The organism is Pseudanabaena sp. FACHB-1998, assembly GCF_014696355.1.
GTDB lineage: Bacteria > Cyanobacteriota > Cyanobacteriia > Pseudanabaenales > Pseudanabaenaceae > Pseudanabaena.
Genome location: NZ_JACJQA010000027.1, coordinates 173,015 through 230,685, shown reverse-complemented (window position 1 = coordinate 230,685; position 57,671 = coordinate 173,015). Strand labels below are relative to the sequence as shown.

Genomic DNA, 57,671 nt, shown 5'->3' with positions numbered 1-57,671 from the left:
CTCGGAGATGTGACTAGCAAAATGTTCATAAATCCCTTCAGCGTAGACTATCCACATTTTTTGCTGCATTGCTAAACCTGCCTCGGTTAATACGGCATAGGTTCCGCGCCGATCATTTGGGCAAGATTTTCGATAGAGCAAGTCGGCTTTTTCGAGGCGATCAACTAATCGCGTTAGATTGCTGCGGGTTAATAGTACTTTTTCGGCTAGTTCGCTCAGACGCAAACTCTGATCGGGAGATTCTTTGAGCGCGAGTAGTACGTCATACCACTCCAAAGGTGGCAGTTCGGCTCGGTCAAGTTTTTGGGCAATGCGATCTAGCAGCTTGGTATGAACGGTCAAAAGCGATCGCCAAACGGAACTTCGCAAAGGATCTAGGGCGGGATTGGTTGACATAGCTACCAGTATGCGAAAAATTGGTTGCAATTGCAATTATAAAAATAGACTTAGTAGAGGCGGTGCGAGGTATTGCCTATATTTTGGGAATTTAGTTGCAATTACAATTATTTATGCTAAGGTTATTTTAGTTGCAATTGCAATTAGTGTAAATGCAACTATATCAGAATAACTCTTGCAAAATCCTTAGAGGTTGCCATGTTGCCTAAGCTCAAGTTGATCAGCCACCATCTTTGTCCCTACGTACAGCGATCGCTGATCGCAGTCCTTGAAAAGCAAATACCCTGCGATCGCGAATATATCGACCTTGCCAACAAACCCGACTGGTTTCTTAAAATTTCGCCCTTGGGGAGAGTGCCATTACTGCTGGTTGATGATGATGTCTTGTTTGAATCAGCCGTAATTTGTGAATATCTTGATGAAATTACGCCTGATTCGCTGCATCCTGAAGATGCCTTGACCAAAGCAAAACATCGCTCTTGGATCGAATTTGGTTCAAACCTACTTACAAAAATTGCGGGTTTCTACGCAGCTAAGGATGAAGAGACTTTTGAAGCAAAACGGTTAGACTTGATTGCAAATTTAGACCTACTAGAAGCCCAACTCATTGCAGCACCCTATTTTGGAGGCGAAAAATTTTCTCTGATTGATGCGGTCTATGCACCCATATTCCGTTATTTTGTTGCCTTTGATCGCTATCAAAACTTTGGTTTTAGCGACCTTACTCCGAAAGTGAATGCTTGGCGTGAAGCTTTACTTCAAAGACCTTCAGTTCAGCAAGCTGTTTCTGAAAATTACTACGAATTATTAGATGAATTTCTTAAAAAGAGAAATAGCTATTTAGCAGAATTGATTAAGTAGTTATTTGGCGCGTTGCTCCCCATAACTACTCAATCAAAGTTTTAAAGCCTTAAGGCTTTTTCAATTGAAAAGGACTATATTTGCCTCCTAAGCCTTCCACAATTGTGCGAGTATTCGCGATTAACATTCCCGCATAAGTCTCAGCCTCACTACCCTTTGCTCCTAATCCATCGGCATAAAGCTGGCGATCGCTAACTTTGACATTTGCTTCTTTTGCCACGGTGTTAATCAATTTAGGATTGATGGATACCTCTGCAAAAATAGTGGGAACTTTGCTGGATTGGATAATAGCTACGATTTCCTTGACTCGTGCGGGAGTAGGCTGTTCATCGGTACTAATTCCATTTAAAGCTCCTTCTACAGGAATACCATAGGCTTGAGCATAATAGCCTAGAGCATCATGGGTAGTTACGAGCTTACGTGAGGTTTCGGGAATTGTGGCTATTTGTTCCATGATCCAAGTGTCGAGTTGTTCTAATTCATTCACTAAATTGGTAGTATTTTGGACATAAATTTTGGCTTGATCAGGGCGGAGATTGCTTAGACTTTGGCTAATAGCTTGAGCGATTTTGATCCCATTTTTGGCATTGTTCCAAACATGGGGATCGGCTTCTTTGGGAGCTTTGTTATCTTTGGCTTCCTTTTTACCTTCCCCCTGATTGTGACTATGTCCTTCTTCAAATATTAGAGGACTTGGCACTGCGACTTCACTCACGGCTAATTTTGGTGCAGGATTAGAACTGGACTGAATGAGTTTGATTAAGTTTGGCTCAAAGGCATAACCACCATAGAGAATTAGTTTTGCTGAGTCGATCGCTTTGCGGTCATCGGGTTTAGGTTGATAAACGTGAGGATCTGTACCCGCCTCAATCAAACATTGCAAATTGATTGTGTCCCCTGCGATCTGTTGTGCTAAGCCGCAAGAAACGGAGTTAGTGGCGACCACAAGGGGCAAATTTTCGGCTTTGTTGGTAGTTACGATGGATCGATTGGGTGGTTGTTGTGGAGTATTAATTGGGGTGTTCGTAAGGCTACAAGCGTTGATGGTAGTAGCGATCGCCATGAATACAGGGGCGATCGCTGTAATCTTCAATTTTTTGTTTGTGTGTAACCTTACCGCGATGGGTGGAGATGACTGAGATAACATGGTCGTGCTATAAAAATGATAATCATTATCATACAGCTTTTTATCCAAATCTTACAGCGCTTCGCCCTCAAACCCAAACAAGAGATTTTTTAAGAGTATTGCCTTGCAATACTCTTAAAAAATCTCTTGTTTGGGCTCTCTCTCTTTAAGGCTTACAGCCGATCTCTATCTCTTTAGTTCTGGGATAGTCACTTAATAATTTTTGAAAGAGATTGTAATTAAAACTGCGAGGATCGATTCTTGAGCCAGAGCGATCGACGATTTGATGGGTAGTAATACGCGCTAGGGGAACATCAGTCTTGGCAACTAACCAAGCTAGGGATTGATATTGTGCGTCCGTATAACCGCTATGGGTGTAATCATTATGCATTCCATCTTCAGGAGTTTCTAAGGAAATGTGATAGGCAAAATTATTTACAGAACTAGGATATCTAGGATTAGTCTGAATAGCTTCCTGCCCTGAAGAACTAATGAAGATAGAGTTTCCTGCTCCAAAAGCTCGTTTGTCAGGGGGAACGAAGTAAACAATGCTGCCATCAAGGGCAATTAGCGTATGATAACTTGCCTGATTATCTTCATTCTCTTGAAAAGATTGGAAGTAATTAATTACACTAGTGCTAGGCGCAACTGTTTCATGGAGAACAATGATCGGAGCGTTATTAACGGGTTTGCCCGATAGATCTTTAAAATAGCGCTCTCCATAATTGGATGCGGCAGCTAAGGCGATGATTTCCTTGGGCGTATAGTCTAGTTTTTTGGTTGTAGAGGTGGCGTTATTGATAGAAGAATTAGTTGGATTCCGAAAGCGATCTAGGGTGATGGGTTGAGAGGTAAGAGCCGCAGGTAAGGAGGGATCGGGAGGACTGGCTGGTGGTTGAACTTCACATCCTTGGACAGGAGCAAATTGGTTAATCTGTTGATTGACCTGTGCTATTAGAGACAAATCCTGTGTATTTTTGAGGCGAGTCTGCATGTATTTAACATCAGCTTTAACATCAGCGATCGCCTTAGTTTTGGCTGGCTCAGCAAACATGAGCAAACCCGCTAAGGTGACTAAAAAGAGCGCGATCGCGACTAGGCGTTTGATATGCATACAGACTTCGTATTTTGGTAAAAGTACATAAGGCGCAAAGCAATCCCTATACTTTTATGTTCTAACTAAAGTAGCGACAGCTATAGTATTAGAAATAACAGATCCACCTAGGCGATCGCTAACTTTTTAACTAAATAATTAAATTTTATGGAAACATCGACAATCCCCACGGAGGTTTGTACCCTTTACCCTGAGACGACGGTAGGCAAAATATATCTAGATTGGATGCCTCAACCAGGTAATTATATTGATGTGGATGGAAAGACTTATACGATTTTAGAACGTCGCCATCGCTATCAATTTCGAGGTGGGAAATATAATCTATTTAGAATTTTAGTGTATGTGCAGCCTGCGCCCGAAAACTTGGAGAGAAGTTTGGTGAGTGGACGTTGGGTGATTGGCGATGCGAAATGTCGATATAATGCGGCTTCGGAGATAATTCGCTGTGCAGTTAATCCCCACGGTCCTTGCCAAGGATGTCACTTTTGGGAAGAATAAAAAGGAGTGCCAAGGCACTCCTTTCTGTTCCTATTTAGAGGCTGTATTTAAAACTGAACACCAACACCAGCTTGGAGAGAAGCGCCTGCGGAGCCATTACTTTGTCCATTAAAAGGAATTACTGCATTGCTGTACAGCAAAACCCGCTTGTTGAGACTAACTTCTACTCCAGGTTGCAAAGCGAAGGCAGTCTGATCGCCTGTTAAGGTATCATTACCGCCGACTTTGAAGGATGCACCAGCACCGAGATAGAGATTGGTGCGATCGCCTACTGGCAAGTCATAGGAAATTGTAGGCACAATGGAAGTACCGCCATTACCAAATAAAACAGAACTTCTCACGGAAAGAGGTACGTCATCAAATTTGTAGCGACCTGCTAAGTTTGCACCAATTACAGAAGGGTTAGTCGCTAGGGTCTGAGCTGAGATACCTGCACCAATATAGCTTCCAGGTTGTCTGACTTCTTCGGCGGAGGCGATCGCACTAAAGGAAGTCATAACGGAAGTAGCGATCGCCAAACCTAGAGAAATTTGTGTGAGGGATTTCATGGATTCTTTTCCTTTATTTAATTGCTTTGAATTTCTGTGTGAGATGACTCCTTTGACTGGAGAGAATGAGCATTGTTCCCTTTGTTCCTAATGAAATAAAAAGAGCTAGAACTCAATTTCAGACTGAGTTCTAGCTCTTTTTAAACTTTTCTATCTCTAGAGAATCATGCTAACGGGTGAGCATCACACCCAAACAAAAAGAAAAGGAGGCGCTTCGCGCCTCCTTTTCTTTTTGTTTGGAATTACTAAAAACTGCCTACAGTCGCAACTTCGCGAAGTTGTAAATCGCAGCTCCGCCATACTTGACCATCGAGTGCAGTTTGTTCGATTAGACTTGCCAAACGTAAAGTTTTTAAAGCTTGCGCTCCGCCGACCGAGGGTTGTCCTTGATCGCGAACACAAGCTACAAAATGCTCAAGTTCCGCATGGAGTGGCTCAATATTGCTGGTGTGGACTTTTTCGATAAAGCCATCTTGACGATAAAGCACTTGACCATAATCGGTTGTCCAGTTGGCTGTAGTTTGGCGATGGATTAAAATTTCGTTATTAAGGAAATCGGATTCGGTCAGGGAATTTTTGCAATGGGCGGTAATTTTGCGGGTCTTGCGATGGGTGACCTTGCTTGCGGTGAGGGTGGCGATCACTCCATTTTCAAAACCGATAGTGGCGGTTACATAGTCAAGATAGCTAGATTCGGGTGAGACGCGATTGCCATGAGCCGAAACTCGCACGATCGCCGCAGGTACTAACTCTAAAATCAGATCGATATCGTGGATCATCAAGTCAAATACTACCGAGACATCATTTGCCCTTTGAGAATAGGGACTCATGCGATCGGCTTCGAGCGCCAAAATTGTCTCATGCTTTAGAACTTTGCTCAGTTCTTGGAAGGCGGGATTAAAACGCTCAATATGCCCCACTTGCAGAATTCGATTTTGCTCAGTCGCAGTTTTAACTAGTGATTCGGCTTCCTCAATGGTGGCAGCGATCGGCTTTTCGATGAGGACATGGACACCCGATTTGAGGCAAGTTGTGCCTACGTCATAGTGCAGACGAGTTGGTACAGCAATACATACTGCATCAACGAGGGGCAACATTTCCCGATAATCTTCAAAATAGAGAACTCGGTGCTTGCTAGCGGTGTCGCGCCCGCGCTCTACATTTACGTCAGAGACTCCCACTAGCTCTGCATCCTTGAGCAAGCTGAGAACCCTTGCGTGATGCTGCCCCATGTTACCGATACCAATGACACCAACCCGAATGGGGTCGTGGAAATTACGATTGGGGCTCATACTCCTCACACATGCTCAGTAAATACGCTCAATTTGTCCAAAATCCTAACATGGATACAGAGCGCTTTGCGCTCTAGTAGCTACTAAAAAGCACTCGTAGGGTGCTTTTTAGTAGGACAAGATCAACCTGTATTTCTCATGCCTGCCGCAATTCCGTTAATTGTCAGCAACGCCCCACGCAAAAGTTCATTTTTGGAATAGCGCGATCGCAGATCGACGGTATCAGGTCGGTGTTGACGTAGACGCTTGAGCAAAGAGGCTTGGATAAATCCAAGTGGTACGATCGAGCCGTTGCGTAACTGCACCGATCGCTGTAAATCGCGATCGCTATCGAGGATTTGCTTTTGTCCTGTAATTGACTGGATGACGTGGCGAGTACGCTGAAACTCTTGGAGAATTTCCGCAAATATTTCCACAAAAGCCTCTTCATAACCTTCTTTGGTTAACTCGCGCATATAGTGATGAGCAATTTGCAAATCCGCTTTGGCGATCGTCATCTCTACGCGGGAGATGGCAGTTTTAAAGAAGGGCCATTTGCTATAAAAATACTGCAACAGGGATAGATGCCCCTCTGGATTTTGTTGGAGAAATTCCTCGAGAGCTGCGCCAATGCCATACCAAGAGGGTAATAAAAAGCGACTCTGAGTCCAACTAAAGACCCAAGGAATAGCCCTTAAGCTGCCCAAATCGCGTTTACCTGCGCGACGGGCGGGACGGGAGCTAATTTGTAACTGGCTAATTTCTTCGATGGGGGTAACTTGGTGGAAAAATTCCACGAGATCGGGTTGCTCGTAGATTAAATGGCGATAAACTTGGCGCGATCGCACCGAAATTTCTTCCATCGTGTCCAGCCAGCAATCCAAGGTATCGGTACTGCTAGGCAGTAGCGCCGCCTGAATTACGGCTGTGGCGATCGTTTCGAGGTTATAGAGAGCAATTTCGGGAAGAGAGTACTTAGAAGCGAGGACTTCCCCCTGCTCCGTAATTTTGATTCTGCCCTCAATGCTGCGTCCCGGTTGAGCCAAGATTGCCTCATAGGTTGGACCACCACCACGACCAACGGAGCCGCCGCGTCCGTGGAACATCCGCAGATCGACTTGATATTTTTGGCAGACATCTTGCAAAGCTCGCTGCGCTTTGTAAATTTCCCAATTGCTGCTTAGAAAGCCTGAATCCTTATTACTATCGGAATAACCTAGCATCACCTCTTGAAGGTGGCTATGACTTTCGAGGTAATTTCGATAGAGAGGTAGCTCAAACAAATGCGTCATGATCGGTGGCGCACTCTGCAAGTCTTCCACAGTTTCAAAGAGCGGTGCGACGCTGAGAGAGCCTTTACCTGTTGCAGGATCATACAGCCCTGCTTCCTTAGCCAATAGCAGCACTTCGAGAATATCGCTCACACTACGGTTCATACTGATCACGTAGTTGTTGCAAATTTCCACCGAAAATTCCTGTTGAACCTTTGCCACCATCCGAAAAGTTTCGATGATTTCGTTAGTTTTGGCGCTAAAGTTCAGTTTTGCGGGGATCATGGGGCGGCGAGTCTTTAACTCCTGCGTTAACCACTCCACCTTTTCCGATTCGGTGAGTTCATCGTAGGGTTTGGACAGAAGCTGCATTTCTTCTGCAATTTCGGTGATGGTGTTGCTGTGCTGGGTGCTTTCTTGCCGAATATCCAAATGAGCAAGATGGAACCCATAAACCTCTACTTGGCGGATCAAGTTTTCTAGGGGTTTAGGATTGAGTTTCGTCTCCAGTAAGCTGGATTGAATCAACTTTAATTCGGCTAGAAATTCGCTAATATTCGTATATAGCTGGTTTTCTTGTCCCTTAGTGGATAGCTCCATCTCGGAGGCTTGCCAGCCGCTATGCCGCAATTTTTGGTTGCGATCGCGAGTACGTTCGAGCCGCTTTTTGACATAGGCTAATTTCAAGCGATAAGGTTCTTGTCGGAACTTGATCGAATACTTCTCGTAAACTTCAGGCAAATGGATTTGATCATCGCCAAGGGAGTCGAGCAAAGCTTGGGATACATCGCTTAAGCTTTGGGAAAGCGATAATAGGCGACTCAGACGCTCCACCGACTTGATGTATTTATTCAGAACGAGATTACGCTGATAGCAAGCTGTTTGCCAAGTGACTTCTGGCGTGACATAGGGGTTGCCATCGCGATCGCTACCTACCCATGACCCAAACTTGCAAAAGTCATATCTTGGGAGTTTCATTTTGGGAAAACTGCCCGAAATTGCCGAACCAATGCGATCGTACAGGATGGGGATCGCATCAAATAAAACCTCTTCAAAATAGTGAAGCGTATAGTCAGCTTCGTCTAAAACTGTGGGCTTAATTTGATTGAGTTCATCAGTGCGCCACCAGAGACGTATTTCTTCAGCGATTTGATCCTGTAGAGAGGCGGCTTCCCAGTTTAGGGCTAGAGCCTGTGGGGCAATTTCATCACCACGAAAGCCAATGATCCGATCCAATTCCTTAAGCATCTTGGCGATCGTGCGTTGTTTTTCGCGGATGGTATGCCGCACAATTTCGGTAGGGTGAGCGGTGAATACGAGGCGAATATCTAAATTGTCTAAAATCTTTTGAATCTGGCGGGGCGGCACATTTAATTTCTTCAGTTCGGGGAAGAGCCAGCGAAATGTCCCCACAGGATATTCGGCTTCACTATTAATGGGGCTGATCCGATGAATGCTGGTTTGTTCTTGCTCGTGATCTTGCTCAACAATATTAATCAATTGAAAAAATAAAGCAAAGGCACGCGCAGCCGTAGTTGCTTGATGTAAATCGAGACTTTCAACTACTTTTAAAACCTCTTCGGCAGGATATTCGGGCGCTTGACCTTCGGGTGAACACATCGCCCGCAATTGTCTGAGTAAATCAACTAATTCTTGTCCGCTTTCTCTCAATAGGACTGATTCCCACAGATCCTCAACAAGCCTGAGACGGTATCGCAGGCGAGAATTGGCGGCACGCAGATCGCTCTCTAAATTGACTATCTGTACTAATGATGCTGACAGTGCTGCTGGGGAACTCATCCAACTTTCTCCAAATTTTTCTTTTTAGTCTAATTTCCCTACGTTGAGATGCCCTCTTCTGTTTCTCAAATAGCAGTTAACAATTGTTGTTGCTACAGAGTCAAAAATCTCGATAAAACGTAGTCACATAATCTCTACTGTTTTCTATACCATACCAGCCTACATCTTTGTTAACGTCAGTTTTACCAAAGCGCAAAATGGTAAAAATTCCTTTGTGATTTTTACCATTTTGCGCCCTGCTTCTCTGAAGAAATTTTAAAAGTGGGGCTTTGCCCCACTTTTAAAATTTCTTGCTCGTAGATCGGAGGATGCGTTGCCAGTCGATTAGTTAAAAATATCCGTACTTCTGCAATATTTCTTTACAAAATGCTAATAATAGGAACGGGTATGTTCCAAGATAATTTATCTAGTCGTTTAAACAATGTTTGATGTGCTAATTGTCGGTGCGGGTATGGTGGGCGCGAGTTTAGCCTGTGCGCTAGGCGATAAAAACTGTGCGACAAACCGTAATCTCAAAGTGGGGATCATTGAGGCTAATGGTAATTTCTTGCGCGGAGAATTTACTGCTGATGGTCGTGCTAGTGCGATCGCCTATGGATCAAGTCAGATTTGGCAAAATATCGGCGTGTGGGGCGGAATGCAGCGCCGAGGAGTTACGCCGATGCATAGAATCCAAGTCTCAGAAGGTGATTTGCCCTATCAGGTGCAACTGCGGTGTGAAGATATGGGACAAGAAGCTTTGGGTTATATAGTCGAGAATTCAGTAACTTTAGCTTCGCTCTGGGATTTTGCGCGGGAATGTCAAAATTTAGAATTAATTTGTCCTGCCAAAATTTTAGATATTGAGTATGCAAAAGATCGCGATGTGATGCGCATCAAAATAAGCTCAGATATTGGTGAGCAATATCTCGAAACCAAATTATTAGTGGGTGCTGATGGCGGGCGATCGCTAGTGCGGCAATTAGCCAATATTGCGGTCAATCAACGCCTATACGCGCAAACCTGCATCGTCACCACGATTCAATCAGAACAGCCCCATCACAATTTTGCCCATGAAAGATTTCAACCCAGTGGTCCCTTCGCAATTTTGCCACTAGGCAGCGATCGCTCCTGCATCGTTTGGACTGCCACTGCTGAAGAAACGCCCCATTTGCTAGCTCTGGATGACTCGACCTTCCTCCAAGAGTTAACCAACCGCTTTGGTCATCCCCTCATGGAAAAGCTCGGCAAGATTAAAGTTATTTCCCGTGAACGCGCCAATTATGTTCCCCGATGGATGCATAGTCAGACCTATATTCAACCCCGTTTAGCTTTAATTGGTGATGCGGCGCATACCACACACCCGATCGCCGGTCAGGGCATGAATCTCGGTATTCGGGATGTCAATGCTTTAGCTAAAGTGTTGAAAGCAGCTCATCAAAACAAGGAAGATCTGGGGGCGATCGCCGTTTTAAAGCGTTATGAGTCCAAACGTAAATGGGATAACTTAGGCGTAATTTGGCTTACTGATATTTCTAATCGCTTATTTTCTAACCATAATTGGTTCTTCAAAGTCTTACGACGCTTTGGTTTGCTGCTTTTGCAAATCTCGCCACTCAAGCGCATTTTGATGTACTTTATGATGGGTTTACATCAGGTTTGAGAATATGGCGATCGCACCTTTACTCACTCAGTTAACTCCGCAATTAATTACGCCTGAAAATTTTCAACCCTATGGGCAAGTAATTTTCCCGACTAATGACGGTAAGCAATTTGATGTGAATGATGCTCAGCTAGTCTTGTCAGGGATTCCGCGTTTTTACATCATGCACCTCCGTAAAGTTGGGCTTAAATTTCACAGCTTGGCGCGGCATCAACAATGCACCCAATGTCTTGGCTCTCTTAATGGCAAAGAATGGTTTATGGCTGTGGCTCCAGTCTCAGAACCAGCGCAAATTGATTTAACGCAAATTGCTGCATTTCGGATTACAGGCCATTGTTTCATCAAACTAAATGCTGGCACTTGGCACGCGGGACCCCTATTTGAAGATGAATTTATAGATTTTTATAATCTGGAATTGCATGACACGAATATCAATGATTATGAAGTTTGCAATTTACGACAGATTTATAACTTGAATCTCAGTAAAGACTTTGGCTTGCTCTAGGACTAGTAACAATTCACAAAAATGTGACAACACTTTTGTGAATTATAGCTATTGCCATTCTTGTTACTCCCTTCCCAGCCAAGAATTAGCTATGCGGCGCGAAGCGCCGCATAGCTAATTCTTGGCTGGGAAGGGAGTAGGACACAAAACAAAAAGCGAGTTGCGGCGCGAAGCGCCGCAACTCGCTTTTTGGGATTACTTAAAGACAAAGTTAGCAGATGTCAAACTAGTAACATCCACATTCGTAAATGTGGCGATCGCCTTACCAGCGATCGCAAGGCTATTACCAGAAAGAGTCAAATTCCCAAAGCTTAGTAGTCCTCCGCTATTAATACCGATGACATCTGTTCCTGCTTGGAAATCCACAATTGTATTTGCTGCTAAGGGAGCAGAAATATTGAAAATCCAGAACTGATCAGCGCCAGCACCACCTGATAACAAGTTATTACCACCAGAGCTAACGAAGAATTTGTCGTTACCGTCACCGCCAAGAGCGCGATCGCCAAATCCTAAGAAGAAAGTGTCATCGCCAGCACCGCCAGACATACGGTTGTCGCCTTTGCTTTCAGATGCTTCAAAGATGTCATTCCCTTCACTGCCAAATAGGCGATCGCCTTTGTTGACAAAAATCGTATCGCTCCCAATACCTAGATCGATGCGATTATCACCTGCATTGCTAAAACCAGCAACGAATCCAAGATTAACTTTGTCATTACCTGAGCCTGTAAACAGGATGTCTTTGAAACCATCAAAGGATTGATTAGGAAGTGCATCTAGGACATCATCACCTGTTGTTCCTAGAGAAGACAATGTGGGCGATGCAGGTGCAAGTTTGATCGTTGCGACAATCGGATCGTGGTCACTGGCGCGTTGGGCGTTATCCACAAACTCAGTATTGATATTAACGATATCCACTTTTGCCGAGCCACTTAGGTTATTGCTAACCAAAATGTGATCGAGCGATTGCGAATTTCCATCAAAGTTGAAGGTGTAGCGATCGTTCTCTGGAAGAGAATTGGTGAGATTGGTCAGCACTGGATTAGCACCACCCGCGAGGATATTAAGTGGCGAAATGAATTCAAATTCATTGAAGTCTCCCACAACAACGACCTTGGCATCTAGCTTGGTAGCCAAGACGCTATCAAAATAATCGTTTACGGCTTGAGCTTGAGCGCGACGCTGATCGAGAGAACCATTGATTGCAACGTTTTCTTGTCCATTGCCATTGGCTTCATCACCGACGGAAGGTTGAGTAGTTCCAAATAGAGGTCGGCTACCACCTTTAGATGAGAAGTGATTGGTGATTACGGTGACGGTTTCGCCATTGAAAGCGAAGTCGGCAATCAATGGTAAACGGCTATCCGCAAAAGCGGCAAAAGAGGAGCTAGGAACAGTTTTGACAGAACCATCAACTAAATCAACACGATCGTCATTGTATAAGAAGGCAGTCCGAATGTTTGCTCCCGGTTGACCGCCACTAGCGTTATTAGTGATGAAGGTGTTGTCGATGAATTTATAGGTGGGTCCACCTGCGGCGGCGATCGCATTAACTAAAGTTTGTAGAGTCAAGCTCGCTGAGGTTACGCCATCATTTTGAGCGCCACTGTTGTCTTGAATTTCTTGCAGTCCAATGATGTCGGGTGTTCCCAAATTGTTGACGATCTGCTGGGCGATCGTGGCAAATCTTCCGTTAGCGATATCATTATCGATATCGCCAGCCGCAACACCTGTTTCCAATTGAGGATCAAGATTGAGAACATTATAAGTTGCAACCTTGAGGGTATCACTGCTCTTGGTGAGGGTGGTTACTTCAGGCTGAAGTGTAGAAGCAACGATGTTGCTGCCAAATGCTTCTGTGGGGATGATTTCAAAGTTGCCGAAGTTGTACCCAACTACACCCGTAACATCGCCAATCTTCGCACCGACATTGACATTAGGAAGAGCAAAGTCAAAGACACCATTGTCAATGTCAATTTGAATGCGCTCTGGATTAAAGTCAGTGGGTGATATATTGATCGTACCGCGACTGCTCAAGCCCGTTGCACCTGAACCATTATCGACAACGGCATAGATTTCGCCAAAGCTATTAGTAGCGCTGACAGCTTGCAAGTTTTTCGCATTGACGCGCATTCCTTCGAGGGATTCAAAGAAGTCAATGCCATCGGTGATTGCATCGAAGGAGGTAAGTCCGTCGTTGTCGATGATTTGATTAGGAGGTACGCGACCACCAGCACCGATAATTGTCGCCGCAGGTAAAGCATTGCCGCTAGAAAGAACTGCGATCGTGAGAGTACCGCCGATCTGAGTAGTGGAAAGGTTGCCCGTGCTAGCTCCACCAGGGATGAATTCGCTTACCCTGCCTGTAACGGTAATGGAGTCACCAACTTTAACGGTTGGAGCGCTACCAGTGAAGACGAGGATACCTTCAGAGGTAGCGATATTAGCGTCTGGATTAGGATCTTGGAGATAGAATCCATTGGAATCAACGGCAGTAACGATACCGGGGACAGCCAAAACAACTTGACCGACAAGAGGCGATGTTTGACTTGCGCCTTGGATAGTACTGATTTTAGAGGGGAAATCGTTATCAGCAATAGTTACGGTTGCAGTCGCTGTTGCGCCCAAATCGTAGTTAGCGGTGTCCGTCAGATTGATGGTAACGGTTTCGCTTCCTTCGATTAGTAAATCATTTACTGGAGTAATAACGATGTCTGCGAAAGCCTGACCAGCCGCGATCGCTACTGAGCCTGTCAATGTGGGGGTGTAATCAGCGCCGATCGCTTGACCAGTGCCAGTTGCCACTGTGTAATTTACGGTCAATGCATTAGCGGTAGCGCCTGTGCGGGTAATGCGGAATGTGCCAGTGTCAGTGCCAGCTTCGGCGGCATTAGCATCGGTTGCAGCGATAGTCACTGTTGGGGATACCACGACTGAGGCAGCGATCGCTCCAGGAGAACCAATCTCGGTTATAGACTGACTATTGACGACTGAGAAAGCACCATTTACACCAACAGCACTTTGAGTTGTAATTGCTGCATTTTGCAACAATGCCGAATTATCAAAGGTGGTGAATGGCGAGGCGGCAGGTGAAGCGCCGAAAGTGACACCTGCTTGCTTAACCCCAGCAGCATTAAAGATATTGACAGCATCGCCACCAGTACCCAAGCCAGGACCACTGTAGTTACCAATCTTTAAGTTGGCTGGTGGATTCGCGCCAAACCAGTTGGTTAGGAATATGGGATTGGTGAGATTGGGGTTGGTTGAGTCAATAAAGATTACCGATTCGCCAGCAGCGATCGTTGTGATACCGCTCAAGGTAGTTCCTAAGACGAAGGAATTTGAGTCATCGTCAACTTTCCATCCAGCGATATTTACAGAGGTCGTACCCTTGTTTGTAAGTTCAAACCAATCTGCTGCTACTAGCGAGTTACCACTGCTCCAAGGTGCAACTTCAGTAACGAAGATGCTGGTGCTGGTGACTGGAAGTGGAGTCTCATCAACTACATCAGTAATGTTTAAGGTAAAGGCGGTCGTCGCATCTGGGTTATTGCCAAGGGTTGCATCGTCTACATTGACGCTGACGCTAAAGCTAGGCTTGGTTTCAAAATCTAACACAGTGCCAGCCTTGAGGAACAAGCTGCTGCCCGTAATCTCAAAGGAATTAGCGTCTGTTCCAGTCAAGCTGAGTGTATTTACACCCAACTGATCGTCGGTAATGGCGATGTTGGCGATTCTTGTCGGGGCAAGGGTGCTTTCAATTTCTGAGAGAGCGTTGACTCTATTGTTCAGGACTACTGCGGTGGGCGCTTGGTTGGGAACTGTTGAAGGTGCATAGACCGAAAGTTGAGGAGCAGTGCCACCATTTTCACTGGTAAGGTAAAGAATTCCATTTTTGTCAACCGTGAGTCCTTCAAAACCCTGATCGATAACCGTCAATCCATTACCAGGTGCGGACACGATTGTTAAAGAGCTAGAGATATTTCCAGCGCGATCAACGTTAACGACTTTGCCTGAAGCTTGACTCAAGATTAGCAAGCGATCGCTTGTGGGCGATAGGTTCGAGAAGGCAAAAACATCGGCAAAGTCTGAAAGCCCTGTCAAAGACGGGTTGAAGAGGTCGGTCGAATTAACAGTGGTGGGTGAACCATTGCTTGCTGTTAACGCCGTAAAGTCAATCGTAGTTTGAAAAACTCCTAAGGGGTTCTCTTCTTTAACCGCGATGAATCCGTTTGTTAAAGGGTCAAAAGTAATACCTTCAAGACCAATATTTCCCACGGTCGTACCCAGCTTTACTGACTGGACGTTGCTCGCAGTAAGAGTCGTTCCTGCTGCATAGGTAAACAAGTTAGCTGTGCGAACTCGTTCGTCGGCGATCACAAACTGACCATTGCCAACATAGGTAAGCCCTTCTGTATCGGCAAATAATCCAGTATTTAAAGTCATCGAGTCGATCAATTGTCCAGTCTTTGATACCTGCACGATTGACTTAGCCTCATCGCCTACAACAAAAAGCGTATCGGTATCTTTGTTATAGGTTACTGCCGAGACTTCTTCAGCCAGAGCGCCCGCACCGACTGGCAGGTTGAAAAGTCCAACGCGGATATAGTTAGAAAGATCGATGGAGCTGATAGCAGGGGGAGTCGCAGTAAAAGCGGTCGAACTGAAAGGAACATCTGGAGCAGTAGTATCGATGCTCTGATCTCCTGTACCATCTTGAGCAATCCAATTTGTAGGATTGTTGATAATTGGCAGATAAGCCGCAAAATTGGCTTGTCCGCTACGTGCAGCATTAAAGACAGCAATATCGGCATCATCATCTAGTGTCGATAGATTGATCGCATTTACTCCAGCCGTTAAACCCGTATTAGTAAGTAATCCGTTTGTTCCATTAAATCCACCATTAGCGATCGCGGTAATAAATGTTGGAGCAGCCGCAGTTCCTTGATAGGCATAAATAATCTCATCACCTGCACCAAGTCCGCGATTTGTACCCCGCGATGGTGCTAGAACCGATGCATCAACCACCGTTCCCGTAGTAGCAGCGATCGTTCCTGACCCAATGTTATCAATCCGAACTATTGTTCCCGCAGATACCGTAGAAGAAGCCGTCCAGCTAAAAGCTCCTTCATTTGTATCAACCCAACCAGTACCGTTCCATTCGTTATCTTCAAAAATAATTGTTTCGCCAGCGCTGATATCTACTAAAGCGACAAAGGCGATATTGTCGTTACCATCAGCATTAAATCCAACAAATGCAATGTTTCCTGCCGTCAATGCCATGATTTAAATCTTTCCAAGTTTTAAATGAATAGTTAGTATCCTATCCGTCAGATACACAGCAACGGGTTAAGAGAACGATAAGCGTACATTATCAAAATATTATTTATTTCCTAAAAAGAGTAGGAAGCGCAAAAGCGCTTCCTACTCTTTTTAGGAAATAAAATGAATAATAAGTTGGCTCCTCTTTGACTATGAATAATTCCTGCTCGTCTTAGCATTCCCATGACTTGATCGAGGTAGCGAACAGGAATGTTTTGACTATGGGCAATTTCGCTAACAGAAATTGGTTGTCCTTGTCCCTGTCGTATCGCTAATTGCATCAAAGCAATACAGGCGTAATCTACCTTGCAAGATAGTTCCATTAGTTTTCTGAACTAGGTTTATAGATATCTCTAGGTCAATTAATGCTGTGCTACGCACAGCATTAATTGACCTAGAGATGAATGCTTTTATCTTGTAGAAGTGGAAGACGCAAATTCAGGCTCTTGGAATAGAGGGGTACTGAGATAGCGCTCTCCGAAACTTGGTTGAATCACCACAATCAGGCGATCGCGATTTTCTTCACGCTTACTCACAGCGATCGCTGCTGCTAAAGCCGCCCCTGACGAAATCCCTGACAGTAAACCTTCCTCACGTGCCAAGCGCCGACCGTAAGCGATCGCCTGATCATCAGAAACACCAATAATTTCATCAATCAAATCCGTGCGTAAAACTTGAGGGATAAATCCTGCTCCAATACCCTGAATGCGATGCGCCCCCGAAGTACCACCCGCCAAAACTGAGCTGTTGAGAGGTTCTACAGCGATCGCTTGAAAACTCGGCTTACGTTGCTTAATTACCTCTGCAACTCCCGTAATCGTGCCGCCAGTTCCCACACCCGCAATCACAATATCCACTTCTCCATCCGTATCATTCCAAATTTCTTCGGCAGTAGTACGCCGATGCACAGCAGGATTGGCTGGATTATTAAACTGTTGCAGCATATAAGCATTAGGCGTAGAGTCAGCGATTTCTCCAGCCCGCCGAATCGCGCCCCGCATCCCCTCACTAGCATTAGTCAACTCTAGCTCTGCTCCATAAGCTCTAAGCATGGCACGACGTTCTAAGCTCATCGTTTCAGGCATTGTCAAAATCAAGCGATAGCCCTTAGCCGCCGCTACCATTGCCAAGGCAATCCCTGTATTACCCGAAGTTGGCTCCACTAATATAGTTTTAGCAGGGCTAATCAAGCCTTGAGCTTCCGCATCCTCAATCATCGCTAAACCGATCCGATCCTTAACTGAAGAAGAAGGATTAATGCTCTCTAATTTCAAGACAATTCTAGCAAGGGAGCCATCTTTTTTAGGGATGTTATTCAGAGCAACGAGGGGCGTACCACCGATTAGTTGCGTAATATTTTGAGCAATTTTCATAGCTGTTCAGTTGGGGTGAGGAAAGCCAAAAGTAAAGACTAGTAAAGTACGGTAACATCGCGGTAATACCGTACTTAGTAAGATACAATACTTTTCAACGTAATACAAATAAAATCTACTGTTTATCGATAGGGTATCTGATGATTTATCTTGAAAAGACCACTGGGCTTACCTATAAGCGCCGTGAAATGCTGCCTCGCCGAACTAACTATCTCTGGAAAATTGAGTCGGGTGTGGTGCGATCGCTCACATGGAACGAGGATGGTCAAGTAATTTGCTCAGGATTATGGACTGAGGGTGATCTCATTGGCAGTGAGTTGTCACAATTATTTCCCTACGAAATGGAATGCTTAACTGATGTGCAGCTAACCGAAATCCCGCGATCGCAGTGGGGAGATCATGTTGAGTCAATTATTCGCCGCAATCAAACTAGTGAGTTTTTGCTTAAGATTGCCCATAGTCGAGCGAAGGATGAGGCTTTAAGGTTGCTATTAGCTTGGTTAACAGAACGTTTTGGGGAAGAGGATCATCGCCATGGCAGACTGATCAGTCTACAATTAACCCATCAAGAACTCGCGGAATTAATCGGTTCTACTCGCGTTACGGTCACACGCATTATCAATGATCTTGAGAAGATTGGTTTCTTATCTCGTAAAGGACGTAAGCTTAGGTTTTTAGCGGAATCTACTGAACAATGGCACTATGAGATTTAATAAAAGCCTCTATAGTTTCAGAAAGGTCGAACATCATAGCCAACTCAACATTTTTAATCCCAAGTATTCACACGCTTTAGACCTCCGAGGCTGAAATTCTTGATAGTCAGGCATTTTAAGCATTGCAGCCAGAATACCTCCCCGAAACACCTATTGAGTCAAAAAATTAATTCACTACATTTTTTATGTCTAAGTACTTACCACAATCTATATCTGAGTTAAAAGAAGCAACCTTAAAAAAAATTTTGGTGATTCTCTTTCTGCTTACTACTTTTGGGCTATTAGCGATCGCTGTGACCACCTTGCCATTAACCACTTATTGGGACAGCATAATTCTCAAAAAAGTCCATAATTTGCAAAGCCTAGAACTAGATCAAATTGCGATCGCCTTGACCCAAACCGCTGGAGCTGTAGCCATTCTCGCCATTACTTCCTTACTGAGTATTGGTTTAGTCTGGTGGAAGCAATGGCGATCGCTAGGCTATATCTGGCTAGTGATCATTGGCGGTGGCTTGATTACCTTTCTTGCAAAACTTCTCTTTCATCGCGCTCGTCCTGATGTGTGGGTTTCCCCTTTGCCACAGCCAGACTTCTCTTTTCCTAGTGGTCACTCAATGCTGAGTATGAGTCTAGTGATGGCGATCGCGATGCTGATTCCTCACAAACATTGGCGATTAATTTGGTTATTTACAGGTGGTTTTTGGTTTATGGCGATCGCTTGGACAAGACTATATTTGGGTGTGCATTATCCCAGTGATATTCTGGGTGGCTGGTTATTAGCAATCTTTTGGGCGATCGCTGGTAGTTACTTAACTAAAGTGAATGCTAAGCTATAGCTAACTCATCACGTTTGCTCCCCTAAGTCTCAATCCTATGTTTACCGAAGTTCAAATCGAGAACTATAAGTCTATCCAAAGTCTCAAGATAAATTTGGGTCGGGTTAATGTATTCATTGGTGAGAATGGTTGTGGTAAGAGCAATATTTTAGAAGCGATCGCTTTGGCTGGTGCAGCAGCAGGTAACAAGTTAGATAATGAGTTTTTAGCTCCTAGAGGAATCAGAGTTACTGAACCAGAATTTATGCGATCGGCTTTTAAGAAAGAAAAAATTACAAACACGATAAAGATAAATATTAAAAGAGATGATGAGATCCCATTTACTAATGATAATGACGAAGTAATTTTGAATTTTGAACTACAGAATGATAACAAGCCTTATTCAGCTTGGTCAAACATTAGTATGAATAGTCTTTTTAAGGCATTAGAAGATAACGAAACAAAGAGAGTAAATGCTCTCGCACAGCAAGCAAAGATTTTTTTTCAGGAACAAATCAATCAGGGAAATTTAAAGCATCTTAAAAACGATCTAGATCCTAAATCAATTGAAGAAACTTCTTTTGCATTTGCATATAATTTTTTAAAGCAAATGTCAATCAGTATAAAAAAAAGTAGTTTAGACTTAAAAGATTTTATTATTTATTCTCCTGAAAACTCCTTTTTGAGAACCTTTAAAGAAGAAGGGCAAGTTCAGCCATTAGGGACTAAGGGAGAAGGATTACTTAAACTGTTAAAGGTGTTGAACAACAGTCCTGACAAGATAAATGAAATCAAGAAAAGGCTGGAACTGATAGATTGGTTTGGCGACTTTAATATAGATCATAACAATTCAGATTTAGAAAAAAATATTCAAATTAAAGATCGGTATTTGGATAAAGAGCTACCTTACTTTAATCAGAGAAGCTCTAATGAAGGATTTTTGTTTTTGATGTTTTACTTTGCTTTGTTTGTCAGTGACGATACACCTAAATTCTTTGCAATTGACAACATTGAAAACGCACTAAATCCTAAACTATGTACAAGACTAATCCAAGAATTAGTAGAACTTGCGAAAAAATATGATAAACAAGTTATATTCACAACTCATAATCCTGCGGTTTTAGATGGATTAGATTTACATGATGGTGAACAAAGGCTTTTTACGATTTATCGCAATATTTATGGTCATACAAAAGCAGAACGTATATTTGCACCTGAGCCTTTAGATGATGATGATCCTGTACCATTGTCAGAAGCTTTCATGAATGGTTATATCGGAGGATTACCAAATAATTTTTAGTATGAATAATTTTGGAGGAATTGTAGAAGGAAAAACAGATTTCGCGATCATTAGGAATATCTTAGCGGGATATTTTAATGATCCTAATATTAAACTTAAGCCGATTCAACCAGAGAATTTTAATGCTCCTGCTGGTTGGGATCGAGTATTTAAGTGTTGTAAGTCACAGAAATTTAGACAAGCATTGCAATTCAACAGATATATTATTATTCATATAGATACTGATGTTTCTCCAAAATTTGGTATACCTCATGAGAATGAAAAAGGTGAAAAACTTACGTCTGAACAACTAATTAAAAAAGTAATAGATAAATTCAGGTTGGAAATTGGTGAAGATTTTTATGATAAATATGCAAGTAGAATTATTTTTGCAATCACCGTTCATTCAATAGAATGTTGGTTATTACCTTTGTACTTTTCTCAAGAAGAAAACTCACAAACTGACAACTGTTTAAGATTATTGAAACAAATCTTGCCAGAGTTTAAGGAAAAAGATTATGAATATTATGAAAGTATTGCAAGTAAATATTCCAATCATAAAGATTTATTGAAACTTTGTTCAGAAAATCCTAGCTTGAAGATTTTTATTGAACAGCTTGCAAGTAGAAATATTGAAATATCTGAAGAATCATAATTTAACTAAAGGAAGCAATTGATAGGTTTTGCTTTCGTGGAGAATGTAAATACCTAATGCAATTAAGACAAAAGGCACGATCGCATCACTGTATTGAGAAAGAAACTTAGCGATCGCAGGATGACTACTGATACTTTTGGCGGCATAACACCAAACTGTGATGAGCATCAAAAAAGTAGCAAGAGTAATTAAGAGAGTAGCTGCATTACTACTCGCAAATAAAGGAATGTAAATACCAATATTGTCGCCGCCATTGGCAAAAGTGACAGCCGCCACATGATAAGTCTGTGGAGCGATTAGAGCCGATTTCCTCTGCTCAGGAATCGCGCAATTTTGCACAGTTACTTCTTCTTGCTTTTGGAATAAATCTTTGATTCCGATCGCGATCGGCAATAGTCCTAAAAGTCCAATCCATTTAGGGTCAATAATCAGACCACCTAAATACGCTGGTAAACTCGCTAAGAGAATTAATCCAAAACCTAAGTACTGACCAATCAGAATATGGCGCGGACGAAATTTGTCATCGACTTGGGCAAAGAAAATCGTGAGAATGAGAATGTCATCGATATTTGTAGCAGTAAAAGCAGTAATTGCGATCGCCACCGTACCGATAATCCCTTCCATATTTTTCCTTAAGCTAATAATTCGCAACACAAAAGCTCGTAGCAGCAGTTTCTTCATCCTGCCAGAGAAAACTCGTCTCCTGCATCAATTCCATAAGCTCTGAATTGATGGGCAAGGCAGACTTGCCATGCTGGATTGACAAATTATTTCAATGACCTTCTGGAGAAGATCCTGAAGTACTTAATTTTCATAGTGATCTACTAGATGAAGGATTGATCAAAATACTGGTTAAAGTTGCTACTTACTACACTCACCATGATAATCAAGATGCGGCAAAATTTTTAATCCATGTTGCAAGGGAGTTAGCAAAATAGTTAGGATTACAGCCAAATTAGCTAGCAAATTATCAGGATAGAGAGCAACCGTAGGAAACTAATGTTAGATTCTTCTGAACAAACCACATTTGACAATGATTGGACGGCATATTACCAAGCTGTAGCAGGTCGTCCACCTCGCGGGACTTTACTAAAAGCGCTCAATCTCTTTGAGCTAGAGAAATCTCCCAAATCACCACTATTTGCAGTTGATCTTGGTTGTGGCGATGGGCGTGATACGGTGGAACTGCTCGAACGTGGTTGGCAAGTATTAGCGATCGATGGGAATGAAGAGGCGATCGCTATGCTACGCGATCGCAAGGACATTGATTCCACGTTGCTAGAAACTCAGGTGATGAGCTTTGAGAATCTTACTATACCAAATTCCCAAGATCTCATTAATTCTAGCTTCGCATTACCCTTTTGCCATCCTGATGATTTTCCTAACTTGTGGAACAAAATCATCGCATCATTACGAGTCGGTGGCAGATTTTGCGGTCAATTATTTGGCGATCGCGATACTTGGGCAACTACTTATACCAATATGACCCATTATCCCAAACCTCAAGTTGAGCAGTTACTGCAATCTTTTAAGGTGGAATTCTTTGAAGAAGAAGAACATCATGGTGTAACTGCAATGGGTGAGCAGAAATACTGGCACATTTTCCATATTGTGGCTAGTAAGAAGTAGTCATTGAGATAGATAAAGCTGCTTCATTTATCACTAAGTCTTCTGCGGAAGCCTTTGGATGGAAAGAAGGCTGTGAAGCCTATGCTGTAGTTAAGGCTTTAGACGTGATGTTAGCGATCGCGTAACGCATCATTTATGTTTATTAAGTGCGTTAAGCTGACGCTAACACACCCTACGAGAGCTAAAGAATAGTTCCATTCGAGTTTTTCATGAATAAGAAAAAGATTATCACCTTTCTCGCTTTGATTGGTGTCACGCTTTGCGCGATCGCAGGATGTAATTTCTCATCGCCCACGATTGAACAGGGAAATACACCCACTAAAGCAAGTGTGCCTAATGTTAACCAAGAGAACATCCAATTAACGGTTTCAGCAGCAGCAAGCCTCAAGGAAGCACTAGGCGAAATTACGCCTCTATTTAGCAAGGCAAAATCTAATGTCGCTATTCGCAATAACTTTGGCAGTTCAGGCGAATTACAACAACAGATCATTAATGGCGCTCCCGTTGATGTCTTCATTTCCGCCGCCGCTAAACAAATGGATGAATTGCAAAAAAAGGACTTAATCATTGCTGATACTCGACGTGATTTATTAAGCAATCGGCTAGTACTAATCGTTCCTGCGGACAAAGGCGATGCAAAAGAATTAAAAGATTTAATCAATGCTAATATCAAACGAATTGCGATCGGTGATCCTCGCAGCGTTCCCGTCGGTCAGTACGCCCAGCAAGCCTTAACTAAATTAGAACTATTCAAAGATTTACAATCAAAATTTGTCTTAGGAAATAACGTGCGTCAAGTGTTGCAATTTGTGGAATCGGGCAATGCTCAAGCTGGAATTGTCTATGCAACGGATGCTAGAACTTCTACTAAGGTGAAAGTAGTACAAGTCATTGATGCTAGACTTCATGCACCGATTGTCTATCCGATCGCAGTTTTACATAAAAGCTCCAACCAGCCGAGCGCCAAATCCTATCTAGAATTTCTATCCAGCGAACCAGCCAAGAATATTTTTGAGAAATATGGATTCAGTACCCTTTGATTTCTCTCCATTTTGGATCTCCTTCAAGGTGGCAACTACTGCCATCTTTTTTACGTTCTTTTTAGGAGTTACAGCAGCATATACCCTCCTTGATTATCGCGGCAAATGGAAAACAGTACTTGATAGCATTTTTCTTGCGCCACTGGTGTTACCGCCAACCGTTGTTGGCTTTCTCTTACTGCAATTATTTGGACAATATGGCTGGATGGGAAAGTTTTTACAACTCTTCCGTTTCAATATCATTTTCACTTGGTATGCAGGCGTAGTCGCGGCAGTGGTCGTTACTTTTCCACTCATGTATAAAACTGCTCAAGGCGCATTCGAGCAAGTGGATGGAAATTTATTGCGTGCCGCGAAAACCCTTGGTGCTTCAGAATTTCGGGTCTTTTGGCAAATAGCATTACCTCTTGCCTTTCCGGGAGTTTTAGCAGGAGCGATGCTTGCCTTTGCCAGAGGCTTAGGTGAATTTGGCGCAACTCTCATGCTTGCAGGGAATATCCCTAAGCAAACCACTACCATTCCCCTCGCCATTTATGCCGCTGTGGAAGCAGGAGCTAATCAAGAAGCTTGGCTGTGGACAGCGATCATTTTATCGATGTCTTTCTCGGCGATCGCCTTATCGAATTTATGGGCAAATCAGCGAGAGAACCGCAAGGAAAAAGGAAAAAGGAAAAAGGGAAAAATTTCATCAAATTACGAATTACGAATTACGAATTATGTGGAGGGTTTGGTAATTGATATTGAGAAGCAGTTACCTGAGTTTAATTTGCAAATTACTTTGCACTGCGCTTACAAATCTATTGGCATCTTGGGGGCATCGGGTACGGGGAAAAGTATGCTGCTCAAGTGTATTGCGGGGATGGAAACTCCATCTAGTGGACGCATTGCGATCAATGGCAAGATTTTATTTGATAGTGAGCAGAAAATAAATTTACCTAGTCGCGATCGCCATATCGGTTTTCTATTTCAAAATTATGCACTCTTTCCGCATCTGACGGTCGCCCAAAATATTGCCTTTGGCTTGCCCAAAGAATTAACAGCCCTACAAATCAAGCAAAAAGTCTCTGAGCAATTACATAGTATTGAGCTACAGGGATTTGGCGATCGCTATCCGCATCAACTTTCTGGGGGACAGCAGCAAAGGGTTGCTCTCGCTAGATCTTTGGTCAGTCAACCCGATATTCTCCTGCTTGATGAACCCTTTTCGGCACTCGATACTCACCTTCGTAGCCAAATGGAACGGGAACTAATTTCTGTTCTCAGTACTTATAAAGGAATTACTCTCTTTGTTACCCACAATATCGATGAGGCTTATCGCATTTGTCAAAACTTACTAATTTTAGATCATGGTCAGGTGATGAGCTATGGTGAGAAATCAACTGTTTTTGATCATCCCGCTAATGTTGAGACAGCAAGGCTTACGGGTTGTAAAAACTTTTCACGGATTAAGGCGATCGCTCCTGATCTCATTGAAGCTTTAGATTGGGAATGTAAGCTACAGGTTAATTATTCAAATCCTAAATTGCTAACTCATATAGGAATTCGCGCTCACCATATCGCTTTTCTAGAGAATTCCGTCAAAAATGATTTACCAAATGTTATTCCCTGTTGGTTAGTTCGCACTACAGAAACACCGCACAGTATGACGTTATACCTCAAGTTAAATACTTCTCCAAATCATGATTGGGACTATCATCTACAAGCAGAAGTATTTAAAGAGAAATGGCTAAATCTTAAGCAATATTCTCAACCGTTGCAAGTTTATCTCGATCCTGCACAACTATTTTTGGTCTAATAGCAAAACACAAAATGGCGTAGCCATTTTGTGTAGCACTGAACAGTTACGGTACAACGATTAGTTCAAAACTGGGGGAGACCCCATGAGGAGAAAACAAGACTCCAGCTATGGCGATCGACCTATATCATCGACCAAACCTTTTACTTTAAAACTAGACGTACACGGAATTGTGATAACTTAGAGTACTGCAAACAACATTTTAGAGATATTTTCGGCAACGAGCAAAACTCCACGCTCCTCGAAATGTTGCCCTAGAGATCCCAAAACAAGCTTATTAATATGGCAGACATCACAACTCAACAAATTCAAGAACTCCGCGCCAGAACTGGTGCAGGTATCAAAGACTGTAAAGCAGCCCTCGTTGATTCTGAAGGCGACTTCACCAAAGCAACCGAATATCTCAGACAAAAGGGACTAGCCTCTGCTGTTAAAAAAGCAAGCCGTGTCGCCTCCGAAGGCATCGTTCATAGCTACATTCACTTTGGTAGCCGCATCGGTGTACTCGTCGAAGTTAACTGCGAAACCGACTTCGTGGCTCGTCGCGAAGAACTAAAAGAACTCGCTGACAGCGTAGCCAAGCAAATCGCGGCTTGCCCTAACGTTGAATATGTAAGTGTTGCGGATATTCCTGCGGAATTTGTAGAAAAAGAAAAGCAAATCGAATCAGGCAAAGAAGACCTTGCCAGCAAACCTGCCGCCATCCGAGACAAAATCGTACTTGGTCGGATCGAAAAGCGCCTCAAAGAATTGTGCTTACTCGATCAGCCCTACATCAAAGATCAAAGCATTACCGTTGATGAATTGGTTAAGCTAACTGGCACTAAACTTAGCGAAAACGTTAAGGTTCGCCGCTTCGTCCGCTTTGTAGTTGGCGAAGAAATTGGCGCTGAAAAGTCCGAAGCAACCGCAGAATAATTAAATTCTCATACCCTATCTACACTTTAGGGTTTAGAAGGGTTTAGCTCCCCCCAGCCCCCCTTAAAAAGGCGTTAATATACTGACACACTTTACAAATTCTTACCCCCCTCAGTCCCCCCTTGAAAGGGGGGAAGTCTGAGTTCTCCCCCTTCCAAGGGGGAGTTAGAGGGGGTTCTAGGTATTGGGTGTGTCAAGTATATGAATGCCCTTAAAAAGGGGGAAGAAGATAAATAATTCTCCCCCCTTTTTAAGGGGGGCTGGGGGGATCTCTTAATCAACAATAATTTTGAGCCATGCCGATGCTAGTGCGTATTGATAAAGATATTCACAATATTCAAGAGGCGATCGCCGATGTCGTCAGTCGAATCGATGCTCTGCATCTTAAGTACGCACAGGCGATCGCCAAAGCTGCCCACCAGCAAATTTTGTTAGCCGCCTTTAGCTTCTGCACACAGAAATGCCCTCAAGAATTTTTGACTCTCACCTTAACCGAGCGTCAGAACTTTCAGGAAGAACTCCAAAAAACGATCAAAGCCTTAATCGAGCAAATTCAAAAAACTCTCGAAGAATGCGATCGCGACAACCGCACCAACCAAGAAAATCTCGATAGCTTGCTGAGTAAAAGCCTCGATGAAAGCATGGAAAAACTGAATAAGCTCTTGGTTGAGCATAAAATCTTAAGCGCGGATGCGGCGAATAAAGACAACAAAGCATCCAAAATGAGCATCCGACTGGCGGAAATCGAATTTACCGATCGCCAAGTCATGTCTAGTCGGGGGGAGTTGCGCGTATTGTCCGCAAGGCTCAACCATCTGCACAATGAACTAGAAAAAAAATATCAACTCAAAACTATCGCGGAAGCCGAATTAGCATGGCGATCGGCATGGGTAGAATCATAGCCAAAAAATGGCTTAAGCCATTTTTTGGCTATGATTTATGAAAAAAGCTATGACTAAAAATCGTGTAGTTTATCGAGAATTCGGCGCACCAGAAGAAGATGATACCGACCAAAATCAGGTAGATTTGCCGCCGCAACAACAAAATATTCGCATCCAAGCCACCCGTCGCGGTCGTGGCGGCAAAACCGTCACTGAAGTTACAGGCTTTCAAACTACGTCCGAAAATTTAGCCAAACTCACCAAGCAATTAAAAAATCAATGCGGTACTGGGGGGACGGCAAAAGATCAAGCGATCGAAATCCAAGGCGATTGCACCCAAAAGATTTTGCAAATTCTAATCGGCTTAGGCTACAAAGCCAAAATCAGTGGGGCGGCGCGTCCCTAATAACTTCCCATCATAGAAAGGCGGCGCATAGCGCCGCCTTTCTATGATCATCCCCTTGCGATCGCCAGACTGCATCTGGTTTCAAATATTTTGAGCAATCCTGATAAGTGAGGCTACTCACAAACTGTTAAAATTTTTCAAGGTTTAAATACATTACTTTACGGTTTTAGTCATAAAAGTTTAGATAGGATCGCAAATAGTGAGAATTGCCGTAGATGCGATGGGTGGGGACTTTGCCCCACGCGAAGTGGTTGAAGGAGCAGTATTAGCTCAGACACAATTAGGTGTAGATATAGCGCTAGTTGGCGATCGCGATATTCTCGCGAACTACCTCAAGCAACATAACTATCAAGAAAGCGATCGCCTCCAGATCGTGCCATCAGAAGGCATCATCGAAATGGATGATGAACCCCTCGAAGGGCTGCGCCGCAAGCCCAACTCCTCGATCGCTGTTGCCATGAATTTAGTTAAGCGCAAGCAAGCGGATGCTGTAGTTTCGGCAGGACATTCAGGAGCCGCGATGGCGGCGGCTTTGTTGCGACTAGGACGCTTGCCGGGGGTAGATCGACCTGCGATCGGCGCATTATTCCCCACACAGGTTCCCCACAAGCCAGTATTGCTATTAGATGTGGGCGCAAATGTAGACTGTCGCCCCAAGTTTTTAGAGCAGTTTGCAATTATGGGATCGCTGTACAGCAAATATGCGATCGGTATCCAAGAGCCGAAAGTCGGGCTACTCAACATCGGCGAAGAAGCCTGTAAAGGTAACGAATTAGCGATTCGTGTTCACCAAGCCTTGCAAGAAAATCAGCAAATTTTATTTGCAGGTAATGCCGAAGGGCGGGACATTCTCAAGGGTCAGTTTGATGTCATCGTCTGTGATGGATTTGCGGGAAATATTGTCCTGAAATTTGCCGAGGGTGTTGGTAATGCGGTGATGCAAATCCTCAAAGAAGAACTGCCCAAGGGTTGGCGCGGCAAGCTCGGAGCTTTACTTTTAAAACCAAATCTGAAAAAGGTCAAACAACGGATCGATGCCGATGAATATGGCGGCGCTTTGTTGCTAGGTGTGGCTGGGGTATGCGTCATTAGTCATGGAAGTTCTAATGCGGTGAGTATTCGCAATGCGATTCGAGTTGCTAAGGATGCTGTCGAAAATGAAGTGCTAGAACGCATTCGTGGTCAAATCAAACCTAAAGTATCGGTTCCCGCCGATGACACCCCTGACGATCCCCCCACCTAGCAGCTTCCGAATGAATCATCTAAGAATTTTGCAAAGCAAAATTCTTAGATGATTCATTCGGGTTTGAGCCTAGAACGCTGTAAAAGTTCTTTCCCTTCTTCTATCCAGCCATTCAGATCACTAATCGATCAACCACAGACCATGATTAATACTGACTCTTCTCTTCTTGGGGTGCGATTTTTAGGTAGCGGTTCCGCCGTCCCCGATCGCGTACTCACCAATCAAGACCTCGCGCAAATGGTGGACACCAATGACGAGTGGATCGCCTCCCGTACAGGTATCAGAGAGCGTCATATTGCGGATGGAGAGAATGACTCAGTAGCGAATTTAGCGGCAAAGGCAGGGCAGAAGGCGATCGCTGCCGCAGGGCTGAACCCTCACGACATCGACCTAATTATTTTGTCTACATCTACAAGTGACGACCTCTTTGGCACAGCAGGTCGTGTCCAAAAAATCTTGGGTGCAGAGAGAGCAGTTGCCTTTGACTTAGTTGCCGCTTGCTCAGGATTTGTATTTGGCTTAGTTACTGCCTCCCAATATATTCGGACAGGCGTTTTTAAAAATGTCCTGCTCATTGGTGCAGATGTGCTTTCGCGTTGGGTGGACTGGCAAGATCGCCGCACCTGTATTTTGTTTGGGGATGGCGCTGGTGCGGTGGTTTTGCAAGGAACTACTCCTGAGCAGAATAATTTGCTCGGCTTCGAGATGCGGAGCGATGGCAAGGGCAATGATTTGCTCAATATTAATTATTTGGGGCGCAGTACTTTTGACTCGATTACGATGAATGGTCAGGAAGTATATCGCTTTGCGGTGCGACAAGTGCCTGAAGTCATCGAAAAGTCGCTGCACTACGCTAATTTAGAAGTCCATGATTTGGATTGGCTAATCTTGCACCAAGCGAATCAACGCATTATTGATGCGGTAGTAAATCGATTTGGCATTGATCCTGCGAAGGCGGTTAGCAATATGGGCAAGTATGGCAATACTTCCGCCGCCTCCATTCCGATCGCTTTGAATGAGTGGGTCGAGGCGGACAAAATTCAAAAGGATCACCTGATTGCGATCGCGGGTTTTGGCGCGGGACTCAGTTGGGGTTCTGCGGTATTCCGTTGGGGGTAATCCCCAAATTACTAAAGAGAGTTGCGGCGCAACTCTCTTTAGTTTCAAAGTATAAAGTGGTGCGCGGCAAAGCCACACGCCACTTTATACTTTGAGGCGATTTTTGGGGATGTACTTGGCTAAGCCTGTGAGGCGATCGCGCCAAGTCACAGAGTCGCGTACTTCTTCGGGCAGGAGGCTTGCCATATATCGCAATTCGGCACGGGATAAAGGCGACCTGCCACAAAAAAAAGGATGCCTCGGTTGGCGGCTACAATAACCAAAAAAGATCGCCGATCGCCCAAATTTAAGAGGTGGTTTTCCGCGATGGTAATATTTCGCTGTATCCACAAAAATTACAGTTCCCGCTTTTCCTACACAGCTTTGATGCCAGTTATGCTGCATCTCCTCTGGCAGTAACGCCTGAACTTCGTGATGATAAGCGGTTTTATATTTACGGATATGTTGAGCGCTTAATTTTTGGCAAAGGATCTTATTTGCCGATGGGGTAACACATTGAAATGGTCCCCCCTCCTCACTGACATCATTGATGTAAACCCCAATCTTAATCATCTGCCAATCTTCTTTATCTCGATGCCATTTACGGGGACCCGCTTCTTTGCCATCGGCGGGGCTGTAGTAGTAGGAAAGCCCATCGTAGGCGACAGGTAATTGCAGATAGTTTTCGATAATGCGTAACAGCTTCGCCTCTGCGCCCCACAGAAATAGTTCGGGATAGCGCATAATCTGTTCAGCGTTGGCGTTAAGGGTATGCTTGCCCTGATCCCTTGGCAATTGTGAGTTGTGTTTTAACTCTTGGGAAATATTTTGAGCCGCCTCAAAAAAGCGATCGCTTGAGGGAAGAGCTAAATCATCAAGATTGGTAATAGATAGACCAAAGTTCTGGAGATCTTGGACGATTTTTGATTCTTCGGGAAGTAAATGATTGATAAAGGGGCGATATTCTCGCAAAAACTCCTGATAGCGTGGATATAGAACTTTCTGCTCGATAATTTCAAGATTGCTAATGAATAGAGCCACATCTGAAGGAGTGCTGATTATTCTTTGCAATAGCTTATCTAGGGTTTGATAGGCTTTAGATATGACTATTTGGTGCATCTTAAAACGACCTGTGACAAGGTTAACCTTAGTTGTTATGTCTCAGACTTTTCCCATGACTTCTATGTTATCTGAAGATTTCATTAAAAAAGGATTTTCCCTAAAATATCCGAAAAAGGGGCGAAGCAAATCGCCGCCACTTTGTCGGGGATTTTGGAATTTAATTTTTGATGCTGAAGCCCCTTTCTATAGTGAAACCTTTAGCCAGTCTAAAATTTCATAGTTAACTCGTTCAGGATTGTCATCATGGGCGCAATGCCCCATATTTTCTAAATAAACTAAGCTTGCATCGGGAGCATATTGGACTAGGCGCTTGCCCTCTGAGGGGGGAATTAGCCGATCGCGACTGCCCCATAAAATTAATAGCGGTACTTGTAGCTGGGTAAGGGCTTGGGTCAGGCTAGGGGAATAATTGGGGTGATTGAGACTGCGATTTAATTGCCGAAAGGCTTCAGCAGCTTGGCGATCGCGGGCTGGTTTGGCGATGATTTCGACTAACTCCTGATCAACTCGGCGGCGATCGCAATAGACAATCCCTCTCAGGACAAAGCGAATCGAGAAGGGTTGGCGGACTAGATGAAATAGCGGCTTGATCAGCACGGCGGAGACGATCGCTTTAACTGTGCGTTCGATCGGTTGCAAGGCTTTAGGAACCATCGCATTAAAAGCTTCGATGTCAGGCAGGCTGATCGCAACTACCCCAGAAGCGATTTCAGGATGATGGCTGGCGGCGATCGCAGCCACTAATGAACCAATCGAGTTTCCAATAATTACCATCGGCACTTGAATAAATTTGCGCCAAAATTGCAAAACTTGCTCAACCCATAGATAAACCGAATAATTAGTCGGCGGCTTCTCAGAGTTACCAAACCCCAAGAGATCAATGGCATACACCGTATGATTTTCGGCTAGAGCAGGAATATTGCTGCGCCAATGATCAATGGCGGCTCCAAATCCATGAATTAATAAAATTGGTGGCTTATCTGGTTGCGGATTTCTAGCTCGATAAAACCCATAATGCGATCGCCACCCTCGAAAATACCAGTCGCGATATTGCATTCCCATAGCTCAACTCTTTTTCCAGTGAATAAGTTAGTGGTGTGCGGCTTCGCCGCACACCACTAACTTATTCACTTTATAGCACCTATTCTTTTAGTGGGACTTAAACAATAAAGGCTCGCAAAGCGAGCCTTTATTGTTTAAGCTTCTTTCGCGCGAACTAACTTTCCATCGCTGGTAACGTGCAGTCCACATTCTTGATTGCTCATTTCCCACCACCAACGCCCCGCACGGAGATCTTCTCCCGCTTCGACGGCTCTAGTACAAGGCGCACAGCCAATACTAGGGAAATTGCGATCGTGCAGCGCATTGTAAGGCACATCATTTTCACGAATGTAAGCCCAAACTTGATCGTAGCTCCAATCAATCAAAGGATTAATCTTGGCAATCTGGCGATCGCCATCTAGCTCAACGGTCTCCATCGTGGAGCGATTAGCAGTTTGATCGCGTCTTAGTCCCGTAATCCAAGCATCTAGCCCCTGTGTAGCTCGACCAAGGGGTTCCACCTTACGGATATAACAACATTGCTTGCGATTTTCTACACTGTCATAAAACAAGTTGATGCCCTTGCTGCTGACCATCTGTTCCACTGCCTCAGCCTGTGGAAACATGATTCGCAACTGAAGTTGGGGATATTTTTGTTGTACCTTGGCAATTACGTCATAGGTTTCGGTATTTAATCGACCCGTATCGAGGGTAAATACCTGTGCATCAGGCTTAATTTTAGCCATCATGTCGATTAGAGTCACGTCTTCTGCGCCAAAACTAGAGGCTAGCGAGATCTTGTCATAGTTGCCGAGCGCCCATGTCAAAACTTCTTGAGGGGTTTTGCCCCTGAGTTGGGAGGCGGCGTTATCGATGTCAGTTTGTAAGGTCATTGTTCTCGTTTGAAATTAAATAGCTTAAGAGATGGCAGTCTTTTGGGTGCAATTTCTCAAACTATTTAGGGTTGCTATATAGATATTTTAAGGGTTTTGCGATTTATTTTTTTGGTTAAGGCTTTGCTGTAACCCAAAAAGTTTGATCCTCTAGGAACCTAAGTAAGCTTCCAACACTTTAGGGTCGGCTTGCACCTCCGCAGGTGACCCATCCGCCAGATTATGCCCTTCAGCTAAAACCCATACCCGATCGCATAGGGACATAATCACATCCATATTGTGTTCGATAATCAAAAAGCTCAAGCCCTCTCGATTTAACTTATGGATGAGGCTACAAATTTCTTCAATCAAGGCAGGATTGACTCCCGCCGCAGGTTCATCGAGCAAAATTAATTTAGGATCGGTCATTAAGGCCCGCCCAATCTCTAATAATTTGCGCTGCCCCCCCGACAAACAACCTGCATAGTCATCCGCCATCCGCAATAAACCCACTGAGTCGAGAATATGCCTCGCCTTTTCGCGGTTTTCTCGTTCCTGAACAGCAATTTTTTGACCTAAAAACCAAGTATTCCAAAACTTTTCGCCAATTTGTCCCTGTGCGGCTAGCAACATATTTTCTAGCACCGATAGGCGCGACAGTACTCGCGGTACTTGAAAAGTGCGAATCATCCCTAACTGGGCGATCGCATGGGGTGGCTTTCCTTGAATCGGTATTCCATTAAATTGCACAGTACCGCGATCGGGCTTGAGGAAGTTAGATAACAATCCAAAAAATGTGGTTTTTCCTGCCCCATTGGGTCCAATTAATCCTGTGATGCTGCCTGCTGGTACTTCAATGCGGGCATTACTCACGGCATGAATACCGCCAAAGGATTTCGAGATGTTTTCAGCTTTAAGGATTGGGGCGATCGACATAGATTTCGATAGTTAGAATTCTGATGAGTTGAGTCGTTAATAAACGATACCCCCGAAAAGGTCTAATCTTTGTAATGAAATCGACAACCCACAATAACTATACTGTCCTATGATACCTCATAAACCAGTCGGTGTTCGGTGTTGATGCGTCTCGACCAATAGCCAGATAGATTAGCTTTTAATGGTTCTGGCTTACCAATACCTTCAAGGGGAGTCCGCAAAATTTCTTTAATCAGAGTGTTGATTCTTTTTAAGAGCTTTTTATCAGTTTCCTGAAACCATAAATAATCGTCCCAAGCTTCTTCTGTAAATGTGAGCTTCATCCTTCAATTAACGTCCTTTCAGTTACTTTTCCTGCTTTCGCTGATTGAATTGAGCCGAGAAGACGCTTGGCATTAACGGGATTTGATAGTAAATATAAGGTTTCTTGCCATGATGAAAATTCATCTAGCGAAATTAAAATAGCCTTGTTGCCTTTGTCATTACAAATAATTGTTGGTTGCACATCATCAATCACGCGATCGATCAAACCATCTAAGTCATGACTTGCTTGCTGAGTAGTCATTGCGTCCATTTTATCCTCCGTATACTTACTTCTTAATTATCCAATATGTTTTTAACTTCAAGCCAACCATCTGATAACGAGTAAAAATTTTCTTCTGGTGTACGAACAGGCAATGTTTCGTAAAGATTAGAATTATTTGATTTAGAGATCCTTTTCATGATTGCAAACAAGATTTCTGTCCCTAATTTTTGTGCTTTTTCTTCTGCTTGAAATATAGCTATATCATCTGAAGTAAAACTGCCGTGCAAAAGCTCATTTCTAACTTCTAAAAACTCAGGTTTACCCAGCTTTTTCATGTATTTATTCCAGTCAATACTTAAATCATCTGCAATATGCCGAATAACTGTTGAAAGAGGAGGAGTTCTATCGTGATTAAGTTTAAAATTTTTAAGATTTTTAAATCGTGTTGGATCTATATTTATTAACTTTGAGATTCCATTCATCTCAAGAAACCAAAAAGAGTAAAAATACTCTATTGCAGAACATGATGCCATTAATTTCAGTTCAGTTGAAGATTCGTATACTGTTAGTCTTAAATGCTGTATCCCTCTGCTAAGCTGCTTGCTAATAGGGCAACATTCAAAAAAAGCCTCGATATTGCCCATTAAGTGAGTTTCATGAGCAACCCAACATTTATTAACTTGTAAAATTTTTCTCCGTGACCATATAGGAATTACACGACCATCTATATATTTATTGTGATTGCGAATTGAGTAATCATAGTATATTGGCAAAATTTCACGATCACAAACAATACTAAGAAATGCACAAGCATCATTAAAAATATTCTCTAAATGTTTAGCTAAATACACTTCTATGTTTTGAGGATCATTATTAATTAAATTACTTATGGTTTCAATTTTTAGTGGCAATACAACATCTATAAAACTAAGTTTGTATAGGGTTTCTATGTTTTTTGTATAGTAACTAGTTTGATGATCTTGATGAGTAATGTACTTCTTTCCACATCTGATTTCATAGCCAGAATTCAATTTGCAATATAAAGGCTGAATAACTTTTTGACCACTGTAACGTCTGTCATAAATTTGAGGCGTGTTTTCAAATTCCCTAGCAAAAATTTCATCATCTGATGAAACTCCATCATTCAAATAAGCTTTTAGCTGAATGTAAGTCTTAGTATCTTCTTTAATAAATATATTTGCTAAAAATTGAGAATAAGTTATGATTTTTACTACGTTAAATTTTGTTGTTCTATTGATATTAAATGGTGGGATAGAGAATCCTACTAACAATATACTTTTTTGAATAACAAGTAGTTGTGTTTTCTCATTATTCATTTTTAAAGCAATCTGCACTTGTTCATCTCTAGAAAAACTATCCCAAATTATTTCTACATCTATTTCAGATTGTTCTCTAAAAGTGAAACGTAAGCTAACTGGCACTAATTGAACTGTATCTTTAAGTAAAAGTTCTGCATTACCTTGATATGACCAGTCACCTGGAAAACCTCCTAAGCTACCTATGTGGGGCATACAATTAACTCAGCACTAACATAACTTTACAATTTCTTGAGCATCTTCTAGGAAATACTCAATTTCATCATCTTCACCAAAAAATTGCGCTAACGAAAACTCTTGCCATTGACCACTTTCCCAATCACTGTATTCTAAAATTTCTTGCCTAGCCGTTAATATTTGCGTGAATTTAGCAATTTGATCGATAAGGTGATCGGGCAAACTATTAATTTGTTGATGGAGTTGTTCGCGAGTATTTAAAGGCATGAGTTAACTACCCTATAAGTTTATGACAGTGGCTTCTTTGTTCGAGGCGGCTTTGTAGAGATTTTTTGTAGTTTTTGGATTTGTTTTAGGGTTAGCCCAGTTACCTGAGCTACCAAATCTGTAGACATATTAGAACGCAACATATTGAGCGCAATTTGATTAGTTGCTTCAACTTTGCCATCAGCGAAACCTTTAGCTAAACCTTTAGCTTCTCCTTTAGCTAAACCTTCGCGCAAAATTTCTTGATAGACTACTGATTCTTCCATGATCTCACTCCTGAGTAACCTTTGAATTACTTCATGACCTAATGCCAATAACTTAATACTTATCGGCACTTACCCCTAGTAGAACACCACTAAATAGCAAAGCTACCACTTACTAATTGCCTCAGTGAGATGCAAAGCAGCCGCCTGTACTGAAGCGATCGCCCTTGTATAACCCAATCGCGTTGGACCCAGAACGCCAACCGTTCCCACAGGCTTATCATCACAGAGATAAGTACTAGAAATAAAAGTACAGTTCTGAATTGGTTCAATCGAGATTTCTGAGCCAATGCGAATACTGACAGCATTGGAGGAGCGATTAAACTGATCACTCATTAAGGACATTAGAGAAGCGCGATCGGCTTCTAGCAAATGCACAATATTTTGCACCTGTTGCAGATTAGAGAATTCGGGCTGACGTAATAGCTCGGTCAGACCACTTATAAACATTTGTCCCAAAGCCGTGCGATCGCATAGTCGCATCAACTGCTGCAAAGATTGCTGCAACAACACCGCATATTGCTGAAACTGGCGATCGAGATCGTCCCATTGCAAAGCACTGTTAAGTTCCGACCAGTTTTTATCACGCAAATGTTCATTTAAGAAATTATTAAGAATATTTAACTCCCCTTCGAGAACCTCTGGCTTCGTATCACTGGGGACATCCATTGTCACTGAGGCAGTGTGGTAAGTATCACTCACCGCGATCGCCATAATTTTTCGCTCATCCACCATCACCAATTGCAAATGCCGAATCCGCATCGTTTGCATATTGGGCGAAGTAATTACCGCAATACAACCGCTCAGGGTTGCCAAAATTTGTCCAACATCCCGCAAAATCCCATCAAGGCTCGATTTCCCAAGGCGATCGCCCTTACTCGCCATAAACTGATTGGTGCTATAGGTTAGCTCGCTCGCAGGATCGATTAACTCATCGACATAGACCCGATAACCTGAATCAGAGGGGACACGACCTGCCGAAGTGTGGGGCTGATATAGCAAACCACAGCGATCGAGCATATTCATCACATTCCGAATCGTGGCTGGACTGATATCAAAGTCATACTCTGACACCAACGCCTTAGAGCCAACAGGTTCCGCCGTAAGAATATAGTGATCGATAGTTGCCCAAAGGACTCTTTGTTCGCGATGGGTAAGTTGAGGCTTCATAGGATATACAACAGGAATCTGTTAAAAAGTTAGTTAAAAAATGAAATAAAAAATAATTATTAAAGCTTACCTATTAAGTTTAGACCTTATAAACTAAAGCCGTAGTTACTACAATAACTAAATTCTAAAAAAATCTAGAAGTAATTTGATTATAATTAAAACCCCAAAAGCTGTGGCACATGCCCAGAGTGCGCCGCAGCTTTTGGGGCTTTCTATTTAATTGCGCCTAGTTACTGACGGTATGTTTTGTAATCAGCTAAAATCTTTACTCTGTTTCGCTACAATAGCCAAATGTCTCTTGAAGAAATAAAGTTAATATTCTAATTTTATGAGAGACAGTGGGCAGTATTAAACTATTATTCACCTTTGAGTTTGGCAAGCTACTAATAACACCTTCATGGAAAATCAAGAGCAAACTACGGCAGTTGAGCAGCAATATCTTTGGGCAGTGGGACTGGATACCGAAGTATTTCCGCCTGACTCCTTGATCGGCGATCGCTATCGGGTTCTATCCTCACAAATTGTTGTGGACACTGATACTTTCTCGCTGCCAGAACTGCCTAATGAGTTTCAAACCTATGTAGTGTCTTACTTGAAGCTCTCCCGCCTCAGCCTACATTTGCCCCGTCCCTACGGTTTGCTCTTGTTGGGTGAAGAGCTTGCTCTCTCGGAAGTATTTTTGCTGGAAAATGTGCCAATCGATCGCCAAGGCAAACTTTGTCCGACTTTGGCGGAAACATGGGCGAAATCTTCGGCTTTGAGACAAATTAATTTGCTTTGGCAGGTATTAAATTTATGGCAACCTCTCGCTGAGCAGAATATGACCCGCACTTTATTTGATCCCCAATTGGTGCGGGTCGATGGGATGTGGATTCGCCTATTGGAACTCAAGGCTGATGTCACGGCCGTTCATATCGCCCAGTTAGGAGACATTTGGGTACAGTGGCTCGATGATGCTAAGCCCGAAATTGCCGAGCCGATCGCCGAATTTTTCTATAGCTTAGGACGTGGCGAATACGACATCAATAGCGCGATCGCCTACCTCGATCAAGTGTCGTTAAAGTTAATGCAGGATCAGCCCCTTACCGTGCGGATTGCCAGTGCTACGGACGTAGGAATGCAGCGTGAGCATAACGAAGATGCTTGCTATCCTGACATTAAGCGCCAAAAAAGGTCAGAGCAAGCGGATAGTATGCGCGATCGCCTAGCGATCGTTTGTGATGGCTTAGGTGGTCACGAAGGCGGCGAAGTGGCTAGCTCCCTCGCGATTAAAACCTTAGAGCAGCAGCTTAAAACCCTATTACACCAAGCGGAAAATGATCCTGACTTTTCGGCTCAGGGCTTTATTGCTCAGCTAGAAATGGTGGCAAGGGTAGTCAATAACCAAATTGTGGCGATTAATGACCAACAGCATCGCCAAGCCCAACAACGCATGGGAACCACCCTTGTGATGGCGGTCATGCCTCGCCCTAATGGCAAACCTAGCAATGAAGTGTATGTCGTTCATGTGGGGGACAGTCGCCTTTATTGCGTTACTACCGATAACCTGCGTCAAGTGACCCTTGATGATGATGTCGCCACTCGCGAAACTACGTTAGGCTATAACTTCTACGCCTATTCTGCCCAACGTATTGATGGCGGCGCGTTGATTCAAGCCTTGGGTACGCGATCGTCAGATATGCTTGTACCGCGTGTCCAAAGATTTTTGATTGACGAAGACTGCGTCTTATTACTTTGTTCCGATGGATTAAGTGATTTTGATCGCGTCGATCAGATTAGCCAAGATTACCTCGTGCCAATCCTCACCGAAAATAAGCCTCTAGATCTTAGCTGCAAGGATTTAATCGACCAAGCTAATCATCTCAACGGGCATGACAATATCACGGTTGCGATCATGCGTTGCCGCTTTGTCGAAGAGTCCGCAGAGGATCTGGCGGAGGAAAATGATCTGGTGGTTTCCGATCAAACATCGTCAGAGGAAGCAGACACCGAAGATATTCCTCAACAGAAGGAAGAAGATGTGGCTGGAGCATTGGTAACTACTAGTTATCAAGATGCCGCCGCCGATGACGAAGATACCGAAGGAGGTGTCAGTGTTTCGGAAACTGCCAAGACAGAATTAGCAGTTCCTAAACAAACTAATAGCGCTTTTATTGTCGCTTTAGTTTTAGTGGCGCTAATTCTAGGCAGTGGCTTAGCGGCGATGCAGTTTCCACAGGTCAAAGATTGGGTGCGGCAGCATCTGCCGACAAATCTCCAAAAGTTTGTACCATAAGCTTATCCTATGCCTTGGGCTTTGCCCAAGGCATAGGATAAGCTAGCATTCCGTAAGTCTTCTACCTTTGCAAAATCATGGAATTTCAGGCGATCGCAACAGCTTCCCAAATGCAGGCGATCGAAAATCTCATTTTTCAGGCAGGAATGCCCATTGCCGCGCTGATGGAAAAAGTTGCGCTACGGATTACCCAGCGCTTAACAGAACTCTATCCTGCAAATATTTATCCCAAGATCGGGATACTGGTCGGCTCAGGACATAATGGCGGTGATGCCTTAGTAGTGGCGCGGGAACTCCATCATCAAAGCCGACAGATAAAAATTTACACGCTTTTGCCCAAGTCAAAACCCTTAACGCGAGTACATGGATGCTATGCCAAAAGTTTAGGAATTCCATTTGTAGATTTAGAGTCTCTGCAAGACTGCGATCTTTTAGTGGATGGCATTTTTGGCTTTGGTCTAGAACGTGAGATTGGGGGAGACTTAGCGATCGCCATAGATACCATTAATCGCTGGAAAATCCCCATCCTCAGTATTGATCTCCCATCGGGTATTCACACCGATCATGGGAACGTGATGGGAACAGCCCTTTGTGCTACCCATACGCTCTGTTTAGGGCTATGGAAGCGAGGATTGCTCACCGAATCAGCGACTCCCTATGTCGGCAAATTAGAGAGAATTGGCTTTGATATTCCTGATCGTTTTATTCGCCAAGTATTAGGCGATCGCCATGATTTGTGGCGCATCGATCCAGCCCAAATTTTGCGCGATCGCCTACCGATTAAGCGCAGTCCCATCGCTCACAAATACCAAATTGGGCATCTGCTCTTAGTCGTTGGTTCCCTAAAGTATGGAGGAGCCGCCATTTTAGCCGCCTTGGGAGCCAAAGCAACAGGAATCGGAATGCTATCGATCGCCGTACCCAATTCCCTTAAGCCGATGATTCTCGCCCAAATTCCTGATGCTTTGGTCATTGGCTGTCCTGAAACTGAGTCGGGCGCGATCGCCTCTTTACCTGATTTAGATTTATCCAAATATCAAGCGATCACCTGTGGTTGTGGGCTATCTCTTGATGCAAACCCGATAGTAAAGCTAGTACTGGATAGCGATCGCCCCTTAGTTCTGGATGCCGATGGATTGAATACTTTAGCCACAATGGGAACTATTTCTCAATTAGAAAATAGATCTAATTCTACAATTCTGACACCGCACTGGGGCGAATTTTGTCGTCTATTTCCCGAACTAAGGGACATAGAGAGAATCAAGGCTTTGCAAACTGCGGTTAGTCTCTCTAAGGCGACAATTTTATTAAAAGGCGCGAGAACAGCGATCGCTTTCCCATGTCACCAAAACCCAGATGTCTGGATTAATCCCGAAAGCACCGCCGCCCTCGCCAGAGGTGGCAGTGGTGATGTGTTAGCGGGGATAATCGGCGGCTTGTTAGCGCAAGGGATGGCGGCAAATGATGTGGCGATCGCGGCAACAGTTTGGCATTCCCAAGCAGCGATGTGGCTAGCACAGCAGCGCACCGAAATGGGAGTCGATCCGCTAACGCTGGCTCAAAATTTACTCAATTTTCTATCTCTTCGTGGTGAATAGTTAGAGTCGCTGGGCAAAGCCGTGCGACTCTAATTTAGATAAATAAAGGCGGCGCTTCGCGCCGCTTTTATACCAATTCACAAAAGTGTGACTACACTTTTGTGAATTGAAAATCAAACCCAGTATGGGTTTTTAAACAAAGAAATGGCTACGCCATTTCTTTGTTTGGTATTATTTATTTGGGAAAGAGAAGTGAAAACTTGTACCCAGAACGCAGGATAGCTCAATCTCTCCACGCAATTGCTGTGCCAAAATCCTTACAAGTCTTAGCCCCAAAGAAGCCGTTTCTTGGAAATTAATATGGTGAGGAATACCGATCCCATTATCTTTAATAATCAGATGGAGATGTTGTTGGTCAAGATGATCATCCCCCCCCTCGTATAAAATTACTTCCACCAGTCCTTTGTGATTAGGAAAAGCATGTTTAAAGGCGTTAGTGATGACTTCATTAACAATTAATCCCATCGAAATTGCCATATCAATATTTAACAGAGTCGGATGGATATCTAACTTCAATTCAATTTGATTAGTATTAAAACTTGTGGAACTATAGAGGTTTACAACTAAGCGCTGGAGATATTCGCAGAAGTCAATCTTGCCTACATCCTGAGAATGATATAACTGTTCATGAATCAGGGACATTGTATGAATGCGCCGTTGACTATCTGTGAGAGATTTGAGAGCCTCCTCATCCTTAACATAGCGGGCTTGCATCCATAATAGACTATCTACCACACTCAAATTATTCTTGACGCGATGATGGACTTCTCTTAAAAGGACTTCTTTCTCCGTTAAAGAAGATTGCAATCTCGTCTCGACCTCCTTCAAATCCGTAATATCCGAAGCAGAACCAATAGTTTGCTTAACTAAACCATCGGCATTCCGTAAGAAAACCGTTTCTTGGCTATAAAACCACTTCCAATTACCATGAATATCTATCAACCGATATTCATGCACAAATAAGTCTTCAAGGGTTTTATGGCGGATGCTCTCGTAATGCTCTTGGATGCTGACGAGATCTTCGGGATGCACCACGGTTTGTAGCAGAGAGTCTCCCATTTTTTGAATCTCGGTGGGAGTATATCCCAAAATATGCGTAATCGCTTGATTGCAATAGATATTCCGCTTCTCTTCGATATCGTAAATATAGAGAATACTCGGAGTGGTATCCGCAATCCGTTGAATGAATTGTTGGCTTTCTTTGAGGGCTTGTTCGGCTTGTTTACGGGTTAAGGCGATCGCAATATAAGTAACGATTGTCTGGGTTAACTGCACCTCCTCCTCAGAAAATTGCCTTGGAGTATCAAAATAGGTGACGATATCACCGATATGTCGGCGCTCATATTCCAACGGAAATATCGCCAATGCGCCGATATTCTCTTGGAGGCAGATAGCCTGTAAAGTACGATCGCTCGGTAACACGGCGCAATGGGGAAAGGGATGCACTTTGATTGGTACGCTACTCATCGACGAGGCAAAAAAAGCTTCGATCGCCTGTTTATAATCTTCACCGATACCAACGGATTCTTGATATCGCAGACTATTAGCTGAGCTAGACAGTACGGCGGCTCGAGGTGTTCGCAAAGCCGCGCAAATTCCATTTAAAGCTATTTGATAAATCTCATTTACCGTTTGCGCCGCATTCAAAGCGGACACAAAATCGTACATCAGCTTGAGTCGGGTGAGTTGCAGATTCAACCGATCCTGTGTGATTTGTTGATCAGCGATCGTTTGGACTAGCTGAAAATTAACCTCTTTAAGTCCCGTGCGTGGTTCAAGCAAGATCCTCACCCCCCACGATCGCATTTTTAATTCTTAAGCTCGGCGAACCGCAACCTACAGCTAAGCCACTTTGTCCACCTTTGCCGCATCCTCCTGACTCATCCCACAAAAAGTCATTCCCGATCGCTTCGATATCCGCTAAAGTCTCAAACACATTGCCTGAGAGTGTGACATCCTTTACAGGCTCCGCGATTTTACCGTTACGAATCATCCATGCTTCCCCTGCGGTGAAGGTAAACATTTCGCCATTGGTCATCCCCCCCTGCCAGTTTTTGGCATACACCCCCAGAGGAATATCCGTAAACAAATCTGCAACAGGAGTCTGACCCCGCTCAATCCAAGTATTAGTCATGCGAACAATCGGTGGATAGTGATAATCAAGACAGCGGGCATTACCAGTGACTTTTTCACCTAATTTGCCTGCGGTCTCGCGAGAATGAAGCCTTCCCACTAATACACCATCCTTAATCAATTGTGTTGTAGTTGCGGGTACACCTTCATCATCATAGAGATAACTACCGCGATGTTCCGCAGGAGCCGCCCCATCAAAAATCTGTAAATCTTCAGAGCCAAATCTTCGTCCCAGACTCATTGTTTCGAGCATATCAGGATTTTCGTAGAGCATATCTGCTTCCGAAAGATGCCCAAAAGCCTCATGGACAAATAATCCTGCCAAAATTGGATCGATGACCACCGTATAGGTATTGCCCTGCACCGTAGGTAAATTCAGCGCAGTAACAGCCCGTTGAGCCGCCCCTACCACTTGTTGATCCAGATTGAGTAAATCGCTATAGCCTCGCCGAGATCCTACAGTTTCGCGCCCAGTTTGCACCAAATCGCCGCTTCTGGCTGTTGCCGAACAACGCATTTCCCAGTCCGCCCATTCCTGCTCGATCATTGTGCCTTCAGAGGTGGCGATTACGACTTGCTGAGTACAGTCTCCATAGCGCACGGCTGTACTTACTACTTGGTCAGATACTGATCGCAAAATCTCGGCATAATGGGAACATAGATTCTTTTTGGCTAAGAGTTCAATATTTTGAGGATTGTCTTGAATTAACGATACTTGAGCCTGCACAGGTTCCACTTCCGCGAGAATCGTCTGCTCATTGCCCACCCATTTCGCCGCCGCGATCGCCTCTTGGAGCTTACTTTCTAAGTTAGTCAAATTATTAAAACTAGCAAATCCCCAGCCACCTCGATGACAAGCTCTTACCTGTCCGCCGATGGAAATCCCCGTACTGAGAGTTTCGATCTTGCCACTGCGTAAAAAGATATCCGCACCCTGCGATCGCTCCAGTCTAATAGCAAAGAAATCCACTTGAGATTTGTACTTACCAACCAAATTCAAAATTTGATCTTTAACTTGCCATATATTCATATACAAATCTCACTATAAAAGGTGGATATGTCTCCTATCCACCTACAATCATCGCACAAAAATATCGCCTTCATGGTTAATAAATGTATTATGTTGAGTTCTCCCCTCATTGATAAGCTCGATCGCCTACGTCAAATTTTTAAAGAATCAACGGAAATCCTTGTAGCCTATTCTGGTGGTATTGACAGCACCCTTGTCGCCAAGGTTGCCTTTGATGTGTTAGGTGATCGGGCGATCGCAATTACTGCGAATTCGCCCTCTCTATTACCCGCCGATCTTGAAGCCGCCCAAGTGCAAGCCGAATTTATCGGCATCAAGCATCAGGTCGTAGAAACCGATGAGATGAGCAATCCTAACTACACCTCTAACCCGATTAATCGTTGCTATTTCTGTAAAAGCGAACTCCATGATACTTTGAAACCTCTGGCGAAAAAGATGGGTTATAGCTATGTGGTGGATGGCTTAAATGCCGATGATTTGCAGGATTATCGCCCCGGGATTCAAGCGGCTAAGGAACGTGGCGTGCGATCGCCTTTAGCCGAAGTGGGAGTTAGCAAAATAGAAGTACGGATGTTATCGCAATATTTAGGAATGCCTTGGTGGGATAAGCCTTCCCAACCCTGTCTTAGCTCACGTTTTCCCTATGGCGAAGAAATTACCATCGAGAAATTACGTCGAGTCGGTAATGCTGAGCAGCTTTTGCGGGATATGGGGTGGAAAGGCGATATTCGGGTGCGTTCCCTTGGTGATACGGCAAAAATTGAAGTGCCAAGCGATCGCCTTTCCGAATTTATGACTAACATGGCGATCAATCAGCTAACCGAATCTTTTCGATCCTATGGATTTATGTCAATTACCTTAGATCTAGAGGGATTTAGAAGCGGCAAGTTAAATGACGCGATCGCCCATTGAATGACGAGGCTTCACTTGAGCTAAACAGAAGAAGATGCATTGCAAAATCCCCATAAACAAAGATGACACTTCATGCGGTCTTTATTTATGGGGATTTTGCGATCGCCTAAATTAGCAAAAACAGACCTTGTCCCACCCAAAATCAAGATTTTAAAAATAATTTTACCTAGTTTGATTAGAAATTCTTATAGGTTGTCTGTAAATGTTTTGTTTAGCTTCTTAATGAATCCCTTACAGTTATGAATTTTTTGCCTAAAGTAAGGGGTTTTAGTTCAGAGTGGACATAATTATCAAACAACTTCTAAATAGTTTCTATAATTTGGTTTTTAGTATCTATCTTAAGATTGATTTTTGCTCATTTTGGGAACTTGATTTCTGGGATCGTTACTTTATAAGGTTTACATACGAACAAAATGAAACGGTTCTGATCACTTGACCCGAAAATTTCCCGTCTATTGAGACGCTATGCATATAAAAGTTTTTTGAGGTTAAAAACTACTACTCCTTAAGGAATACTTTTATAATCTATTTTCAGGAATTATTAATATTTGGTTCTATTTTTATAAAGAATCCTAATGAGAGAGAAGGAAAATTTTGACTTTTAATGAGAAAGAATGTCTCAAATGCTTGTGTAGCAAAGCTTATAGACCCAAAGTGTCATCAATTTGAATAACCATGTTAATCTGAACAACATGAATGAAACTGTCAAGGTTTTGTTCCAAGTTCACTAACCTAATTTACCTTTGATTTTGCTTGTAGATTGGTTTAGTGCAAGCCAAAGGTAGCTTTCACCAGTAACTTTGTCGTTTATCTTCATTTTCTGCTTTACCTATGCTTAATTGGAACTGGAGCTACGCTCTATCTACCTCAGTGGTAGCTCTTGCTATCGTCTCAAGTCTTGCGAGCCATAGCGCACAGGCCCAAACAGGAACTCAATCAGAAGTCAAAGCTATTAATGCATCCACTTCTGTTAATCCAAATTCCTCATCCACTCCCTTAAAGATCGGTGAAACGAGATCGCAATCATTAACTAGAACTCAAGATGATTCGATCGCTCGGATTCACACCCACAAATTAAATGGCAAAAATGCAGCTACAGTATATGTCCGGGGCATTCCTGTAGTCACCTATGTGGAGTCTGAAGAAAGCGCCAAATCTAACCTAGAAAATCAGAAAAATGATGTAATCAATACATCTAAACAAAAGAGTGAGATTAAAGGCGAAACTAAAAAAAATTCAGAGACTGTCAAGCTTCAATCGAGCTTTAATGGTAGCTCTAATTCATCTTCAGCCAAGTCTTCTAAAGATGATGCCGAATCACTCTTAACTTCACCAAACCCCATCGAACGCGCCACTGCTACGGCGGCGATGATTAATCAGCTCAACCGTGATGGGTTGGACGCTAATCAGATTATTCCTGCATGGAAAAATGGCAGCTATGTAATTAAACTGGGCGATCGCGCTACCTTAAAGTTCGATCAACAGGCTGTTTTTCCAGTATCTTTACAAAACCAAACTCAAGACGTTTTAGAATCCGCCAATCTTCTCCGTCGCCTGTTTGGAGGCGCTAATCCTGTCTCTGAAGTGATTGACTCCCCTAGCAAAAAGATTGCTGCTAAATCGGCTTTTAGCCCCAGCTTAAACAGCAGTATCGTAGGCGTTATGTCTGGCATGGCTTCTTGGTACGGGCCAGGATTTGATGGTAACTACAGCGCTAGTGGTGAAATCTTTAACGCGAGCGATTTAACTGCGGCTCATCCTAGTTTGCCCTTCGGTACATTGGTGCGAGTGGTCAATATGGATAATGGTCAAGCAGTGGTCGTACGCATTAATGATCGTGGTCCCTATGCCCATGGTCGGGTAATTGATGTTTCTCAAGCAGCCGCTAATGTGATCGGACTTGTTTCCTCTGGTGTTGCCCCCGTTAGATTAGAAATTTTATCTAGATAAAATACCAATCCAAAAACCAAAAAGATGATTGGTGGCGCGAAGCGCCACCAATCATCTTTTTGGTTTTTGGATTAGCAGCTATGCTTATTTGTAATGATTCCGTTGAGGTGATTACTTGACCCAGCTATTTACCACGATCGCTTCTCTGCGTAATTACTTAACTTCACAAAAATCAAAACAAACTTGGGGACAAATATCGGTGGGACTTGTGCCAACGATGGGGGCTTTGCATATTGGACATTTAAGCCTCATCGATCGCGCCCGCACCGAAAATGCCTGTGTCGTCGTCAGCATTTTTGTCAATCCTCTGCAATTTGGTGTAGGTGAAGACTTCGAGCGCTATCCGCGTACTTTAGAGCGCGATCGCCAAATATGCGAAACGGCGGGAGTAGATGCCATTTTTGCACCGAGTGTTGAGGAAATCGGCGCAGATAATTGCGCCATGACACAGGTAATCCCGCCGCCTGAAATGGTGAGTATTATGTGTGGGCGATCGCGAGTGGGGCATTTCCAAGGTGTGGCAACAATTGTCACCAAGCTCTTGAATGCAGTGCAACCCGATCGCGCCTATTTTGGCAGCAAAGATGGACAGCAGTTAGCGATTATTCGGCGTTTGGTCAAGGATTTAAATTTTCCCCTTGAAGTAATTGGTTGCCCCACAATACGAGAACCCAGTGGCTTAGCCTATAGCTCACGCAATCAATATTTGTCAGAAAGCGATCGCATTTTGGCGGCGCATCTTTATCAAAGTTTGCTCCAAGCCAAACAAGTGTTTTCCTTAGGTCAAGAAAGCGAGCCTGCCAAAATTCTCGAAGTCGCCCAAAACTATCTAGCGAAGCTACCCGCAATTGACCTAGAGTATATTCAATTAGTCGAGGCAAACACCTTGCAACCTTGCACTACAATTACCTCTAAATCAGAGTTAATGCTGGCGATCGCCGCCCGTATAGGAAATACACGCTTAATCGATAACATTTTGCTAAGTCATACCGTTACCCCTCGAAAACCGATCATTGCGATCGATGGTCCCGCAGGTGCGGGCAAGTCTACTACCACTAAGCAAGTAGCCAATAAATTGGGTTTATTGTTTTTAGATACAGGCGCGATGTATCGCAGTGTTACTCTAGCCGTGCTTCGGGAAGGCATCGACCTCCGCGATCACGAAAAGGTGAAAGAGATCGCCGCCAAATCAAAAATTCAACTATTTGCTAATCCCATCGCAGGACAGCCCATGCAAGTTTTTCTTAATGGTGAGGATGTAACCACCGAAATTCGCACTGCTGAGGTCACGGCAAATGTATCTGCGATCGCCGCTCAACCCGAGGTACGCGAAATTTTAGTTAAGCAACAGCAGCTGATCGGACTGGAGGGCGGTGTGGTGATGGAGGGGCGCGACATCGGAAGCCGCGTATTTCCTGATGCAGAGGTCAAAATATTTTTGACTGCATCAGCCCAAGAACGGGCTAAGCGTCGCCATGCTGATCTGCTCAATCAAGGTCAAGTTGCGCCCGATCTTGCTACCCTTGAGCAGGAAATCCAAGAACGCGATCGCAAAGATTCTACTCGCGTCCATGCGCCTCTAATTTGTGCTGAGGATGCAACTTTAGTCAACACCGATGGTCTATCAATCGAAGAAGTGGTTGCAGCCATTGTAAATTTGTATGAAGACAAGGTAAACAACCGATGAAATCACCAATCAGCTTTGAAGGCAAAAGACCAAAGACAAAAGATAAAAGTTACTCTTTACCTTTGGCTTTACCCTTGAGTAAGCAAGCGATCGCGAAGCTATTCCTGACGGTTATGCCGATTTTGGCGATCGCCGCGAGTTCCTTGCCACCAACTCAAGCCCAAACTGCGAATACGGCTTTGACAATCCGTGCGGATGTCCAAGAGGCAAACTCAATTACAGGCGTAGTGACCGCAACGGGTAACGTCAAAATGAGTTATCCAGCCCGACAGATTGATGCGATCGCTGAGCAAGCCCAATATTTTTCTAAGGAACAGCGTGTAGTCCTCACAGGTAACGTCATCGTTACTCAAGAAGGCGTAAATAGTATCAAGGCGCAAACGATTACCTATTTAGTTAGCGAAGGCAAATTTGTAGCTGCGCCACCTAATAATCAACAGGTAGAAACCATTTACATCGTCCCCGATCGCGAACTTGCCACCACCCCCGCTACTTCGGCTACCCCCGTAGAGCAAATCAAACCCTCCTTCAAAAAGCAAAGAGTTAGCCCACCGTAAGGTCAAGATTTGCCGCGCTTTGCACTGCAAATCCTACCGCTATAACCCTAATTACCCAATGATCCATGCAAATCACCCTCGATAACGTTAGTAAAAATTACAACGGTAGACAAGTTGTGCAACAAGTCAGTCTCACTGTCAGTCAGGGGGAAATTGTGGGACTGCTAGGGCCTAATGGCGCTGGCAAAACAACTTCGTTCTATATGGCGACAGGGCTAGTCCAGCCCGATAGCGGTAGTGTCTGGCTAGATAAGCAGGATATTACGGGATTACCAATCCATAAACGGGCGCGAATGGGCATGGCATATCTGGCGCAGGAGGCAACGATTTTTCGGCAGTTATCGGTGCGCGATAATTTGCTGTTGGTGATGCAACAATCTAATGTGCCGAAATCTAAGCGCATTCATCGCTTGCGGACTTTGCTCGAAGAATTTCGCTTGACTAAAATTGCGGACACGATCGGTATTCAGGTATCAGGGGGAGAACGCCGCCGTACCGAAATCGCTAGAGCATTAGCAGTAGGAGAGGAAGGACCCAAATTCATTTTGCTAGATGAACCCTTTGCGGGTATCGATCCGATCGCTGTTAGTGAAATTCAGACCATTATTAGCAATTTGCGCGATCGCGGCATGGGGATTTTAATCACCGATCACAATGTCCGTGAGACACTAACAATTACTGATCGCGCCTATATCATGCGTGAAGGTGAAGTGTTTGCCGATGGCTCCAGCCGTGAGCTAGCCGATGATCCCGATGTCCGCAAATATTACCTCGGCGAAAAATTTCATTTTTAGCTTACTTATAATCATCTAATTAGCGTAAGTAGTTATTAATACAGGTACTTAAGTAGGTACTTAAAATAAATGCAGCAAACTATCACGATTAACTTAACCCCTGAAGGCAACTTGCAACTTCCTCGAGAGCTTCGCGATCGCTTCTCCATCGGTGAAGAGTACTTAGTTACCACAACCGAAGATACTATTACATTTAGCAAAGCACCTAAATTGAGTTGGGAAGAACTTAGACAAAGAAGAAATGTGCTTGAAGACGAACCCGATGCTCTTTCGACTGAAGAGATTTGTGAAATCGTCAAAGAAGTCCGCAAAGAAGCATCAAGATGATCGTAGTTTTAGATACGAATATTTGGGTATCTGCTATTATTTGGGGCGGCATTCCCGATCAGATTGTCTCCTTAAAGCAATTGGGACAAATAGAAATAGCTTCTTCACAAAAAATGTTGAATGAGTTAGAACGGACATTTAACAAGAAGAAAATTCAGCCCAAGCTAGCAGCAATTATTTGTAATAAAACTCCAAAAACCTGTAATCTCGATCCAAGTCAATAATCTAGAAAATGGCAACCTCACAAACGACCCAAACGAGGCAAAAAGTTACTAACGGGCAGCTAGGATGGCTACCGAGACTATCGATCATGGATCGCTATTTAACCATGCAGATGCTAACCCCATTTTTGTTTGGTGTGGGGGCTTTTTCATCGGTTATTTTGGCGATCGGCTCCCTGTTTGAACTCATCCGCTTGATTACCGATGCAGGCTTAAGCGTTTGGACAGCATTTCAGATTTTTGGTTACCAGATCCCCGGATTCATGGTTTATTCCTTTCCGATGTCGATGCTATTGGCGACCTTACTCTCCTATAGCCGTATGTCGGGTGATGGCGAAACAACAGCTTTGCGTAGTTGTGGGGTCAGTGCCTATCGCTTGGTATTACCTGCGATCGTGCTGAGTCTGTTTGTGACAGGGCTGACCTATGTATTTAATGAGGCGATCGTGCCTGCGGCAAATTGGCAATCGCGGAGTACCTTAAGGGCGGCTCTAAATCAAGAAAATGTCCAGTTTAAAAGCCAAGATATTTTCTATCAGCAATATGGGGAAGTGCCGCAAGAGGATGGCACTACTAAGCAGGGCTTAGTCCGCAGTTTTTATGCGCGTAGCTTTGATGGTAAGGAAATGCGGGGCTTAACGGTTTTGGACTTCTCGCAGGGGCAATTGCAACAAATTTTGGCGGCGGAGTCGGCGGTATGGTTACCTAATCAGAACGTGTGGCGCTTTACGAAAGGGACAACTTATATCGTCGGTTCTGATGGTAATTACCGCAGTATTTTGCGCTTTGATGATCAAAATCTCCGCTTACCTCGCGCCCCTCTTGATTTGGCTCAGGAACAACGCAGTGCGGAGGAAATGAATATTGCCGATATTCGCCGCAATATTGAGCTACTCAAGCAGTCGGGTAATACCAAAGAAATTCGCAAGCTAGAGGTGCGGCTCGAGCAAAAATACGCTTTGCCCTTTATATGCGTTGTCTTTGCGATCGTGGGAGCCTCGCTGGGGATGCGTCCTCAAAGAACTGGGGCAGCGATCGGGTTTGGCTTGAGTGTGTTAATTATTTTTGGCTATTACCTATTGCTATTTATCTGTGGCGCATTGGGTCAGGTGGAGTTTCTCTCGCCGATCGCTGCCGCATGGATGCCTAATTTAATTGGGGTAACGGCTGGATTGATTATCCTAATGCGAGTCACCTAAAAATAAAATTAGAAATAAAAAAGGCGGTGCAAAGCACCGCCTTTTTTATTTCTTCTTGGATTTTACAGGTACTTCCACGATCGCATCTTCAACCTCTACCACAGGCTCACTATTAGCTTCTTCAGTAACTTCTGTGTCAGTAACTTCAGGAGCATCAGGAGGAGCAACCTCAGTCACAGGCTCAGGTGACTTCGCTTCAGAATTGGGAGACTTGAGCGCTTCATCCAAGATTTGACGAGCATTCTCCGCTTGCGATCGCGCATCGAGAAACTTCATATTAAGCTGAGCGAAATTTTTGAGTGTTTTAAACCCTTCCTTAATGCTATTGATTTGCTCCTCAGAGACAATTTCGTCGCTAAATAAAATATCAATCTGCGATCGCACCTGCATCGCATCAGAACGCAACTCTTGCACTTTGATTTTTAGGGTTGCTAAGTTATTTAGGACTTGGACAGCTTGGGTAATCGGATCTTCACGATCTTCGGACATGGAAAGTTCTCTCACTTCAATAAATTGGTCGGGACTAAAGCCATCGGCTAGGTCTGTATCAAGCTTACCTGAGTCCATCAGGTCAATTAGCTCTGCCATCGCCTTTTCCCGTGCTTTAGGCGAATCTTTACCCGCAATGGTTAAGACTACTTCGGGACTCTGAGCAAGGGTATATCGCACCATAGTTTTTTTTGAAATGTAATTAGGATTTACGCAATGCTAACGAATTTACTAGCTTTTGGTTAAATGTGGTACTTTGCGCCACAACTTACAGTTAAGTGCTTATGCAAAATAAATTACCAAAACCTCTAAAGTTGCGCCCCGCAGAGGTGCAACTTTACGGGTTTTGGTTTGTAATTAATTATGCTTACAGCCTATTGAGGCTTTGAGTAGTACAGAAATATTTTTGAAAGCGGCGCGAAGCGCCGCTTTCAAAAATATTTCTGGGTTTCAAGTAAGCGCAAAGCGCCGTAGCTACTTAACTTACTCCCAAAAGTTACGCTTTGTGTCTCATGCGATCGCAAAAACAAGTCAGCTAAAATCCATTTTTAGATTACTGGAATACAGCCGAGGATAGTTGTTTGCACACATGGATTCTACCCTCTTAGATCAAATCCGCCATCTATGCCGCGATCGCTCCGCCTACGAACACCTAAAAGCAATTTTGGTGCAACAGGAGCGCGTGCATCAACTTAGCTGGGAAGAACGGTATGAAAAGCTCATGTCCGCGCAAGCATCCGATCAGCCGACGGACTTATTTAAAAATATCATTGCCAGAGAAAAATCACTGGCTCAACTTGCCGATGCGATTCAAAGATCGCCATCCTTAGAACTTGTTTTGCAAGTAGCCGTCCAAGTAGCCCAGAAATTGCTGCAAGTGGATCGGGTGGCTATCTTTCGGCGCTATCCCGATGGACGGGGAGAATTTGTCACAGATGCGATCGCGTCAGGGTTGATGTCCCTTGCGGATATGCCAGAGCGACAGCTCACTTTGGCAAAGCACATGATGGAATCCACCGAAATAGAGCCTTCTCACCAAACCGTAGATAGTATTCGCAGTTCTAGCCTTTCTTCGCACATTGTCACGCTACTGGAGCAAATTGGCACTTCTTCCTATGCGGCTAATAAAATCTATGCAGGACATGAGGTATGGGGTACTTTAGTCGCTTTTCATGGTAGCGCTTATCACAATTGGTCAGAAAGCGATCGCGCTTCCCTCTCTTTAGTCGCCTCCCAAATTGGGATCGCCATTTCCTTAACCAATTTACGCCAACAATCTCAAAATCTTACTCAAGATCTAGAAGATTTACAGAATGAGTTGACTTTATTACAACAAGCGGTCAAAGAGATTACTCAACAAGAAGCTGAGCCTGTTGTCGCGGATATAGAACCGTTAAAATCTGAGTTAGAGACTTCATCAGAAGAGATAATTCCTAGTGAGTTAGTTTCATCAAGTTTGATGGAAGATGTTGCAGATTTAGGTGAAGCTGTAGAAGTTGTAGATTTAGGTGAAGCTGTAGAAGTTACAGATTTAGGTGAAGTTGCAGAAGTGGCAGAAGCTGTAGAAGTTATTGAATCAACTGAAAATGAAAGCAATGATGACAGCAATATTGAGCAACCAGTTATTCCAAGTGATTTAATCCATGAAGAAATTGAACAATCAGAAATTCCGAGTGAGAGCTTACTCCATGAAGAGATACAAGAAGATCAAGCCTTAGCTGAAATTCTAGATGAAGATCTAAACGAGAATTTAGAGATAGTAGAAGATCCAAACATTGATAGCTTGAATGTTGAGCAAGCTGAGCAAATTTTTAATGTTGCCCTAGATCCTCTAGAGCAGCATTTAGAGGACAATCCAGAGGAAGTCCTTTATTCTGGATATCTCCCCATATCTAGCAATGGTGTCCCCGCCTTATTTTTGCTACAAAATCCTGTAACCGATTTATCTGAAGATGATGTAGAGCAAGATAGTCCTGAAGAAATTGAGCCTATATCTACAGATACAGTTAGCGCCTCTGTAGAAGAGAACCTTGCGGATGTTATAGAAGAAGTTTCTGGTCACCAAAAGCTAGCATTAGAAGAAATTTCTGAGGCTGAAGATTTATCCGAGCCTATCGAATCCGAGTCAACAGAATCTGTTGACTCGGATTTTCAATTAGCAGAATCTGAGTCAACAGAATTAGAACCTGAAGCGATCGCTAGTCTATCTGGTGAGCCAGAGCAAATTTTAGAGGAACTTATTAATGTTGAGATAGAAGAATCAAATCGAGATGATCTTACTTCAGAGTCTACTGATAATCCTAATTTGACACAGGAGTTGACAGATCAGGCTGAAGCTATAGATCAAGTAGAAAGCGAAGAAATTGCTCAAGACTTAGCTGAACCTTCAAACAATTCGGAAGTCCCAGATTCTATTACGACAAACTTACAAGAGGATCTTCAAGAAGAAAGCGTTAATCAAGAGATCTCGATTGAATCTCCTGCCGAGGTTACCGACTCACAAGAAATGGCAGAAATAGCGCCTGAAGTTTTTGAGCCACCAATTGCTGAAGTTACGCCTGAATCAGAGGAACCAGAGGCGATCGCGCAACCAGCAATAGATAATCTGACCAGCTTAGTAACTGAACCAGATGAGGAACGTGATCCCGCCATTGAACCGCAATTTATTGAAACAATTTTGGCTATATCAGGTAACGATAGCAAAGGAATTAAGTTTCTTCTGGGTGTAATTGATTCCTATTTGGACGATACCCCGAAACTAGTGCAAGCCATTGACAAGGCGATCGCGATTAACGATCAGCCCAAACTATTGCATCTCATCAATTCTTTGCGGACAAGTAGTGACTACGTGGGCGCTTTGGCTTTGTCCTATCAATGTCGCCAGCTTGAATCGGCGGTTAGGGCTAATTATGTTGTATTGATTTATGCTTGTCTATCACAGGTAGCGATCGAAGCTCAAAGGGCTACGGATGCTTTGAGAATTGAAAGAGAAAAATATAGTGAATAGAAATGCAGTGCTTCGCGCTGCATTTACCCCAAATATAAAAAGGGCTGCTTCGCAGCCCTTTTTATATTTGGGGTTTTAAAAGATATTTTCGGAAAGTCTTGCTTAGCTATGCTTTCCGAAAATATACTGTGACTAGTTCAATGCAAAACGTGGCGATCTGCATGATTGGTAAAGTGATTAGTGGGCGATATCAAATCATCAAAAACCTCGGTGGTGGTGGCTTTGGGCAAACCTTTTTAGCTGAAGATTTACAGTTGCCAGACCATCATCAATGCGTGGTCAAACGCCTCCAACCCGAAAGCAATGATGCTTTTATTTGGGAAACCGCTAGTCGGTTATTTGATGCCGAAGCAAGGATTTTACATAAATTAGGTAGTCACGATCGCATTCCTCGTCTCTTGGCACATTTTGAAGAAAATCGTCAGTTTTATCTAGTTCAAGAGCTAATTGATGGCTATGACTTAACCCAAGAACTCATTCCTAATGCTCAATCCGCCGACGGTTATCCCATCGGTAGGATGAACGAGGCTCAAGCGATCGCCTTTTTGCAAGATGTGCTGGAAATTTTAGCTTTTGTGCATCAGCAAGGCGCAATTCATCGGGATCTCAAGCCTGCAAACCTAATGCGGCGGCGTACCGATGGTAAATTGGTCTTGATCGATTTTGGCGCAGTTAAGCAAGTAAGTAATACTACGGCGATCGCCTCTACGGTGGCGATCGGCACGGATGGCTACATGCCAAACGAGCAGGCGATCGGTAAGCCCCGTCCCTGTAGTGATCTCTATGCTGTGGGCGCGATCGCCATTCAAGGCTTAACGGGTGTAGTCCCTAGCCAATTATTAGAAAACATGGAAACGGGAGAACTTGCTTGGCGCAACTCCCCTCCCTATGCGTCGATTAAATATCGCGCCAATGTCAGTGATGAATTAGCCCAGATTATTGAGAAGCTGGTAAGGTATGACTTTCGCGATCGCTACCAATCCGCCGAAGCCGCTTTAGCCGATGTCCAACGTCTCTACGTGCTGATCGCTCCAACTATTGTTTCTAGTAATATCACCCAAGCGCAAGAAGCAATTCCCCAGACTTTTGTGTCCAATTTCCCAGCGATAACTACGGCTTACGATGACCATATTGCCACCAGACCAAATCGCAATATCTGGTTTGCGGCGATCGCCGTTTTGGTTATGGCAGGGCTGGGCGCGTTTCTATACTTGCGTCCATCGGCGGTAATTAATAACGATGTCAATGTTAGTAAGCCCTCTAACAATGCATCCAATAATGTATCTACTCCCAAGTATCTTTTTTTATCGCAAAGACTAGTCAATGATAGTGATCTCGCTAATAAAGGTAGCCTTGAGCTAGATATTATGCGTAATGAGATCTTTGCGAGATATGGTCGGCGCTTTCAAGATCCTGAATTGCAATCCTACTTTAATAGCCAGCCTTGGTATCAACCCAGATATGCGCCAAATCAGTTTCCTACGGATTTACTAACGCCCATAGAATTGCAGAATATTACCTCTCTCCGTGATTTTCACGCAAAAACTGCCACTAAGTCCAGTGCGTCCAGCGCTTCACCCAATCT

50 protein-coding genes and 1 pseudogene (2 of these 51 running past the window's edge) are annotated in these 57,671 nt (G+C 43.7%); 28 read left to right on the top strand and 23 right to left on the bottom strand.

The window, feature by feature from the left end:
- On the bottom strand, positions 1-396 hold the 5' portion of the coding sequence (locus tag H6F42_RS11315) for a MarR family transcriptional regulator (protein ID WP_190399452.1). Its footprint begins 48 nt before the window's first position; the window shows 396 of its 444 coding nt (coding positions 1-396); it begins with the start codon at positions 394-396; the stop codon falls past the left edge of the window.
- 198 nt (positions 397-594) lie between these two features.
- Between H6F42_RS11315 and H6F42_RS11310 the strand changes: the two genes are divergently transcribed.
- Positions 595-1,257 (top strand): glutathione S-transferase family protein, encoded by a 663-nt coding sequence (locus H6F42_RS11310; RefSeq protein ID WP_190399451.1) that lies wholly within the window; start codon positions 595-597, stop codon positions 1,255-1,257.
- Between the two features lie 49 nt (positions 1,258-1,306).
- Here the strand turns inward: H6F42_RS11310 and H6F42_RS11305 are convergent, their stop codons facing one another.
- Positions 1,307-2,404 (bottom strand): zinc ABC transporter substrate-binding protein, encoded by a 1,098-nt coding sequence (locus H6F42_RS11305; protein WP_190399450.1) that lies wholly within the window; start codon positions 2,402-2,404, stop codon positions 1,307-1,309.
- Between the two features lie 145 nt (positions 2,405-2,549).
- Positions 2,550-3,497 (bottom strand): peptidoglycan recognition family protein, encoded by a 948-nt coding sequence (locus H6F42_RS11300; RefSeq protein WP_190399449.1) that lies wholly within the window; start codon positions 3,495-3,497, stop codon positions 2,550-2,552.
- A gap of 147 nt (positions 3,498-3,644) precedes the next feature.
- Here H6F42_RS11300 and H6F42_RS11295 point away from each other — a divergent pair, with 147 nt between their 5' ends.
- On the top strand, positions 3,645-3,995 hold the full coding sequence (locus H6F42_RS11295; protein ID WP_190399448.1) for a DUF6464 family protein: 351 nt from the start codon (positions 3,645-3,647) through the stop codon (positions 3,993-3,995).
- Positions 3,996-4,042: 47 nt separating this feature from the next.
- Here H6F42_RS11295 and H6F42_RS11290 read toward each other — a convergent pair whose 3' ends face one another.
- The 3 genes from H6F42_RS11290 to ppc form a co-directional block, all read right to left on the bottom strand.
- Positions 4,043-4,543, bottom strand: coding sequence for an outer membrane beta-barrel protein (locus H6F42_RS11290; RefSeq protein ID WP_190399447.1), 501 nt, complete (start codon positions 4,541-4,543; stop codon positions 4,043-4,045).
- A 245-nt stretch (positions 4,544-4,788) separates the two neighbouring features.
- On the bottom strand, positions 4,789-5,835 hold the full coding sequence (locus H6F42_RS11285) for a Gfo/Idh/MocA family oxidoreductase (protein ID WP_190399446.1): 1,047 nt from the start codon (positions 5,833-5,835) through the stop codon (positions 4,789-4,791).
- Between the two features lie 122 nt (positions 5,836-5,957).
- Complete coding sequence (gene ppc / locus H6F42_RS11280) at positions 5,958-8,885, bottom strand: phosphoenolpyruvate carboxylase (protein WP_190399445.1); 2,928 nt, start codon at positions 8,883-8,885, stop codon at positions 5,958-5,960.
- A gap of 421 nt (positions 8,886-9,306) precedes the next feature.
- Between ppc and H6F42_RS11275 the strand changes: the two genes are divergently transcribed.
- Together H6F42_RS11275 and H6F42_RS11270 are read left to right on the top strand one after the other, a co-directional pair.
- Positions 9,307-10,527: a UbiH/UbiF/VisC/COQ6 family ubiquinone biosynthesis hydroxylase gene (locus tag H6F42_RS11275; protein WP_190399444.1), complete on the top strand. Its 1,221-nt coding sequence runs from the start codon at positions 9,307-9,309 to the stop codon at positions 10,525-10,527.
- A gap of 4 nt (positions 10,528-10,531) precedes the next feature.
- Complete coding sequence (locus H6F42_RS11270) at positions 10,532-11,032, top strand: ureidoglycolate lyase (RefSeq protein WP_190399443.1); 501 nt, start codon at positions 10,532-10,534, stop codon at positions 11,030-11,032.
- 195 nt (positions 11,033-11,227) lie between these two features.
- Here H6F42_RS11270 and H6F42_RS11265 read toward each other — a convergent pair whose 3' ends face one another.
- From H6F42_RS11265 to cysK, 3 genes are all read right to left on the bottom strand, one after another.
- Complete coding sequence (locus H6F42_RS11265; protein ID WP_190399442.1) at positions 11,228-16,312, bottom strand: SdiA-regulated domain-containing protein; 5,085 nt, start codon at positions 16,310-16,312, stop codon at positions 11,228-11,230.
- Positions 16,313-16,422: 110 nt separating this feature from the next.
- Positions 16,423-16,674, bottom strand: a complete 252-nt coding sequence (locus H6F42_RS11260; RefSeq protein ID WP_242018412.1) for an Rrf2 family transcriptional regulator — start codon at positions 16,672-16,674, stop codon at positions 16,423-16,425.
- 87 nt (positions 16,675-16,761) lie between these two features.
- A complete protein-coding gene (gene cysK / locus H6F42_RS11255) occupies positions 16,762-17,724 on the bottom strand; it encodes a cysteine synthase A (protein WP_190399441.1) in 963 nt (320 codons plus the stop codon).
- Between the two features lie 140 nt (positions 17,725-17,864).
- On the opposite strand from cysK, the gene H6F42_RS11250 reads away from it, so the two are divergent.
- The 4 genes from H6F42_RS11250 (at position 17,865) to H6F42_RS11235 (ending at position 21,186) form a co-directional block, all read left to right on the top strand.
- Positions 17,865-18,437 (top strand): Crp/Fnr family transcriptional regulator, encoded by a 573-nt coding sequence (locus H6F42_RS11250; protein ID WP_190399440.1) that lies wholly within the window; start codon positions 17,865-17,867, stop codon positions 18,435-18,437.
- Between the two features lie 185 nt (positions 18,438-18,622).
- Positions 18,623-19,273: a phosphatase PAP2 family protein gene (locus H6F42_RS11245; RefSeq protein ID WP_190399439.1), complete on the top strand. Its 651-nt coding sequence runs from the start codon at positions 18,623-18,625 to the stop codon at positions 19,271-19,273.
- Positions 19,274-19,310: 37 nt separating this feature from the next.
- Positions 19,311-20,552 carry an ATP-binding protein gene (locus H6F42_RS11240; RefSeq protein WP_190399438.1) on the top strand — a complete coding sequence of 414 codons (1,242 nt, stop codon included), beginning with the start codon at positions 19,311-19,313 and terminating at the stop codon, positions 20,550-20,552.
- Position 20,553: 1 nt separating this feature from the next.
- Complete coding sequence (locus H6F42_RS11235; protein WP_190399437.1) at positions 20,554-21,186, top strand: phage tail protein; 633 nt, start codon at positions 20,554-20,556, stop codon at positions 21,184-21,186.
- Here the strand turns inward: H6F42_RS11235 and H6F42_RS11230 are convergent.
- On the bottom strand, positions 21,181-21,867 hold the full coding sequence (locus H6F42_RS11230) for a cadmium resistance transporter (RefSeq protein ID WP_242018411.1): 687 nt from the start codon (positions 21,865-21,867) through the stop codon (positions 21,181-21,183). The two genes, H6F42_RS11235 and H6F42_RS11230, sit on opposite strands and share 6 nt — an antisense overlap.
- A 318-nt stretch (positions 21,868-22,185) precedes the next feature.
- Here H6F42_RS11230 and H6F42_RS11225 point away from each other — a divergent pair, with 318 nt between their 5' ends.
- The 8 genes from H6F42_RS11225 to H6F42_RS11190 all read left to right on the top strand — a co-directional run bounded on the left by H6F42_RS11225 (position 22,186) and on the right by H6F42_RS11190 (position 30,217).
- Positions 22,186-22,815 carry a class I SAM-dependent methyltransferase gene (locus H6F42_RS11225; RefSeq protein WP_190399436.1) on the top strand — a complete coding sequence of 210 codons (630 nt, stop codon included), beginning with the start codon at positions 22,186-22,188 and terminating at the stop codon, positions 22,813-22,815.
- Between the two features lie 209 nt (positions 22,816-23,024).
- Positions 23,025-23,855, top strand: coding sequence for a molybdate ABC transporter substrate-binding protein (gene modA / locus H6F42_RS11220; protein ID WP_190399435.1), 831 nt, complete (start codon positions 23,025-23,027; stop codon positions 23,853-23,855).
- A complete protein-coding gene (gene modB / locus H6F42_RS11215; RefSeq protein WP_190399434.1) occupies positions 23,836-25,650 on the top strand; it encodes a molybdate ABC transporter permease subunit in 1,815 nt (604 codons plus the stop codon). Before modA ends, modB begins: the two co-directional genes overlap by 20 nt.
- A 282-nt stretch (positions 25,651-25,932) precedes the next feature.
- Positions 25,933-26,568, top strand: a complete 636-nt coding sequence (tsf, locus tag H6F42_RS11210; RefSeq protein ID WP_190399433.1) for a translation elongation factor Ts — start codon at positions 25,933-25,935, stop codon at positions 26,566-26,568.
- Between the two features lie 302 nt (positions 26,569-26,870).
- The gene (locus H6F42_RS11205) at positions 26,871-27,470 is read left to right on the top strand and encodes a hypothetical protein (protein WP_190399432.1); all 600 of its coding nucleotides are present in this window, start codon (positions 26,871-26,873) and stop codon (positions 27,468-27,470) included.
- 49 nt (positions 27,471-27,519) lie between these two features.
- Positions 27,520-27,855, top strand: coding sequence for a translation initiation factor (locus H6F42_RS11200; protein ID WP_190399431.1), 336 nt, complete (start codon positions 27,520-27,522; stop codon positions 27,853-27,855).
- A gap of 199 nt (positions 27,856-28,054) precedes the next feature.
- Positions 28,055-29,098 (top strand): phosphate acyltransferase PlsX, encoded by a 1,044-nt coding sequence (plsX, locus tag H6F42_RS11195; RefSeq protein ID WP_347272303.1) that lies wholly within the window; start codon positions 28,055-28,057, stop codon positions 29,096-29,098.
- 141 nt (positions 29,099-29,239) lie between these two features.
- The gene (locus H6F42_RS11190; protein ID WP_190399508.1) at positions 29,240-30,217 is read left to right on the top strand and encodes a beta-ketoacyl-ACP synthase III; all 978 of its coding nucleotides are present in this window, start codon (positions 29,240-29,242) and stop codon (positions 30,215-30,217) included.
- Positions 30,218-30,301: 84 nt separating this feature from the next.
- Here H6F42_RS11190 and H6F42_RS11185 read toward each other — a convergent pair whose 3' ends face one another.
- From H6F42_RS11185 to hrcA, 10 genes are all read right to left on the bottom strand, one after another.
- A complete protein-coding gene (locus H6F42_RS11185; RefSeq protein WP_190399430.1) occupies positions 30,302-31,315 on the bottom strand; it encodes a hypothetical protein in 1,014 nt (337 codons plus the stop codon).
- Between the two features lie 186 nt (positions 31,316-31,501).
- Positions 31,502-32,380: an alpha/beta fold hydrolase gene (locus tag H6F42_RS11180; protein ID WP_242018410.1), complete on the bottom strand. Its 879-nt coding sequence runs from the start codon at positions 32,378-32,380 to the stop codon at positions 31,502-31,504.
- A gap of 134 nt (positions 32,381-32,514) precedes the next feature.
- Positions 32,515-33,252, bottom strand: a complete 738-nt coding sequence (locus tag H6F42_RS11175; RefSeq protein WP_190399429.1) for a phosphoadenylyl-sulfate reductase — start codon at positions 33,250-33,252, stop codon at positions 32,515-32,517.
- A 150-nt stretch (positions 33,253-33,402) separates the two neighbouring features.
- Positions 33,403-34,167 (bottom strand): ABC transporter ATP-binding protein, encoded by a 765-nt coding sequence (locus H6F42_RS11170; RefSeq protein WP_190399428.1) that lies wholly within the window; start codon positions 34,165-34,167, stop codon positions 33,403-33,405.
- 107 nt (positions 34,168-34,274) lie between these two features.
- A complete protein-coding gene (locus tag H6F42_RS11165; protein ID WP_190399427.1) occupies positions 34,275-34,490 on the bottom strand; it encodes a Txe/YoeB family addiction module toxin in 216 nt (71 codons plus the stop codon).
- Positions 34,487-34,741, bottom strand: a complete 255-nt coding sequence (locus H6F42_RS11160; protein WP_190399426.1) for a type II toxin-antitoxin system Phd/YefM family antitoxin — start codon at positions 34,739-34,741, stop codon at positions 34,487-34,489. Before H6F42_RS11160 ends, H6F42_RS11165 begins: the two co-directional genes overlap by 4 nt.
- A 23-nt stretch (positions 34,742-34,764) precedes the next feature.
- Positions 34,765-36,225: a hypothetical protein gene (locus tag H6F42_RS11155; protein WP_190399425.1), complete on the bottom strand. Its 1,461-nt coding sequence runs from the start codon at positions 36,223-36,225 to the stop codon at positions 34,765-34,767.
- 15 nt (positions 36,226-36,240) lie between these two features.
- A complete protein-coding gene (locus H6F42_RS11150) occupies positions 36,241-36,474 on the bottom strand; it encodes a hypothetical protein (RefSeq protein WP_190399424.1) in 234 nt (77 codons plus the stop codon).
- A gap of 20 nt (positions 36,475-36,494) precedes the next feature.
- Complete coding sequence (locus H6F42_RS11145) at positions 36,495-36,740, bottom strand: Rpn family recombination-promoting nuclease/putative transposase (protein ID WP_190399423.1); 246 nt, start codon at positions 36,738-36,740, stop codon at positions 36,495-36,497.
- A gap of 102 nt (positions 36,741-36,842) precedes the next feature.
- Entirely contained in the window at positions 36,843-37,907 is a 1,065-nt protein-coding gene (hrcA, locus tag H6F42_RS11140) for a heat-inducible transcriptional repressor HrcA (RefSeq protein ID WP_190399422.1), read from the bottom strand.
- Positions 37,908-38,304: 397 nt separating this feature from the next.
- Between hrcA and H6F42_RS11135 the strand changes: the two genes are divergently transcribed.
- Together H6F42_RS11135 and H6F42_RS11130 are read left to right on the top strand one after the other, a co-directional pair.
- Positions 38,305-40,182 (top strand): protein phosphatase 2C domain-containing protein, encoded by a 1,878-nt coding sequence (locus tag H6F42_RS11135; protein WP_190399421.1) that lies wholly within the window; start codon positions 38,305-38,307, stop codon positions 40,180-40,182.
- Positions 40,183-40,259: 77 nt separating this feature from the next.
- Positions 40,260-41,780 (top strand): NAD(P)H-hydrate dehydratase, encoded by a 1,521-nt coding sequence (locus H6F42_RS11130; RefSeq protein ID WP_190399420.1) that lies wholly within the window; start codon positions 40,260-40,262, stop codon positions 41,778-41,780.
- Between the two features lie 171 nt (positions 41,781-41,951).
- Here H6F42_RS11130 and H6F42_RS11125 read toward each other — a convergent pair whose 3' ends face one another.
- Positions 41,952-43,562: a histidine kinase dimerization/phosphoacceptor domain -containing protein gene (locus H6F42_RS11125; protein ID WP_190399419.1), complete on the bottom strand. Its 1,611-nt coding sequence runs from the start codon at positions 43,560-43,562 to the stop codon at positions 41,952-41,954.
- Positions 43,555-44,943 (bottom strand): TldD/PmbA family protein, encoded by a 1,389-nt coding sequence (locus H6F42_RS11120; protein ID WP_190399418.1) that lies wholly within the window; start codon positions 44,941-44,943, stop codon positions 43,555-43,557. The genes H6F42_RS11125 and H6F42_RS11120 overlap by 8 nt, the downstream gene beginning before the upstream one ends.
- Before the next feature lie 90 nt (positions 44,944-45,033).
- Between H6F42_RS11120 and larE the strand changes: the two genes are divergently transcribed.
- From larE to H6F42_RS11080, 8 genes are all read left to right on the top strand, one after another.
- Positions 45,034-45,855 carry an ATP-dependent sacrificial sulfur transferase LarE gene (larE, locus tag H6F42_RS11115; protein ID WP_190399506.1) on the top strand — a complete coding sequence of 274 codons (822 nt, stop codon included), beginning with the start codon at positions 45,034-45,036 and terminating at the stop codon, positions 45,853-45,855.
- A gap of 831 nt (positions 45,856-46,686) precedes the next feature.
- Positions 46,687-47,805 carry a septal ring lytic transglycosylase RlpA family protein gene (locus tag H6F42_RS21900; protein WP_190399417.1) on the top strand — a complete coding sequence of 373 codons (1,119 nt, stop codon included), beginning with the start codon at positions 46,687-46,689 and terminating at the stop codon, positions 47,803-47,805.
- Positions 47,806-47,920: 115 nt separating this feature from the next.
- Positions 47,921-49,492 (top strand): bifunctional pantoate--beta-alanine ligase/(d)CMP kinase, encoded by a 1,572-nt coding sequence (locus tag H6F42_RS11105; protein ID WP_190399416.1) that lies wholly within the window; start codon positions 47,921-47,923, stop codon positions 49,490-49,492.
- Between the two features lie 113 nt (positions 49,493-49,605).
- Positions 49,606-50,049 carry an LptA/OstA family protein gene (locus tag H6F42_RS11100; protein ID WP_190399505.1) on the top strand — a complete coding sequence of 148 codons (444 nt, stop codon included), beginning with the start codon at positions 49,606-49,608 and terminating at the stop codon, positions 50,047-50,049.
- 65 nt (positions 50,050-50,114) lie between these two features.
- Positions 50,115-50,843, top strand: a complete 729-nt coding sequence (gene lptB, locus H6F42_RS11095; protein WP_190399415.1) for an LPS export ABC transporter ATP-binding protein — start codon at positions 50,115-50,117, stop codon at positions 50,841-50,843.
- A gap of 69 nt (positions 50,844-50,912) precedes the next feature.
- A complete protein-coding gene (locus H6F42_RS11090) occupies positions 50,913-51,170 on the top strand; it encodes a hypothetical protein (RefSeq protein WP_190399414.1) in 258 nt (85 codons plus the stop codon).
- Positions 51,167-51,394 (top strand): putative toxin-antitoxin system toxin component, PIN family, encoded by a 228-nt coding sequence (locus tag H6F42_RS11085; protein ID WP_190399413.1) that lies wholly within the window; start codon positions 51,167-51,169, stop codon positions 51,392-51,394. Before H6F42_RS11090 ends, H6F42_RS11085 begins: the two co-directional genes overlap by 4 nt.
- Before the next feature lie 8 nt (positions 51,395-51,402).
- Complete coding sequence (locus H6F42_RS11080) at positions 51,403-52,590, top strand: LptF/LptG family permease (protein ID WP_190399412.1); 1,188 nt, start codon at positions 51,403-51,405, stop codon at positions 52,588-52,590.
- Positions 52,591-52,791: 201 nt separating this feature from the next.
- On the opposite strand, the pseudogene H6F42_RS11075 reads toward H6F42_RS11080, so the two are convergent.
- A pseudogene (locus tag H6F42_RS11075) lies at positions 52,792-53,262 on the bottom strand (hypothetical protein); the annotation flags it as partial.
- A 406-nt stretch (positions 53,263-53,668) separates the two neighbouring features.
- Here H6F42_RS11075 and H6F42_RS11070 point away from each other — a divergent pair.
- On the top strand, positions 53,669-56,086 hold the full coding sequence (locus H6F42_RS11070) for a GAF domain-containing protein (protein ID WP_190399410.1): 2,418 nt from the start codon (positions 53,669-53,671) through the stop codon (positions 56,084-56,086).
- Positions 56,087-56,214: 128 nt separating this feature from the next.
- Positions 56,215-57,671: the 5' portion of a YARHG domain-containing protein gene (locus H6F42_RS11065; protein WP_190399409.1), read on the top strand. Its footprint extends 217 nt past the window's final position; 1,457 of the gene's 1,674 nt are visible here — the first part of the coding sequence; its start codon is at positions 56,215-56,217; its stop codon lies off the right edge, out of view.

Excerpts from the sequence above, each read along its gene's own strand:
- H6F42_RS11160 (WP_190399426.1), bottom strand. The coding sequence starts at position 34,741 with ATGGACGCAATGACTACTCAGCAAGCAAGTCATGACTTAGATGGTTTG.
- H6F42_RS11295 (WP_190399448.1), top strand. The coding sequence starts at position 3,645 with ATGGAAACATCGACAATCCCCACGGAGGTTTGTACCCTTTACCCTGAG.
- H6F42_RS11190 (WP_190399508.1), top strand. The coding sequence starts at position 29,240 with ATGATTAATACTGACTCTTCTCTTCTTGGGGTGCGATTTTTAGGTAGC.
- ppc (WP_190399445.1), bottom strand. The coding sequence starts at position 8,885 with ATGAGTTCCCCAGCAGCACTGTCAGCATCATTAGTACAGATAGTCAAT.
- H6F42_RS11185 (WP_190399430.1), bottom strand. The coding sequence starts at position 31,315 with ATGCACCAAATAGTCATATCTAAAGCCTATCAAACCCTAGATAAGCTA.
- H6F42_RS11205 (WP_190399432.1), top strand. The coding sequence starts at position 26,871 with ATGCTAGTGCGTATTGATAAAGATATTCACAATATTCAAGAGGCGATC.
- H6F42_RS11085 (WP_190399413.1), top strand. The coding sequence starts at position 51,167 with ATGATCGTAGTTTTAGATACGAATATTTGGGTATCTGCTATTATTTGG.
- lptB (WP_190399415.1), top strand. The coding sequence starts at position 50,115 with ATGCAAATCACCCTCGATAACGTTAGTAAAAATTACAACGGTAGACAA.
- H6F42_RS11070 (WP_190399410.1), top strand. The coding sequence starts at position 53,669 with ATGGATTCTACCCTCTTAGATCAAATCCGCCATCTATGCCGCGATCGC.
- H6F42_RS11155 (WP_190399425.1), bottom strand. The coding sequence starts at position 36,225 with ATGCCCCACATAGGTAGCTTAGGAGGTTTTCCAGGTGACTGGTCATAT.
- H6F42_RS11230 (WP_242018411.1), bottom strand. The coding sequence starts at position 21,867 with ATGAAGAAACTGCTGCTACGAGCTTTTGTGTTGCGAATTATTAGCTTA.
- H6F42_RS11100 (WP_190399505.1), top strand. The coding sequence starts at position 49,606 with ATGCCGATTTTGGCGATCGCCGCGAGTTCCTTGCCACCAACTCAAGCC.
- H6F42_RS11235 (WP_190399437.1), top strand. The coding sequence starts at position 20,554 with ATGAATAATTTTGGAGGAATTGTAGAAGGAAAAACAGATTTCGCGATC.
- tsf (WP_190399433.1), top strand. The coding sequence starts at position 25,933 with ATGGCAGACATCACAACTCAACAAATTCAAGAACTCCGCGCCAGAACT.
- H6F42_RS11260 (WP_242018412.1), bottom strand. The coding sequence starts at position 16,674 with ATGGAACTATCTTGCAAGGTAGATTACGCCTGTATTGCTTTGATGCAA.
- H6F42_RS11120 (WP_190399418.1), bottom strand. The coding sequence starts at position 44,943 with ATGAATATATGGCAAGTTAAAGATCAAATTTTGAATTTGGTTGGTAAG.
- H6F42_RS11145 (WP_190399423.1), bottom strand. The coding sequence starts at position 36,740 with ATGGAAGAATCAGTAGTCTATCAAGAAATTTTGCGCGAAGGTTTAGCT.
- H6F42_RS21900 (WP_190399417.1), top strand. The coding sequence starts at position 46,687 with ATGCTTAATTGGAACTGGAGCTACGCTCTATCTACCTCAGTGGTAGCT.
- H6F42_RS11225 (WP_190399436.1), top strand. The coding sequence starts at position 22,186 with ATGTTAGATTCTTCTGAACAAACCACATTTGACAATGATTGGACGGCA.
- modB (WP_190399434.1), top strand. The coding sequence starts at position 23,836 with ATGGATTCAGTACCCTTTGATTTCTCTCCATTTTGGATCTCCTTCAAG.
- cysK (WP_190399441.1), bottom strand. The coding sequence starts at position 17,724 with ATGAAAATTGCTCAAAATATTACGCAACTAATCGGTGGTACGCCCCTC.
- H6F42_RS11170 (WP_190399428.1), bottom strand. The coding sequence starts at position 34,167 with ATGTCGATCGCCCCAATCCTTAAAGCTGAAAACATCTCGAAATCCTTT.
- H6F42_RS11130 (WP_190399420.1), top strand. The coding sequence starts at position 40,260 with ATGGAATTTCAGGCGATCGCAACAGCTTCCCAAATGCAGGCGATCGAA.
- H6F42_RS11275 (WP_190399444.1), top strand. The coding sequence starts at position 9,307 with ATGTTTGATGTGCTAATTGTCGGTGCGGGTATGGTGGGCGCGAGTTTA.
- H6F42_RS11080 (WP_190399412.1), top strand. The coding sequence starts at position 51,403 with ATGGCAACCTCACAAACGACCCAAACGAGGCAAAAAGTTACTAACGGG.
- H6F42_RS11265 (WP_190399442.1), bottom strand. The coding sequence starts at position 16,312 with ATGGCATTGACGGCAGGAAACATTGCATTTGTTGGATTTAATGCTGAT.
- H6F42_RS11240 (WP_190399438.1), top strand. The coding sequence starts at position 19,311 with ATGTTTACCGAAGTTCAAATCGAGAACTATAAGTCTATCCAAAGTCTC.
- H6F42_RS11090 (WP_190399414.1), top strand. The coding sequence starts at position 50,913 with ATGCAGCAAACTATCACGATTAACTTAACCCCTGAAGGCAACTTGCAA.
- H6F42_RS11245 (WP_190399439.1), top strand. The coding sequence starts at position 18,623 with ATGTCTAAGTACTTACCACAATCTATATCTGAGTTAAAAGAAGCAACC.
- H6F42_RS11305 (WP_190399450.1), bottom strand. The coding sequence starts at position 2,404 with ATGTTATCTCAGTCATCTCCACCCATCGCGGTAAGGTTACACACAAAC.
- H6F42_RS11250 (WP_190399440.1), top strand. The coding sequence starts at position 17,865 with ATGATTTATCTTGAAAAGACCACTGGGCTTACCTATAAGCGCCGTGAA.
- H6F42_RS11150 (WP_190399424.1), bottom strand. The coding sequence starts at position 36,474 with ATGCCTTTAAATACTCGCGAACAACTCCATCAACAAATTAATAGTTTG.
- hrcA (WP_190399422.1), bottom strand. The coding sequence starts at position 37,907 with ATGAAGCCTCAACTTACCCATCGCGAACAAAGAGTCCTTTGGGCAACT.
- H6F42_RS11180 (WP_242018410.1), bottom strand. The coding sequence starts at position 32,380 with ATGGGAATGCAATATCGCGACTGGTATTTTCGAGGGTGGCGATCGCAT.
- H6F42_RS11270 (WP_190399443.1), top strand. The coding sequence starts at position 10,532 with ATGGCGATCGCACCTTTACTCACTCAGTTAACTCCGCAATTAATTACG.
- H6F42_RS11310 (WP_190399451.1), top strand. The coding sequence starts at position 595 with ATGTTGCCTAAGCTCAAGTTGATCAGCCACCATCTTTGTCCCTACGTA.
- H6F42_RS11200 (WP_190399431.1), top strand. The coding sequence starts at position 27,520 with ATGACTAAAAATCGTGTAGTTTATCGAGAATTCGGCGCACCAGAAGAA.
- H6F42_RS11290 (WP_190399447.1), bottom strand. The coding sequence starts at position 4,543 with ATGAAATCCCTCACACAAATTTCTCTAGGTTTGGCGATCGCTACTTCC.
- H6F42_RS11165 (WP_190399427.1), bottom strand. The coding sequence starts at position 34,490 with ATGAAGCTCACATTTACAGAAGAAGCTTGGGACGATTATTTATGGTTT.
- H6F42_RS11285 (WP_190399446.1), bottom strand. The coding sequence starts at position 5,835 with ATGAGCCCCAATCGTAATTTCCACGACCCCATTCGGGTTGGTGTCATT.
- H6F42_RS11300 (WP_190399449.1), bottom strand. The coding sequence starts at position 3,497 with ATGCATATCAAACGCCTAGTCGCGATCGCGCTCTTTTTAGTCACCTTA.
- modA (WP_190399435.1), top strand. The coding sequence starts at position 23,025 with ATGAATAAGAAAAAGATTATCACCTTTCTCGCTTTGATTGGTGTCACG.
- H6F42_RS11135 (WP_190399421.1), top strand. The coding sequence starts at position 38,305 with ATGGAAAATCAAGAGCAAACTACGGCAGTTGAGCAGCAATATCTTTGG.
- H6F42_RS11175 (WP_190399429.1), bottom strand. The coding sequence starts at position 33,252 with ATGACCTTACAAACTGACATCGATAACGCCGCCTCCCAACTCAGGGGC.
- larE (WP_190399506.1), top strand. The coding sequence starts at position 45,034 with ATGTTGAGTTCTCCCCTCATTGATAAGCTCGATCGCCTACGTCAAATT.